The 57671-nt window shown below is 59.9% G+C and carries 48 protein-coding genes (1 of these 48 cut by a window edge); 23 read left to right on the top strand and 25 right to left on the bottom strand.

From position 1 onward, the window contains the following. Window positions 1-119 precede the first annotated feature (119 nt). The 4 genes from IF189_RS04245 (at window position 120) to IF189_RS04260 (ending at window position 4958) form a co-directional block, all read left to right on the top strand. Window positions 120-800, top strand: a complete 681-nt coding sequence (locus tag IF189_RS04245; protein ID WP_085729567.1) for a Fe2+-dependent dioxygenase — start codon at window positions 120-122, stop codon at window positions 798-800. Next, window positions 801-1556 carry a tetratricopeptide repeat protein gene (locus tag IF189_RS04250; RefSeq protein WP_192552888.1) on the top strand — a complete coding sequence of 252 codons (756 nt, stop codon included), beginning with the start codon at window positions 801-803 and terminating at the stop codon, window positions 1554-1556. Window positions 1557-1798: 242 nt separating this feature from the next. Further along, window positions 1799-4033 (top strand): alpha-xenorhabdolysin family binary toxin subunit A, encoded by a 2235-nt coding sequence (locus IF189_RS04255; RefSeq protein WP_134825470.1) that lies wholly within the window; start codon window positions 1799-1801, stop codon window positions 4031-4033. Window positions 4034-4046: 13 nt separating this feature from the next. After that, window positions 4047-4958: a hypothetical protein gene (locus IF189_RS04260; RefSeq protein ID WP_134825471.1), complete on the top strand. Its 912-nt coding sequence runs from the start codon at window positions 4047-4049 to the stop codon at window positions 4956-4958. 44 nt (window positions 4959-5002) lie between these two features. Here the strand turns inward: IF189_RS04260 and IF189_RS04265 are convergent, their stop codons facing one another. The 5 genes from IF189_RS04265 to IF189_RS04285 all read right to left on the bottom strand — a co-directional run bounded on the left by IF189_RS04265 (window position 5003) and on the right by IF189_RS04285 (window position 10171). Beyond that, a complete protein-coding gene (locus IF189_RS04265) occupies window positions 5003-6166 on the bottom strand; it encodes a type III PLP-dependent enzyme (RefSeq protein WP_192552889.1) in 1164 nt (387 codons plus the stop codon). Between the two features lie 582 nt (window positions 6167-6748). Next, on the bottom strand, window positions 6749-7903 hold the full coding sequence (locus IF189_RS04270; RefSeq protein ID WP_134825473.1) for a betaine/proline/choline family ABC transporter ATP-binding protein: 1155 nt from the start codon (window positions 7901-7903) through the stop codon (window positions 6749-6751). Then, window positions 7900-8553: an ABC transporter permease gene (locus IF189_RS04275; protein WP_007953690.1), complete on the bottom strand. Its 654-nt coding sequence runs from the start codon at window positions 8551-8553 to the stop codon at window positions 7900-7902. Before IF189_RS04275 ends, IF189_RS04270 begins: the two co-directional genes overlap by 4 nt. A 13-nt stretch (window positions 8554-8566) precedes the next feature. Continuing rightward, the gene (locus IF189_RS04280) at window positions 8567-9460 is read right to left on the bottom strand and encodes a glycine betaine ABC transporter substrate-binding protein (RefSeq protein ID WP_134825474.1); all 894 of its coding nucleotides are present in this window, start codon (window positions 9458-9460) and stop codon (window positions 8567-8569) included. 21 nt (window positions 9461-9481) lie between these two features. Then, window positions 9482-10171: an ABC transporter permease gene (locus IF189_RS04285; protein WP_170931630.1), complete on the bottom strand. Its 690-nt coding sequence runs from the start codon at window positions 10169-10171 to the stop codon at window positions 9482-9484. Between the two features lie 357 nt (window positions 10172-10528). On the opposite strand from IF189_RS04285, the gene IF189_RS04290 reads away from it, so the two are divergent. The 3 genes from IF189_RS04290 to IF189_RS04300 all read left to right on the top strand — a co-directional run bounded on the left by IF189_RS04290 (window position 10529) and on the right by IF189_RS04300 (window position 13970). Beyond that, window positions 10529-12112: a peptide chain release factor 3 gene (locus IF189_RS04290; protein WP_085608055.1), complete on the top strand. Its 1584-nt coding sequence runs from the start codon at window positions 10529-10531 to the stop codon at window positions 12110-12112. Between the two features lie 208 nt (window positions 12113-12320). Next, window positions 12321-13556 carry an MFS transporter gene (locus IF189_RS04295; RefSeq protein WP_192552890.1) on the top strand — a complete coding sequence of 412 codons (1236 nt, stop codon included), beginning with the start codon at window positions 12321-12323 and terminating at the stop codon, window positions 13554-13556. A gap of 156 nt (window positions 13557-13712) precedes the next feature. Continuing rightward, on the top strand, window positions 13713-13970 hold the full coding sequence (locus IF189_RS04300; protein ID WP_085711822.1) for a hypothetical protein: 258 nt from the start codon (window positions 13713-13715) through the stop codon (window positions 13968-13970). 105 nt (window positions 13971-14075) lie between these two features. Here the strand turns inward: IF189_RS04300 and IF189_RS04305 are convergent, their stop codons facing one another. From IF189_RS04305 to IF189_RS04350, 10 genes are all read right to left on the bottom strand, one after another. Further along, window positions 14076-15056 (bottom strand): peptide ABC transporter ATP-binding protein, encoded by a 981-nt coding sequence (locus tag IF189_RS04305; RefSeq protein ID WP_114881404.1) that lies wholly within the window; start codon window positions 15054-15056, stop codon window positions 14076-14078. Beyond that, a complete protein-coding gene (locus IF189_RS04310) occupies window positions 15056-16024 on the bottom strand; it encodes an ABC transporter ATP-binding protein (RefSeq protein WP_085711820.1) in 969 nt (322 codons plus the stop codon). Before IF189_RS04310 ends, IF189_RS04305 begins: the two co-directional genes overlap by 1 nt. Window positions 16025-16034: 10 nt before the next feature. After that, window positions 16035-16961, bottom strand: coding sequence for an ABC transporter permease subunit (locus IF189_RS04315; protein ID WP_085711819.1), 927 nt, complete (start codon window positions 16959-16961; stop codon window positions 16035-16037). Between the two features lie 11 nt (window positions 16962-16972). Continuing rightward, on the bottom strand, window positions 16973-17983 hold the full coding sequence (locus IF189_RS04320; protein ID WP_119426677.1) for an ABC transporter permease subunit: 1011 nt from the start codon (window positions 17981-17983) through the stop codon (window positions 16973-16975). 73 nt (window positions 17984-18056) lie between these two features. Next, window positions 18057-19652 carry an ABC transporter substrate-binding protein gene (locus tag IF189_RS04325; protein ID WP_134825477.1) on the bottom strand — a complete coding sequence of 532 codons (1596 nt, stop codon included), beginning with the start codon at window positions 19650-19652 and terminating at the stop codon, window positions 18057-18059. Between the two features lie 78 nt (window positions 19653-19730). Next, the gene (locus IF189_RS04330) at window positions 19731-21143 is read right to left on the bottom strand and encodes an OprD family porin (protein WP_134825478.1); all 1413 of its coding nucleotides are present in this window, start codon (window positions 21141-21143) and stop codon (window positions 19731-19733) included. Between the two features lie 178 nt (window positions 21144-21321). Beyond that, window positions 21322-22920 carry an ABC transporter substrate-binding protein gene (locus IF189_RS04335; RefSeq protein ID WP_192552891.1) on the bottom strand — a complete coding sequence of 533 codons (1599 nt, stop codon included), beginning with the start codon at window positions 22918-22920 and terminating at the stop codon, window positions 21322-21324. A 295-nt stretch (window positions 22921-23215) separates the two neighbouring features. Continuing rightward, complete coding sequence (locus tag IF189_RS04340; RefSeq protein ID WP_085711814.1) at window positions 23216-24838, bottom strand: ABC transporter substrate-binding protein; 1623 nt, start codon at window positions 24836-24838, stop codon at window positions 23216-23218. Between the two features lie 260 nt (window positions 24839-25098). Next, on the bottom strand, window positions 25099-26700 hold the full coding sequence (locus IF189_RS04345) for an ABC transporter substrate-binding protein (protein ID WP_192552892.1): 1602 nt from the start codon (window positions 26698-26700) through the stop codon (window positions 25099-25101). A 177-nt stretch (window positions 26701-26877) separates the two neighbouring features. Continuing rightward, complete coding sequence (locus IF189_RS04350) at window positions 26878-28179, bottom strand: IS4 family transposase (protein WP_134828704.1); 1302 nt, start codon at window positions 28177-28179, stop codon at window positions 26878-26880. Between the two features lie 863 nt (window positions 28180-29042). On the opposite strand from IF189_RS04350, the gene IF189_RS04355 reads away from it, so the two are divergent. Next, window positions 29043-29402, top strand: coding sequence for a DUF6124 family protein (locus tag IF189_RS04355; protein ID WP_192552893.1), 360 nt, complete (start codon window positions 29043-29045; stop codon window positions 29400-29402). A gap of 73 nt (window positions 29403-29475) precedes the next feature. On the opposite strand, the gene IF189_RS04360 is transcribed toward IF189_RS04355, so the two are convergent. Then, a complete protein-coding gene (locus IF189_RS04360; protein ID WP_114881410.1) occupies window positions 29476-30195 on the bottom strand; it encodes an SIMPL domain-containing protein in 720 nt (239 codons plus the stop codon). 226 nt (window positions 30196-30421) lie between these two features. On the opposite strand from IF189_RS04360, the gene IF189_RS04365 reads away from it, so the two are divergent. The 4 genes from IF189_RS04365 to IF189_RS04380 all read left to right on the top strand — a co-directional run bounded on the left by IF189_RS04365 (window position 30422) and on the right by IF189_RS04380 (window position 34913). Beyond that, window positions 30422-31684: an ATP-binding protein gene (locus IF189_RS04365; RefSeq protein ID WP_085711810.1), complete on the top strand. Its 1263-nt coding sequence runs from the start codon at window positions 30422-30424 to the stop codon at window positions 31682-31684. Further along, window positions 31677-32237, top strand: coding sequence for a response regulator transcription factor (locus IF189_RS04370; RefSeq protein ID WP_003221630.1), 561 nt, complete (start codon window positions 31677-31679; stop codon window positions 32235-32237). Before IF189_RS04365 ends, IF189_RS04370 begins: the two co-directional genes overlap by 8 nt. Before the next feature lie 96 nt (window positions 32238-32333). Continuing rightward, window positions 32334-34061 (top strand): ABC transporter ATP-binding protein/permease, encoded by a 1728-nt coding sequence (locus IF189_RS04375; RefSeq protein ID WP_134825484.1) that lies wholly within the window; start codon window positions 32334-32336, stop codon window positions 34059-34061. A gap of 105 nt (window positions 34062-34166) precedes the next feature. Next, a complete protein-coding gene (locus tag IF189_RS04380; protein ID WP_134825485.1) occupies window positions 34167-34913 on the top strand; it encodes a FadR/GntR family transcriptional regulator in 747 nt (248 codons plus the stop codon). Between the two features lie 4 nt (window positions 34914-34917). Here IF189_RS04380 and IF189_RS04385 read toward each other — a convergent pair whose 3' ends face one another. From IF189_RS04385 to IF189_RS04395, 3 genes are all read right to left on the bottom strand, one after another. Further along, window positions 34918-35292: a hypothetical protein gene (locus IF189_RS04385; RefSeq protein WP_134825486.1), complete on the bottom strand. Its 375-nt coding sequence runs from the start codon at window positions 35290-35292 to the stop codon at window positions 34918-34920. A 102-nt stretch (window positions 35293-35394) separates the two neighbouring features. Beyond that, window positions 35395-35586, bottom strand: coding sequence for a hypothetical protein (locus IF189_RS04390; RefSeq protein ID WP_134825487.1), 192 nt, complete (start codon window positions 35584-35586; stop codon window positions 35395-35397). Window positions 35587-35597: 11 nt separating this feature from the next. Further along, window positions 35598-36896 carry a phospholipase gene (locus IF189_RS04395; protein ID WP_192552894.1) on the bottom strand — a complete coding sequence of 433 codons (1299 nt, stop codon included), beginning with the start codon at window positions 36894-36896 and terminating at the stop codon, window positions 35598-35600. A gap of 235 nt (window positions 36897-37131) precedes the next feature. On the opposite strand from IF189_RS04395, the gene kdgD reads away from it, so the two are divergent. The 5 genes from kdgD (at window position 37132) to IF189_RS04420 (ending at window position 43609) form a co-directional block, all read left to right on the top strand. Further along, a complete protein-coding gene (kdgD, locus tag IF189_RS04400) occupies window positions 37132-38043 on the top strand; it encodes a 5-dehydro-4-deoxyglucarate dehydratase (RefSeq protein WP_007953624.1) in 912 nt (303 codons plus the stop codon). A gap of 61 nt (window positions 38044-38104) precedes the next feature. Continuing rightward, window positions 38105-39544: an aldehyde dehydrogenase family protein gene (locus IF189_RS04405; protein WP_134825489.1), complete on the top strand. Its 1440-nt coding sequence runs from the start codon at window positions 38105-38107 to the stop codon at window positions 39542-39544. Between the two features lie 98 nt (window positions 39545-39642). Further along, window positions 39643-41007, top strand: coding sequence for an MFS transporter (locus tag IF189_RS04410; RefSeq protein ID WP_085711879.1), 1365 nt, complete (start codon window positions 39643-39645; stop codon window positions 41005-41007). Window positions 41008-41018: 11 nt separating this feature from the next. Further along, window positions 41019-42572, top strand: coding sequence for a galactarate dehydratase (gene garD / locus IF189_RS04415; RefSeq protein ID WP_192552895.1), 1554 nt, complete (start codon window positions 41019-41021; stop codon window positions 42570-42572). A gap of 95 nt (window positions 42573-42667) precedes the next feature. Continuing rightward, window positions 42668-43609, top strand: a complete 942-nt coding sequence (locus IF189_RS04420; protein WP_134825491.1) for an AEC family transporter — start codon at window positions 42668-42670, stop codon at window positions 43607-43609. A 9-nt stretch (window positions 43610-43618) separates the two neighbouring features. Here IF189_RS04420 and IF189_RS04425 read toward each other — a convergent pair whose 3' ends face one another. The 6 genes from IF189_RS04425 to gatC all read right to left on the bottom strand — a co-directional run bounded on the left by IF189_RS04425 (window position 43619) and on the right by gatC (window position 48778). After that, window positions 43619-43999: a carboxymuconolactone decarboxylase family protein gene (locus IF189_RS04425; RefSeq protein WP_108226158.1), complete on the bottom strand. Its 381-nt coding sequence runs from the start codon at window positions 43997-43999 to the stop codon at window positions 43619-43621. Next, window positions 43996-45057, bottom strand: a complete 1062-nt coding sequence (locus IF189_RS04430) for a calcium/sodium antiporter (protein ID WP_134825507.1) — start codon at window positions 45055-45057, stop codon at window positions 43996-43998. The genes IF189_RS04425 and IF189_RS04430 overlap by 4 nt, the downstream gene beginning before the upstream one ends. 46 nt (window positions 45058-45103) lie before the next feature. Beyond that, on the bottom strand, window positions 45104-45478 hold the full coding sequence (locus IF189_RS04435; protein WP_102619432.1) for a septal ring lytic transglycosylase RlpA family protein: 375 nt from the start codon (window positions 45476-45478) through the stop codon (window positions 45104-45106). Window positions 45479-45566: 88 nt separating this feature from the next. Continuing rightward, window positions 45567-47012 (bottom strand): Asp-tRNA(Asn)/Glu-tRNA(Gln) amidotransferase subunit GatB, encoded by a 1446-nt coding sequence (gatB, locus tag IF189_RS04440; protein WP_192552896.1) that lies wholly within the window; start codon window positions 47010-47012, stop codon window positions 45567-45569. A gap of 10 nt (window positions 47013-47022) precedes the next feature. Then, on the bottom strand, window positions 47023-48474 hold the full coding sequence (gene gatA, locus IF189_RS04445) for an Asp-tRNA(Asn)/Glu-tRNA(Gln) amidotransferase subunit GatA (RefSeq protein ID WP_192552897.1): 1452 nt from the start codon (window positions 48472-48474) through the stop codon (window positions 47023-47025). 16 nt (window positions 48475-48490) lie between these two features. After that, window positions 48491-48778, bottom strand: a complete 288-nt coding sequence (gene gatC, locus IF189_RS04450) for an Asp-tRNA(Asn)/Glu-tRNA(Gln) amidotransferase subunit GatC (protein WP_007953612.1) — start codon at window positions 48776-48778, stop codon at window positions 48491-48493. Between the two features lie 211 nt (window positions 48779-48989). Between gatC and mreB the strand changes: the two genes are divergently transcribed. From mreB to IF189_RS04480, 6 genes are all read left to right on the top strand, one after another. Then, window positions 48990-50027: a rod shape-determining protein MreB gene (gene mreB, locus IF189_RS04455; protein ID WP_002555108.1), complete on the top strand. Its 1038-nt coding sequence runs from the start codon at window positions 48990-48992 to the stop codon at window positions 50025-50027. A gap of 177 nt (window positions 50028-50204) precedes the next feature. After that, entirely contained in the window at window positions 50205-51302 is a 1098-nt protein-coding gene (gene mreC, locus IF189_RS04460) for a rod shape-determining protein MreC (protein ID WP_413038516.1), read from the top strand. Continuing rightward, complete coding sequence (gene mreD, locus IF189_RS04465; RefSeq protein ID WP_085711798.1) at window positions 51302-51793, top strand: rod shape-determining protein MreD; 492 nt, start codon at window positions 51302-51304, stop codon at window positions 51791-51793. The genes mreC and mreD overlap by 1 nt, the downstream gene beginning before the upstream one ends. 63 nt (window positions 51794-51856) lie before the next feature. Beyond that, window positions 51857-52453: a Maf family protein gene (locus tag IF189_RS04470; RefSeq protein ID WP_192552898.1), complete on the top strand. Its 597-nt coding sequence runs from the start codon at window positions 51857-51859 to the stop codon at window positions 52451-52453. Between the two features lie 58 nt (window positions 52454-52511). Beyond that, window positions 52512-53969 carry a ribonuclease G gene (rng, locus tag IF189_RS04475; RefSeq protein WP_065260839.1) on the top strand — a complete coding sequence of 486 codons (1458 nt, stop codon included), beginning with the start codon at window positions 52512-52514 and terminating at the stop codon, window positions 53967-53969. Between the two features lie 75 nt (window positions 53970-54044). Then, a protein-coding gene (locus IF189_RS04480) for a YhdP family protein (protein WP_192552899.1) crosses the window boundary here: on the top strand, window positions 54045-57671 show its 5' portion. The gene runs 177 nt beyond the window's last position; only the first 3627 of its 3804 coding nucleotides appear in the window; it begins with the start codon at window positions 54045-54047; its stop codon lies off the right edge, out of view.

Raw genomic sequence — 57671 nt, forward strand, 5'->3', positions numbered from 1 at the left:
AATTTACATTCTTTACAATTTAACCTTACGGTTTTTGCCGATTCATTCGTCTAGCGGGTTTTACACAGCCAATAAGAATCAATACCATTGCCGCCTCTTTGCCATCAGGTGACTTCGACATGCTGCTGCACATCCCCGCTCTGTTCGAGAAAGACGAAGTGCGGCGCATCCGCGAGGCTCTGGAACAGGCCGACTGGGCCGATGGCAAGATCACCGCCGGCTATCAATCGGCCAAGGCCAAGCACAATTTGCAACTGCCGGAAGGCCACCCACTGGCCAAGGAAATCGGCGCGGCAATGCTTGAACGCCTGTGGAAAAATCCGCTGTTCATGTCCGCTGCGCTGCCGCACAAAGTATTTCCGCCGTTACTCAACTGCTACACGGCGGGCGGCAGTTTCGATTTCCACATCGACAACGCCGTGCGTCAGCCCAAGGGCAGCATCGAGCGGGTGCGCACCGATCTGTCGGCCACGCTGTTCTTCAGCGAACCCGAGGATTACGACGGCGGCGAGCTGGAGATCCAGGACACCTACGGCACCCAGCGCGTGAAACTGCCCGCCGGCGATATGGTGCTGTACCCCGGCACCAGCTTGCACAAGGTCAACGCGGTCACGCGCGGCGCGCGATATGCCTCGTTCTTCTGGACTCAAAGTCTGGTGCGTGAAGACAGTCAGCGCGCGTTACTGTTTGAGATGGACGGTGCGATCCAGCAACTCACCCAGGACATGCCCGATCACCCTTCGCTGATCCGTCTCACCGGCACCTATCACAACCTGCTGCGTCGCTGGGTCGAGGTGTAAGTGGCGGACTTTCGTTTGCGCCGCGAGGAAGTCCTCGACGGCGAACGCCTCACCGCGATGCTTGAAGAAAGTCCGGCCCGCGCGGCCCAGGCAATTCTGCTGGCGGCAGGTGAGGGCGTGCTGGAAGCGCAGGCGCTGCTCGGGCAGATTCTGCTCGATGGCCATGGAATTGCTCAGGATCAGCCGCTGGCATTGCGCTGGTTTGAAATTGCCGCCGGGCAAGGTCATCTGATGGCGCGCAACATGCTCGGCCGTTGTCATGAACACGGATGGGGTTGTGTGGTCAACGCCGAACTCGCTGCGCGCCATTTCCAGACGGCCGCCGACGCGGGACTGGATTGGGCGATGTACAACCTGGCCAATCTGCTCGCAACCGGGCGCGGTGCAGTGGTCGATCATCTTCAGGCAATGGCGTTGTATCAACGTGCCGCTGAACTTGGCCATGCCAAATCGATGAATCTGCTCGGTCGTTATCTGGAAGAAGGGCAAGTGTGTCCGGCAAATCCCACAGCGGCCCGCGAGTGGTATCGATGTTCAGCCAAGGGCGGGGATTTTCGTGGGCAGTTCAGTTATGCGGCAGTTCTGGCCGACGAAGGTCATGTCGATGAGGCACTCGGTTGGCTGCGCAAGGCGCTGACCGAAGGGAATGTAAACTTCCTGCGGACCAGCAGTGAGTCGTTGTCGGACTCGGATCATCCGGAGATACGCAAGATGGCGGACGCCTATCGGCAGCGTTTGCACGAGTTGGCGGTATAACGGATCAGTGTTGCAGTTGGTTTTGTAGCCGAAAGTTGTTTTTTCTGAATGGGGAATGTTTTTCTCTTCTCGGTAAGTTGTTCTTTGCTGAATTGAATTTTAATGATTGGCTGCTTGTGATCTGTTGTTGTGGTGAATTAGTGTTTGTTCGCAAGGTGCTTTGAGTTAGATGGAATTGTAACTTTGGGCATTTGGCATAAAACTTAAATTTCACCAGGTTTCAGAAAGACAAGGAGTCTCTCATGGAATTTCATAACTACAACAAATCGCTTGAAGTTGCTTCAAAGGTACCGTTGATGTTTGTGGATGCATCCCTTGGTCGGGGTGTGTTCGAAGGGGAGGAGGCAGCGCGGGAAACCGGGATACAACTGACCAAGGAACAAATCATCAGTATCATGAAGTATGAGGCGCTGGGATTGTCGCTCCCCGTACAACTTCAGGACGTCATTGCTTATCTTAATTATGGTGCAGGTGATGACGGGGGCGTGGGATTAAAGGCAGAAGACTTTCTTCGCACGTTTGTAACGACGTATGAGCATGCTCAAACGTGGTCGCCGTTGAGGGATAGAATCAAACTGACAGGGGAGCAGTTGAAGATCTTTGCGGGTACGATTCAAAGTATTGGCGGTAACATTTTGGCTGTTTACAATGGCCATCCGGCAGCGGCGTATCTGGATGCGCATAATATTAGCAGCATTGAAGAGTTTCTGAAGTTTAAGGCGCAGTTTCCCGATATTCCAGATATTGAGCTGCCGCCCGATGATATTCCCGATATCAAGTATTACCTTGAGCAGTTGCTTGGCAGGGTAAAAAAATCTCACGGCGATGCCGAGCAGGTGAAAGCAGAACTTAAGATTTTTGGCGATACCCTGCATGGGAAAGTGGTGCCGGAAATTAAGTTGCGATTGAGCTTTATTGAAAAAAATACCTATCAGCAAGATATCAAGTTACTGCAAGCTGAAATTGATGAGCGCGCAGCGAGAATTGATGAGCTCAACGCAGAATACGGCGAACTGGTAAAAAAAGCGGTTCTCGCAGGTGCAACGCTGAACCTTGGCGGACTGATTCTTGGCATCTATTACGGTGTCAATGCTGAAAAGATACGCAAACAGCGGAACGAATTAAGGGTTGAGCAAGCTGCCGCCAATCAGAGGATGGCAAGTAAAAGCCAGACATTGAGCTCCCTGAACAGGGTGCGTGATGATTTTCAGAATCTGAGTTACGTCGCGATCGAGGCCGATCTGGCCACTGAAAACTTAAGGCTGGTGTGGAGCGCGTTGAAGGAATATATCGATGAGTCGTTCTTGTTCATCAGTGATGTGGTTGAGGCGACCAGCTTAAGGCGTTTCATTGGTAATTTACGCAGCGTTATTTCTCCGTGGGAAAAAATTCAAGTCAGCTCTGATGAGCTGATCAAGGTTTTCATGGAGGCAGAAAGGGAATACAGCGGCAGCCGACTGGTTTTTTTGAATGGAATCGAAATGACAATGCAAGCACAAATTTTGGAATCGGATTTCGATATGTCCAGGTTGCGTGAATATGACGCAGTGGTACAAAATTCGAACACTCATGCACAAATGCTGTTCCAGAAATATAACTTTCTGCAAGAGCCGGTTGTATCAATGAATGCTTTGGCACGAGCAATCAGTAATAGTTTGCTTCCTGTTCGCGAAAACGCTCAGTCGAGTCGCATCGGCCTTGACTCGTCGCATCGAAGACTGCAAAGCCTTAAGTTGGATTTACATGATCCGCGTTATGAAGATGAGTATGAGGATATCTGTTTTGATATTGAAAAGGAGCTCGGGGGGGCATCACAGAAGCTGTCTTCTTTGACCGAAGAAACAAGCACGTTGAGAAATGGTTTCAATCAGCGGTTTGACAGAACGCTGGCGAAACAGTGGTTGGTGGCCCAGCAAAAAGATCTAGCGTTTGCCGAGGAGCAAAAAGGGAGTGCCGATGAACGGGTTTCAGTGCTTAAGGAGCAGATGAAATCGATTCGCGAAGCCATCAATGCGATCGAAGAAGCAGGGGTCGAAAAGATTGGTGAAGAAGCGCAACTCACGCTTGAAAAGTTAAAGGCGCTGGGTCTGGCTCCGCCGCAGATTCAAATTGCAATGCTTGCTCTGGAAACACTGAAAAAGCTGGTTGAGGGTATTGGTCACGCCATTTCTTACCTCAATATGCTGGCGGCTTATAAAACGCTTGAGGCGCGGGCGGCCGATTACAAGCGACAGGCTGACGGTTATGCCATAGATGTCGAGATCGCGAAAGGCAAGATTGATCTGATTAGCACGCTGGAAGCGCTGGACGATGGGCGTCTGGACTTTGTTAATGAGTTTAACAAGTTGCTCGCCGACACTGAAAAGTTCAACCGAGAGTTCAAGCAGGACAAGACGCAGCCTGTCGAGGATCGTCTGGATGTCGCGATTACCCGAATCGTAGAAATTGTCGACTACCTGAATCTGATTCAACGCTGAGGGGGAGAAGAGGGTGGCTCCTGTGGTCGCCCTCTTCGATATGAAAATGCAAATAGCCGATTATGAGTTTTCCCCCGAGCAACGGCGTGTTCAGGATCGTTACGAGCGTCTTCTCGCCGTTCTCTTTCCAACCTACGACAAGATACCGATTGTATTGGAGCGTTGTGGCAACAGTGGTCACCAGCGTGCAACGCTCCCTTACGATTCGCGTTTAAACAAGGTTTCAGCCAATCGGAATTTTTTGAACATCTGTTGGGAGCGCTGTAACAGCATAAGGACGCGATACGCCACGATCTGCGAGGATCTGATTGTTTTTGCCCGTGAGGCTTCGGACATCAGCGATCGTATGTCCCCGTCCATGCCCATCGATCAAGTAGACGTCGGTCTGTTCAGTTATTCACGCTCTCCGGTCTGGGGTGCAAACCGGCCAGTGAGCGTACGTGGACTGATTCAAGGATTGGGCAGCGAACTTTTTGACGCAAGCGGCTACCTGGACGTTGTGAAATCTATCAACAAAAGTCTGTATGAGGATTTGTTTGCAATTAAGTCCGCTTTCATGGGAGCGCTGGACTACCGATCCTGTGATTGCCATACGCAACCTGTTGTCGTGCAGGAGTTGTTCACTGCGCAGGCGACGATGCCTGAGTGGGATATCGCGTATTCCTCGACGGAACCTTTGATAAGAGCGCGAGAATACAAGGTTGATATCACCGCGTTGTTTGACGGGTTCGCGGCGCTGCGATCTCAGATGGCAGTGTTCCTGGAAGAGATTCTGTTGCACGTCGATGGCGCAATTGACGAGCTTGTTCAAACCCGAAACATGTCAACGATGGGGCGAATGAATTCAAAGCTGGAGCTGGCAGTGCTGGAAGGTGAAGCACTCATGAAAATGATCAACCATCTCGAAGCCTGGCTGCGTAAATAAAAAAAGGCCCATGCAAGCATGGGCCTTTTCAGTTAAAGCGTCATTTACACGTAGAACGACTTCAGCGGCGGAAAGCCATTGAACTCTACGGCGCTGTAGCTGGTGGTGTACGCACCGGTCGACAGCCAGTACAGACGATCACCGATCGCCAGGTTCAGCGGCAGGCCGTACTTGTAGTTTTCGTACATGATGTCGGCGCTGTCGCAGGTCGGGCCGGCGATCACGACTTCTTCCATCTCGCCTTTCTTCTCGGTCCAGATCGGGAACTTGATCGCTTCGTCCATGGTTTCGATCAGGCCGGAGAACTTGCCCACATCGGTGTAGACCCAACGCTCTACGGCGGTGCGGGATTTGCGCGCAACCAGTACCACTTCACTGACCAGGATACCGGCGTTGGCGATCAGCGAACGGCCCGGCTCCAGAATGATTTCCGGCAGGTCATCACCGAAGTCTTCCTTCAAGAAACGGATGATCTCTTCGGCGTAGGTTTCCAGGCTGTTGGTACGGGTGATGTAGTTGGCCGGGAAGCCACCACCCATGTTGATCAGCTTCAGGTGGATACCATCTTCTTCCTTCAGGCGCTCGAAGATCACTTTAACCTTGGCGATCGCAGCGTCCCAGACGCTGATGTCACGCTGTTGCGAACCGACGTGGAACGAAATGCCGTACGGCACCAGGCCCAGATCACGAGCGAGGATCAGCAGGTCCATGGCCATGTCGGTCTGGCAGCCGAACTTGCGCGACAGTGGCCAGTCGGCGGTGGTCGAGCCTTCGGTCAGGATACGCACATAGACTTTGGCGCCCGGCGCAGCCTTGGCGATGTTGCGCAGGTCTGCTTCGGAGTCGGTGGCGAACAGGCGCACGCCCTTCTCATAGAAGTAGCGGATGTCCTTGGATTTCTTGATGGTGTTGCCGTAGCTGATCTGGTCCGGGCTGACGCCACGGCCCAGCACTTTGTCCAGCTCATAGATCGAGGCGATATCGAAGCTCGAACCCTTCTCTTTGAGCAGGTCGATGATCTCGACGGCCGGGTTGGCCTTGACCGCGTAGTAGACCTTGGCGAATTCGAAACCGGCGCGCAGGTCATCGTAGGCCTGGGCGATCATCGCGGTGTCGATCACCACGAACGGGGTTTCCTGTTTGTCGGCGAACGCCTTCATTTTCTGAAAGGTTTCGCGCGCGAAATAGTCTTCGACCTGGATCGACATACTTGGGAGCTCCTATGGGCAAACGGGTAAAAACAATGGGTGCATATGAACGTCCTCCGTATCCCCACTTTGGTTCGCCTACTTCCCAAGGCATGTCGCCGAAAGCAAAAAGGCCATGGGTCGTTGCCCTTGGCCTTGCTGTCTCGTCGTCAGTACTTGAGCCGGATGGATCGTTTCCAGCATGGACGTTCGGCGCGAACTTTAGGGCGTGAGGGGCCTGAGATCAACTAAAAATGTCGCGTTTTTGCACGCTTCTGACGTGCGTTGCGGATATCACTCTTTGTAGCCGACCGAGATGACGGTCAGATGTTCCGCAATAATTTTCAGGTGTTAAAAATACCTGCACGTTCGATGCTGATGTGCGCCAACTCTCGGATAACTACGATCACTTCAACATCGGCGACGTTGGCGGCGAGAAGGGCAGATGAGGGGGGATTTGCCGGTTGAAGCTGACAAGAACGGCCGGGTTCGGCGCTCTGGTGTGTTGATATTTCTTGCCGGCTCATCGTCGGCGAAAAAATCCCGGCCTTGAGGATCCGGTGGTCGAAAAAAAGGGCTGTCGAACAGCCCTTTTGCTTTTGATCAGGCCACCGCCTCGGCTGGCGACACGATATTGGTCTTCATTCCGCGCGAACGACCCGAACTCAGGTACGCCGCAATCGACTCCTGGGTAACCTCGCCAAGGAAGACTCGCTCGGCATCCATCACCGGCAACCAGGCACGATTGAACTCGTACATGCGCGACAACAGGATGCGCAAATGCTCGTCGTACGCGGCCGTGGCGTTGAACTCACGCAGGAACTGCGCGCACGTACCGGTCTGACGATGCAGGTCGCGACGTCGCACATAACCCAGTGCCTTGTTCTCGGCGCAGGTGACCACCACGTAACGACGGTCATGCTCGTCCATCAATTCCAGCGCATCGGCCACCGGAGTTTCCGGGCTCACCGATGGAGCGTTGTCCGCTGCGTCTTCCGCCTTCACCAGCAGCAGACGCTTGAGGGTGCTGTCCTGGCCGACGAAGTTGCTGACAAAGTCGTCCGCCGGATGGGCGAGCAGGGTGTCCGGGTGGTCGATCTGCAGCAGTTTGCCGGTGCGGAAGATGGCGATTTTGTCGCCGAGCTTGATCGCCTCGTCGATGTCGTGGCTGACCATGATCACGGTCTTGTTCAGCGCCCGCTGCATCTCGAAGAACTCGTTCTGGATCATCTCGCGGTTGATCGGGTCCACTGCGCCGAACGGTTCGTCCATCAGCAAGAGTGGTGCATCCGCCGCCAGTGCGCGGATCACGCCGATCCGTTGTTGCTGGCCGCCGGACAGTTCGCGCGGATAACGATGCAGATATTGCTTGGGCTCAAGCTTGATCATGCTCATCAGTTCGCGGGCGCGGTCGTGGCATTTCTGTTTGTCCCAGCCGAGCAGTTTCGGCACCACCACGATGTTCTCTTCGATGGTCATGTTGGGGAACAGACCGATCTGCTGGATCACGTAGCCGATGTTGCGACGCAGGGTCACTTCGTCGAGATCGGTGGTGTCTTCGCCGTTGATCAGGATCTTGCCCGAGGTGGGTTTGATCAGGCGGTTGATCATTTTCAGTGTGGTGCTTTTGCCGCAACCCGATGGCCCGAGGAACACGCAGATTTCGCCTTCATTGACGGTCAGGCTTACCGAGTCCACGGCTTTCACGTCTTTGCCGTTGCTTTGGAAGGTCTTGCTGAGGTTTTGAAGTTCGATCATTTCAGGAGTCCTTTTGGAGTCAGCGAACGTTGCAGCCACTGCAAAATGAGGTCGGCGAAGATCGCCAGAAGACTGACCAGCAGCGCGCCGACGATCAGCATCGACATGTCACTGCGGCTGATGGAGGCGAGGATCAGCACGCCGAGGCCGCCGGCGCCGATGGTCGCGGCGATGGTCATCACGCCGATGTTCATCACCACGGCGGTGCGCACGCCGGCGAGGATCACCGGCACCGCGATCGGCAACTCGACCATGCGCAGGCGTTGGCCGAAGGTCATGCCGATGCCGCGTGCGGCTTCGCGAATGCCCGGTTCGACGCCGGTCAGGGCGAGGTAGGTGTTGCGCATGATCGGCAGCAGTGAATAGAGGAACACGGCGGTGATCGCCGGCATCGGGCCGAGGCCCTGGCCGAATTTCGAATAGAAGGGCAGCAGCAGGCCGAACAATGCAATCGACGGCACGGTCAGCAGCACCGTGGCGCTGGCCTGCAGCGGGCCGGCGAGGCTCGGGAAACGCGTCATCAGGATGCCCAGCGGCACGCCGATGAGAATCGCCAGGCTGACGGCGATGCCGACCAGGGTGATGTGCTGCCAGGTCAGGTGCATCACCTGCTGCCAGTCGAGGTGGGAAAAGGCGTTCAAAAATTCCATGACTTTTCCTCCTTTAGTTCAGTGGATGCTGGCGCAGGAAATCGGCAGCGACTTTGGAAGGGCTTTCGTGATCGACATCGACCCGCGCATTGAGCTGGCGCATGGTTTCGTCGTCGAACAGCTCGGCCAGCGGTTTGAGTTGCTCAGCCAATTTTGGATGGGCGTCGAGGTAGGCCTGACGAACGACCGGCGCTGCGGTGTAGTCCGGGAAGTAATGCTTGTCGTCTTCCAGCAGCTTCAGGCCGAAAGCATTGAGTCGGCCGTCGGTGGTGTAGACCAGACCGGCAAACACCTGGCCGTTACGCAGTGCGGTGTAGACCAGCCCCGCGTCCATCTGCCGGATGTTCTGGCGGGTCAGGTTCATGTCGTAGAGCTTGACCATGCCGTCCAGACCGTCGGAGCGGTTGGCGAACTCGGTGTCCAGCGCCACCAGATGATTGGTCTTGGCTTCAGCGTGCAACACGTCGTTCAACTGGCTGATGTTGCTGATCTGCGGATATTCCTCAGCCACTTTTTTAGGGAGGGCGAGAGCGTATGTGTTACTGAATTTCGACGGGGTCAGCCAGACCAGGCCTTTTTTCGCGTCGAGTTCTTTGACCCGGGCGTAGGACTGTTCGCTGTCGAGTTTCTCGGTGACATGGTTGTAGGCCACCAGCGACACCCCGGTGTATTCCCAGAGCATGTCCAGTTGCCCGCTTTCGTGGGCACTGCGGGCCAGATTGCTGCCCAGTCCGCCGGTGATCTGCGCGTCGTAGCCTTTGCTGCGCAGGTATTGGGCGGTGATTTCCGCGAGTAGGGTCTGCTCGGTGAATACCCGGGCGCCGAGGCGAATGAGCGGCTTTTCCGCCGCCTGGGCAAATCCTGCGAACAGCAGGGCGCAGCCCAGAATCAAGCTAAGTCGTTTCATGAATATTCCTTTGCCGAAGCCTTAAGACGGGCGCAAACCGCGTTCCAGCCAGAGGCGGCTGGCGAGGGTGACCACGCCATCGAGCAGCAGGGCCAGCAGTGCGGTGCACGCGGCGCCGAGCAGCAGTTGCGGCTGATTGTTCAGGGCGATGCCGGGGAAAATCAGGCTGCCGAGGCTGTTGGCGCCGATCAGGAACGCCAGCGGCGCAGTCCCGACGTTGATCGCCAATGCCACCCGCACACCGCCGACGATGATCGGCACGGCGTTGGGCAACTCGACCTGCCACAGCACCTGGCGCGGGGTCATGCCGATGCCGGTGGCGGCTTCTTTCAGCGAGCCCTGGACGTTTTTCAGGCCTTCGTAGGTGTTGCGCACAATCGGCAAAAGCGAGGCGAGAAATAAAGCGAAGATCGCCGGACCACTGCCGATGCCGAGAATCCCCAGGGCAATCGCCAGTACGGCCAGCGGTGGCACGGTGTTACCGATGTTGAAGATCTGCATGAAGCGTTCGGCGCGGCCGACCATGGTCGGGCGGCTCAGGAAGATACCGGCGGGGATGCCCACGACAAGGGCGGCCAGCATTGAAGCGAGGACGAGAATCAGATGAGCTTGCAGGTAAAACAACAAATCGTCGCGGTAGTGTTCGATCGTGTTGATGCCGATCCAGTGGACCAGCAGGGCCAGGAGCGCGATCACCACCGCACCTCCCATCAGCCCTTTGCCATAGCGGATAGCCACAGGCGGACTCCTTTTTTATAGTCGGCGGACGCTGTCCCGAGTGGCATGCCATGCCTGGCTGCCGGGAGTGAACGTTCGCGAGAAGCAGCTCCCCCAGCACCGGCGAAAAGCGGTCTGAAAGCGAGCCATGAGCGCAGCCTCGTCAGGCTAACTTGCTGATTTTTCAGCCCCTGACGAAAAGTCGTAACAGGGGATGGACGTCTCCGTGCTTTAAAAGGTTCCCATCTGAGGCAGCATTTGGCCACCCTTAATGTGCTCAACGGTTCGGTTATTGTCTTGACTTGGGCTATAATCGCGGCCCTTTTTTGAATCACCGCCAGGCGATTTCCCATGACCAGACAGGCCGCCGAAGTCGCGAAACGCCGCACTTTCGCCATTATTTCCCACCCCGATGCCGGTAAAACCACGATCACCGAAAAGCTCCTGTTGATGGGCAAGGCGATTGCAGTGGCCGGTACGGTGAAATCCCGTAAATCCGATCGCCATGCGACATCCGACTGGATGGAGATGGAGAAACAGCGGGGTATTTCCATTACCACGTCGGTCATGCAGTTCCCGTATCGCGAACACATGATCAACCTGCTCGACACCCCGGGCCACGAAGACTTCTCTGAAGACACCTACCGCACACTGACCGCGGTGGACTCGGCCCTGATGGTTCTCGACGGCGGTAAAGGTGTTGAGCCACGTACGATTGCCCTGATGGATGTCTGCCGTCTGCGTGACACGCCGATCGTCAGCTTCATCAACAAACTCGACCGTGACATCCGCGACCCGATCGAACTGCTCGACGAAATCGAAGCCGTCCTGAAGATCAAGGCCGCGCCGATCACCTGGCCGATCGGTTGCTACCGCGACTTCAAGGGCGTGTACCACCTGGCGGACGACTACATCATTGTCTACACCGCCGGTCACGGTCACGAACGCACCGAAACCAAGATCATCGAAAAGCTCGATTCCGACGAAGCCCGCGCCCACCTGGGTGACGAGTACGACCGCTTCCTCGAACAGCTGGAACTGGTGCAGGGCGCCTGCCACGAGTTCAACCAGCAGGAGTTCATCGACGGCCAGCTGACCCCGGTGTTCTTCGGTACCGCACTGGGCAACTTCGGTGTCGACCATGTGCTCGACGCGGTAGTCGACTGGGCCCCGCGCCCGCTGCCACGTGTGGCCAACGAGCGCACCGTGGAGCCGGTGGAAGAGAAGTTCTCGGGCTTCATCTTCAAGATCCAGGCGAACATGGACCCGAAACACCGCGACCGCATCGCCTTCATGCGTATCTGCTCCGGCAAGTACGAGAAAGGCATGAAGATGCGCCACGTGCGTACCGGCAAGGACGTGCGCATCGGCGACGCCCTGACGTTCTTCTCCTCCGAGCGTGAACAGCTGGAAGAGGCGTACGCCGGCGACATCATCGGTCTGCACAACCACGGCACCATCCAGATCGGCGACACCTTCAGCGAAGGCGAAACCCTGGGCTTCACCGGTATCCCGCACTTCGCCCCGGAACTGTTCCGCCGCGTACGCCTGCGTGATCCGCTGAAATCCAAGCAACTGCGCCAGGGCCTGCAACAGCTGGCCGAAGAAGGCGCGACCCAGGTGTTCTTCCCGGAGCGCAGCAACGACATCATCCTCGGCGCCGTCGGTGTGCTGCAGTTCGATGTGGTCGCCAGCCGCCTGAAAGAGGAATACAAGGTCGAGTGCTCCTACGAGCCGATCACCGTGTACTCCGCGCGCTGGATCGAATGCAGCGACAAGAAGAAGCTGGAGGAATTCTCCAACAAGGCTGTGGAAAACCTCGCGCTGGACGGCGGCGGTCACCTGACCTACCTCGCGCCGACCCGGGTCAACCTGGCGCTGATGGAAGAGCGCTGGCCGGACGTGAAATTCCGTGCGACCCGTGAGCATCACTAAGCGCTGACTGCAACATCCAGAGCCCTGAGGCGCGAGCCTCGGGGCTTTTTATTGCCCGGGCGGTGGTGGTGACTGCCGTTGTAGGTTCTTTCCCGAACGCTTGTGGTTTGTGTCTGCTTTTACCGCAGCGGCGTTTTTAGCCGCGACAATCCGGGCGACGAGGTCTAGTGTTCAAGGCCCAAAGCGAGCTTTCTGAAGGATCAACGGAATGACCGGTCGGCTCATTCATTTGCTGCGATTCGATGGTTACTTCTCCACGATGGCCTGGGTACTCGCGGCGCTTTTGTTCATCAATCGCCTGAGCAGCATGGTCAAGCTGTTCATGGCGTTGTATCTGCGCCAGGAGCTGGGCTTCGCCATCGAGACGGTCGGCTGGCTGTTGGCGGCGTACGGCGGCGGCCTGTTGATCGGTTCGATGCTGGGCGGTTTGCTCAGCGATCATATCCGCACCGCACGGCTGACGGCCGCGCTGTTCTTCGTTTCGGCGTGGGTGCTGCTCGGGCTAGGGCTGGTCACGCAAGTGCCGTTGCTGGCCGGGTTGCTGTTGCTCAGCGGTACGATCGACGGTGCGATCCGTACGTTGCATCAGCGCTTGATCATGGAATATTGCGAGGTTGCACAGCGACCGCGCGCGCAGGCCCTGAGCCGTATTGCGCGGAATCTCGGGATGGCCGCCGCCGGTATAGCGGGCGGAGTTCTGGCGCAGACGGATTTTCGCTGGGTGTTCTTCATCAGCGCGGCGCTGACGCTGGTGGCGCTGCTCTGGTTTGTCCGCACGACCTGGCGGCGAACGGTGCTGATCGCGGACGAAACGCCAGAGACGCAGGCCGGCTCAGGCCTGCCATACCGCGACAAACCCTTTCTCTGGTTGCTGGCGGCGACCGTCCTGTTGGGCATGGCGTTCGACACCGTTTACAGCACCCTCGGCAACTATCTGCGCGACTACTATCGCTTGAGTACCGAGGCCATCGGCTGGCAGTTCGCAATCAACGCGGTCCTTGTCGTGGCGTTGCAGATTCCAATCTCGCATTGGGGCGAACGCTGGGGCTCGCGGCGGCCCTTGATCGCCGGTTGCGTGTTGCTGGCGGTCGGGCTCGGCATGCTGCCACTGGGTTCCGGGCTGTTTTATGCCTGCTTGTCGACGGTGGTCTGGACGCTGGGGGAGGCGCTGTTCATGCCGCCGCTGAATGTGCTGGTCATGCAGCATGCGCAACGCGGCAAAAGCGGCCAGTACTTCGGTCTGTTCTTCATGGCCTGGAGCGCGAGTGCGCTGCTGTCGCCGGTGCTCAGCGGACAGCTTTACGGGCTATTCGGTGGGCACAGCGTCTGGGTAGCCAGTGCGGTGCTGGCAGTCATGTCGGTCCCGCTGGTTTGTCTGGCGACCCGGTTGCGCGTCTCGGCCAGCCAGCCCGTGCAAAGCCGCAAGGCCGCCTCGCTTAGCTGATCCGGTTATGGGGGTTATTCGAAAGCGGTCTGTCCACCCGCAGCAATTATGGGCATTGGTTAGCGTCCTATCTGGTGAACCCGGCTGATCGGAACTAGATTTTATTCAGCGCCGGACCGGCACTCTGGCTTCAACCACGAAAGGATGGAAACGCTTATGAGCATTTTTCAACGCATAGTGTTGTTGCTTAAGGTTTTGGTGATGCTGACGCTTGGCACCACGGCAGCGTGGGCGAGCAGCGCGGCGCCCGCACAGGGCTTCAATGCGGCCCAGGGGCACGCGGGTGTGATCATGCTCGCCAAGTCCGAATCCGAACCCGGTGATCAGGATCAGGGTGGCAGCAAGGACGATGACGACTCGACCACCGACGAGCCGGACACCGATGATCCGGACGATGGCGACAGCCAGACATAGATTGCAGACAAAAGAAAACCCCTTCTTCCCCGACTGATGCGCAATCGAGAAAGAAGAGGTTTGGTCAACGCTTTAACGACCCGCCCCGGCAACAGGGCGGGTTTTTTATGCCGCGCCGTCGAGGAACTGTTCGGCGTAGTGGCACGCTACCTGACGGGTGTCGAGCTGGCGCAGGGCCGGCTCTTCCGCGCTGCAACGTTCGGTCGCGTACGGGCAGCGCTTGTGGAACGCGCAGCCCGGTGGCGGGTTCAGCGGGTTGGGCAGCTCGCCGACGATCTTGATCTTCGGCTTGTCCGGATCCGGGTGGATGGTCGGAGTCGCCGACAGCAGCGCCTGGGTGTACGGGTGCAGAGGGCGGGCATAGATGTCGTGCTTCGGACCGATTTCCACCGGACGCCCGAGGTACATCACCATCACGTCGTCGGCCACGTGCTGCACCACCGCCAGGTTGTGCGAGATGAACACGTAACCGGTGTTGAACTCCTGCTGCATGTCCATGAACAGGTTCAGCACCTGCGCCTGGATCGACACGTCCAGCGCCGAGGTCGGTTCGTCCGCCACCAGCACTTTCGGTTGCAGCATCATGGCGCGGGCCAGCGCGATACGCTGACGCTGACCGCCGGAGAACATGTGCGGATAACGCTGGTAGTGCTCGGGGCGCAGGCCGACCTGCTTCATCATCGCCTGGACTCGTTCGCGACGTTCGGCGGCCGACAGGTTGGTGTTGATCAGCAGCGGCTCGGCCAGTTGATCACCGATCTTCTGCCGAGGGTTCAACGACGCGTACGGGCTCTGGAACACCATCTGCACATCTTTGCGCAGTTGCTTGCGCTGGGCCTTGTCGGCGCCGGCCACTTCTTGCCCTGCGATTTTCAGGGAGCCGGACGACGGCTCCTCGATCAGGGTCAGGGCACGGGCGAGGGTGGATTTGCCGCAGCCCGATTCGCCCACGACGGCGAGGGTCTTGCCGGCTTCCAGCTCGAACGACACACCGTTGAGGGCGCGTACGGTCGCGTGGCCCTTGAACAGGCCACGGGAGACTTCGTAGTGACGGGTCAGGTCGCGGGCGGTAAGTACGACGGCCATTACGCCACCTCCTGGTTCAACGGGTAGAAGCAGCGGGCGAGGCTGTGGCTTTTCGGATCAAGGGTCGGACGCTGCGCGCGGCAGCTGTCCTGCACGTACGGGCAGCGCGGCGACAGCAGGCAGCCTTGCGGGCGGTCGTAACGGCCCGGAACGATGCCCGGCAGTGTGGCCAGACGCTCGGCACCCTGACTGTGTTCCGGAATCGCCTTGAGCAGCGCTTCGCTGTACGGGTGCGCCGGGATGTCGAACAGTTGCGGCACCTGACCGACTTCAACGGCTTGACCGGCGTACATCACGCAGACGCGCTGGGCGGTTTCAGCCACCACGGCGAGGTCGTGAGTGATCAGCACCAGGCCCATGTTCTGCTCTTTCTGCAACGCCAGCAGCAGGTCCATGATCTGCGCCTGGATCGTTACGTCGAGTGCGGTGGTCGGCTCGTCGGCGATCAGCAGTTTCGGCTCGCCGGCAATCGCCATGGCAATTGCCACGCGCTGGCTCATGCCGCCGGACAGTTGGTGCGGATAGGCGTCCATACGGCTCGAAGCGCCGGGAATTTCAACCTTTTCCAGCAGTTCGATGGCGCGCTTGCGGGCGGCCTTGCCGGACATTTTCAGGTGCAGGCGCAGCACTTCCTCGATCTGGAAACCGACGGTGTAGCTCGGGTTCAGCGCGGTCATCGGGTCCTGGAACACCATGGACAGGTCTTTACCGACGATCTGCCGACGCTGGCGATTGCTCAGTTTGAGCATGTCCTTGCCGTCGAAGCTCAGAGAGTCGGCAGTGACGATCCCCGGGTGCTCGATCAGGCCCATCAGCGCCATCATGGTCACGGACTTGCCGGAACCCGATTCGCCGACGATGGCCAGGACTTCGCCCTTGTCGACCTTGAGGTCGAGGCCGTCGACCACCGGTGTGGCGTTCTTGTCGCCGAAGCGAACGTTGAGATTCTTGATTTCTAGCAGTGACATGGGAATCTCCTCAGGCGGCGTTCTTGAGTTTCGGGTCCAGCGCATCGCGCAGACCGTCGCCCATCAAGTTGATTGCCAGCACGCTGAGCAAAATGGTCAGACCAGGCAGACTCACGACCCACCAGGCGCGTTCGATGTAGTCGCGGGCCGAAGCCAGCATGGTGCCCCACTCAGGGGTTGGCGGCTGGACGCCGAGGCCGAGGAAGCCCAGGGCGGCGGCATCGAGGATCGCCGAAGAGAAGCTCAGCGTTGCCTGGACGATCAGCGGTGCCATGCAGTTCGGCAGCACGGTGATGAACATCAGGCGTGGCAGGCCGGCACCGGCCAGACGCGCAGCGGTCACGTAGTCGCGGTTCAGTTCGCCCATCACCGCAGCACGGGTCAGACGCACGTAGGACGGCAGCGAAACCACGGCAATCGCGATCACGGTGTTGATCAGGCCAGGGCCGAGGATGGCGACGATCGCCACGGCCAGCAGCAGCGATGGCAGGGCCAGCATGATGTCCATCAGACGCATGATGGTCGGGCCGACCACTTTCGGGAAGAAACCGGCGAACAGACCCAGCAGGATCCCCGGAATCAGCGACATCACCACCGACGACAGACCGATCAGCAGCGACAGGCGCGAACCCTGGATCAGACGCGACAGCAGGTCGCGACCCAGTTCATCGGTGCCGAGCAGGAACTGCATCTGGCCGCCCTCGAGCCACGCCGGCGGCGTCAGCAGGAAGTCACGGTATTGCTCGCTCGGGTTATGCGGGGCGACCCACGGCGCGAAGATCGCGCAGAAAATCACCAGCAACATGAACAGCAGGCCGGCAACGGCGCCCTTGTTCTTGGCGAAGGCTTGCCAGAATTCCTTGTACGGAGACGGGTACAGCAGACTTTGATCCGCGCCAGGTGCAGCGGTGACTACTGAGGATGTTGGAGTGCTCATGGGTATTGACCTCAGCGCTGATGACGGATGCGTGGGTTGGCAAAGCCGTAGAGGATGTCCACCACGAAGTTGACCAGGATCACCAGGCAGGCGATCAACAGAATGCCGTTCTGCACGACCGGATAGTCCCGGGCGCCGATGGCTTCGATCAGCCATTTGCCGATGCCGGGCCACGAGAAGATGGTCTCGGTCAGTACCGCACCGGCCAGCAGGGTGCCGACTTGCAGGCCGACCACGGTCAGCACAGGGATCAGCGCGTTGCGCAGACCGTGCACGAACACCACGCGCGACGGCGACAGGCCTTTGGCCTTGGCGGTACGGATGTAGTCTTCACGCAGCACTTCGAGCATCGACGAACGGGTCATCCGTGCGATCACCGCCAGCGGAATGGTGCCGAGGACGATGGCCGGCAGGATCAGGTGATGCAGCGCATCCAGGAAAGCGCCGGTGTCATTGGCCAGCAGGGTGTCGATCAGCATGAAACCGGTGCGTGGCTCAATGTCATAGAGCAGGTCGATCCGCCCGGAAACCGGGGTCCAGCCCAGGCTCACCGAGAAGAACATGATGAGAATCAGGCCCCACCAGAAGATCGGCATCGAATACCCCGCCAGGGAGATGCCCATCACCCCGTGGTCGAACAGGGATCCTCGCTTGAGGGCCGCGATCACCCCGGCCAGAAGGCCCAGGACGCCGGCGAACAACAGGGCGGCCATGGACAGTTCCAGAGTCGCCGGGAAGAGGGAGGTGAACTCGGTCCATACGCTCTCACGGGTGCGCAGGGATTCGCCGAGGTCGCCGTGGGCCAGTTTGCCGATGTAGTCCAGGTACTGGGCGTACAGCGGTTTGTTCAGACCGAGGCGTTCCATTGCCTGAGCGTGCATTTCGGGGTCGACCCGACGTTCGCCCATCATCACTTCCACGGGGTCGCCGGGAATCATGCGAATCAACGCGAAAGTCAGCAAGGTGATGCCGAAAAACGTGGGGATCAACAACCCCAGTCGGCGGGCAATAAAACTAAACATCTTGTGTGGTACCTCATCAGCCGGTTAGGCGTGCCCGGCGACCCTGGGGTCAGGGAGGCCGGGAGTTTCTTATCTACTTCACCTGGGTAGTGGCAAAGTTATTGGTTGTCAGAGGGCTGATGTGATAACCCTCTACGTTGTTGCGCATTGCCGTGAACATCCGGGTGTGGGCCATGCTGATCCACGGTTGGTCCTGATTGAAGATCGCCTGGGCCTCTTCATACAGTTTGGCGCGTTCGGCCGGATCTACTTTAGCCCGAGCTTCGTCGAGCAGGGTCTGGAATTTCTCGTTGCACCAGCGGGCGTAGTTTTCGCCGTTCTTGGCGGCCTCGCAACTGAGCATAGGCGTCAGGAAGTTATCCGGGTCGCCGTTGTCGCCCGCCCATCCGGCCGACACCATATCGTGTTCGCCGGCCTTGGCGCGCTTGAGCATTTCGCCCCATTCCATCACGCGGATGTCGATCTTGATCCCGACTTTCGCCAGGTCAGCCTGCATCATTTGCGCGCCGAGCATCGGGTTCGGGTTGGTCGGGCCGCCGCCGTTGCGGGTAAACAGAGTAAACACGGTGCCTTCCGGCACGCCGGCTTCCTTGAGCAGTTTGCGCGCTGCGTCGAGGTCACGTGGCGGATTCTTCAGCTCGTGGTTGTAGCCCAGCAGGGTCGGCGGGTAAGGGTTGACCGCGACGGTCGCGTTGCCCTTGCCGAACAGCGCGTTGACGTAGGCTTCCTTGTCGAAGGCGATGTCGATCGCTTTACGCACCCGCACGTCGCTGATGTATTTGTGCTGGGTGTTCATGGCGATGTAGGAAACGGTCATCGCGTCCATTTCATCGACTTTCAGCTTGTCGTCTTTCTTGATGCTCGGGATGTCATCCGGCTTCGGATACAGCGCGATCTGGCACTCGTTGGCCTTGAGCTTCTGCAGGCGCACGTTGTTGTCGGTGGCGATGGCCAGAATCAGCGCATCGGCCGGCGGCTTGCCACGGAAGTAGTCCGGGTTGGCCTTGAAGCGAACCTGGGCGTCCTTGTTGTAGCGCTGGAAGACGAACGGGCCAGTGCCAACCGGCTTGTTGTTCAGGTCGCCGGTCTTGCCGGACTTGAGCAACTGGTCGGCGTATTCGGCCGGGTAGATCGAGGAGAACGCCATGGCGATGTCGGCCAGGAACGGCGCTTCGCGGCGGGTCAGGGTGAACTTGACGGTGTTGTCGTCGACTTTCTCGACGCTCTTGAGCAGTTCCTTGAAGCCCATGCTTTCAAAGTACGGGAAGCCCACGCTCGACAGCTTGTGCCACGGGTGATTCGGGTCCAGCTGACGCTGGAAGCTCCAGACCACGTCGTCGGCGTTCAGGTCGCGGGTCGGCTTGAAATATTCGGTGGTGTGAAACTTGACGCCTTTGCGCAGGTGGAACGTGTAGGTCAGGCCGTCGTCGCTGATGTCCCAGGACTCGGCGAGCGCCGGGATCACTTCAGTGGTGCCGGGCTTGAAGTCGGCCAGGCGGTTGAAGATGGTTTCGGCCACCGCGTCGGCAGTGACTGCAGTCGTGTACTGGACCATATCGAAGCCTTCCGGACTGGCTTCGGTGCAGACCACCAAGGGTTTGGCCGAGACGCCGATGGCGGCGCTCAACAGGGCGGCAGCGACGGCCGCACGTAGGGGAAGCATTTTCATCGATAACCCTCTGCAATCGGTTGAAGACAAAAAGCCGAACGGCCGACTCGTCACTGAGTCAGCCGTCGGCACGCGTTTTTACAGAATGTTGAACGGTACGGTGGTCACGAGACGGAACTCGTTGATGCTGCCGTCAGCCTGGTTTTCGCTGGCGCGGTGAGCAGTGTAGGTGGCACGCACGGTGGTCGCCTTGAGCGGGCCGCTCTGTACCGCGTAAGTGGCACCGATGCCGTATTCGTAGTGGTGCTCGCCGTCCATGTTGCGTACGTCATACGCAGTGCCGGTGTAGTGAGTACCGTCGATGCCCCAGCCGCGGGCCTGGTAGATGTTGAACTTCAGGCCTGGCACGCCGTATTCGGCCATGTTCAGACCGTAGGCGACCTGGAAGGATTTCTCGTTCGGGCCGTTGAAGTCGGACAGCAGGGAGTTGGCCAGGTAGATGCCGTTGGTTTCGTGCAGGTAGTCGAAGTATTCGTCACCGTTGATCGCCTGGTACGAGAAGGTCAGGCTGTGGGCCTGGTGAGTCAGGCCGAACGACAGCGAGTAGGTGTCGTTGTCGATGTTGCCCATCTCTTTCTTGCCGGTATCGACGGTCTTGTAGTAGTTCAGGCCGGTGGTCAGGCTCACGACGTTGCTGTCACCCAGTTCGTGGGTGGCGCCGAAGTAGTACTGGTTCCAGAAGTCTTCAGCCTTGGAGGCGTACAGGCTGGTCTTCAGGCTCTGCAGCGGCTGGTAGTTCAGGCCGACGATGCTCACGCGATCGGTTTCGGCGCCGTTGGCGCTGTACTCGGTGCGGAATTTCGACAGGCTCTCTTCGGTACGCGGCGATACGCGGTCGAAGCTGCCGGCGTCGAACGACAGGTTGTTCAGCTCTTCGCTGTGCAGGCTCACACCTTCAAAGCTCGAAGGCAGCGCACGGTTGCCGATGGTGTCGACGATTGGCGTGCTGAAGTTCTGGCGACCGGCGGTCAGGGTGGTGTTGGAAACACGGAACTTGACGTTGGCCAGGCCCAGTTTGCTCCACTGGCCTTCAGCGTCACCGCCTTCCTTGGTCAGGGTTCGGTTGTTGCCCGCGCCTGGACGCGAACCCGGTGCACCACCGTTGTTGGAGGCCAGGGCCTTGCGATCACGCTCCAGGGCCACGGCGTTGTAGGCGGCTACTTCAGTGCTGACACCCACGGTGCCCTGAGTGAAGCCGGAGGTGAAGTTGACGATGGTGCCTTGTACCCAGTTGATACGACGATCGGTCGGGGTGGCAACGCCGTCCTTGCGGTAAGTGAACTTGCCGCCGCGCTTCAGTTGCTCGTTGGCGTACCAGTTACGGGTCGTGCCGCTGATCTTGGAGCCTTCGAGGAAGCCGGTGGCGTCAGCCTGGGCGCTTTTCTCGTTGACGGTCACCGGGGTGAACGCCTGGCTCTGCTCCTCGGCAAACGCCGTGGCGGTGATGCTGCTGATGGCCAAGGCCAGTATCGCGGTGCTGCTCAGTTTCATGGGTGAAGCTCCTTTACTTTCTTTTTATGCCGGCTTTTTTTGTTGGGCCGGTTTTTGGTTTTAGAACTCATTCACACATCGCAAACGTTTGCAAAAGGCCTGATCGGCAAATTTCGGCAAAGCGCTTGCGTGAGGAGGTAGACAGCCTCCTCAGCATTGCGGCTAATCGGTTATGGGTTTAATCGATGCTGACACCCGAAAACACGTTGCGGCCGAAGGGGCTGACCTTGAACCCTTCAACCCTGGCGCTCAGCGGCTGGTTGACCGTCGAGTGGGCGACAGGCGTGATCGGCACTTGCTGCTTGAGCAACTGCTGGGCCTGTTTGTAGAGCACGGTGCGCTGGTCGCGGTCGGTAACGACCTTGGCCTCTTTGATCAGCTTGTCGTAAGCCGGGTCGCACCACATGGAATAGTTGTTGCCGCCAATGGCGTCGCAGCTGTACAGCGTGCCGAGCCAGTTGTCCGGGTCCCCGTTGTCGCCGGTCCAGCCGATCAGGCTGACATCGTGTTCGCCATTCTTGGTGCGCTTGATGTACTCGCCCCATTCGTAGCTGACGATCTTCACTTTCAGACCGATCTTCGCCCAGTCGGCCTGGAGCATTTCGGCCATCAGCTTGGCGTTCGGATTGTACGGGCGCTGCACCGGCATGGCCCACAGGGTGATCTCGGTGCCTTCCTTGACGCCGGCAGCCTTGAGCAGTGCCTTGGCTTTTTCCGGGTTGTAGGCGGCGTCCTTGATCGTGGTGTCGTAGGACCATTGGGTCGGCGGCATGGCGTTGACCGCCAGTTGGCCGGCACCCTGGTAAACAGCGTTGAGAATCCCCTGTTTATTCACCGCCATGTCCAGCGCCTGACGCACTTCGAGCTGGTCGAACGGTTTGTGGCGCACGTTGTAGGCAATGTAGCCAAGGTTGAAGCCCGGCTTTTCGATCAGTTGCAGTTTCGAGTCGTTCTTCAGTGCCGGCACATCGGCCGGGCGTGGATGCAGCGTGACCTGGCATTCGCCGGCCTTGAGCTTCTGCACGCGGACCGAAGCGTCGGTATTGATCGCGAAAATCAGGTTCTTCAGCTTCACCCGGCTCTGATCCCAGTAATGCGGGTTGCCGGTGTAGCGGATGTTCGAGTCTTTCTGATAGCTCTTGAACACGAACGGGCCAGTGCCGATCGGCTTCTGGTTGATGTCGCTCGGCTTGCCTTCGGCCAGCAGCTTGTCGGCGTATTCGGCAGACAGAATGGCGGCGAAGCTCATGGCGATGTTCTGGATGAACGCGGCGTCGACGCTGTTGAGCGTGAACTCCACGGTCAGCGGCCCGGTCTTTTCGACCTTGGCGATGTTCTTGTTCAGACTCATCCCGTTGAAATACGGGAACTCGGTCGGATAAGCCTTACGGAAGGGCTGTTGCGGATCGAGCATGCGGTTAAACGTGAACAGCACGTCGTCGGCGTTGAAATCGCGGGTAGGTTTGAAGTACGCCGTTGTATGAAATTTCACCCCTTCACGCAGGTGAAAGGTGTACTTGAGGCCATCCTCGGAAATATCCCAGCTCGTTGCCAGGCCCGGTACGACATTGGTCGCGCCTTTTTCGAACTCGGCCAGACGGTTGTACAGCGGTTCGGCGGCGTCGTTATCGGTCGCGGTCGTGTATTGCGCGGTATCGAAACCGGCCGGGCTGCCTTCGGAGCAGAACACCAGACTGTCGCTGGCGGCAAAACTCGCGGACGTGGCGGCCAACAGGCCGGCGCCCAGCAATGCGGAAAAAACCAAGGTGTGGCGCATGACGCTCCCTCTTGTCTCAGTGTTTTTCAATGCGCCGCGATCCCTTCCAGGGAAGTTGTGGCTGCATTGAGCTCAATCCAACAGCAAACCGATAGCCCACGCAGTCACTGGTCAGAACCTGACGGTAGGGGCCGCAGGTCTGGCAGTAAATGCGCAGAGTCCTAAAGACTCGTAGGAAAAGGCGACACGTCCGAAACCAACCTGGTCAGACCAAGTGGAAAAGGATGTAGGCAAATTCCTGACTATTCGGCAGAAAAAAGCAGCGGCGACGCTGAAAACGTCGCCGCTGCGTTTTTTACTTGATGCTGACGCCGTAGAAGGAGTTCAAGCCGAATGGGCTGATCTTGAAGTCCTGCACGTTGGCGCGCATGGGTTGATACACCGTCGAGTGAGCGATAGGTGTCATAGGGACTGCATCTTTGAGGACGTGTTGCGCCTCTTTGTAGAGTTCGGTGCGCTTGGCCTGGTCAGTGGTGCGCTTGGCTTCTTTCACGAGGCCGTCGAATTTCTTGTCGCACCATTTGGAGAAGTTGTTGCCGCTCAGCGAATCGCAACCAAACAACACGTTGAGCCAGTTGTCCGGGTCACCATTGTCACCGCTCCAGCCAATGATCATGGCCTGGTTCTCGCCACCTTTGGAGCGCTTGATGTACTCGCCCCACTCGTAGCTGGTGATCTTCACGTTCAGACCGATCTTCTTCCAGTCGGACTGGAGCATTTCGGCCATCAGTTTGGCGTTCGGGTTGTACGGACGCTGAACCGGCATCGCCCACAGGACGATCTCGGTGCCTTCCTTGACGCCGGCTTCCTTGAGCAGCTGCTTGGCTTTCTCAGGATCGTATTTGGCGTCCTTGATGGTGGTGTCGTAGGACCACTGGGTCGGCGGCATGGCGTTGACGGCCAGCTGGCCTGCGCCCTGATAAACCGAGTCGATGATCTGTGGCTTGTTGACGGCCATGTCCAGCGCCTGGCGAACGCGCAGGTCGGCCAGCGGGTTGGCTTCGTTGCTGCCCTTGACCTTGTCCATCACGTTGTAGGCGATGTAGCCCAGGTTGAAACCGGCCTGGTCAGGCATCTTCAGCGCAGGGTCGGCTTTCAGTGCAGCGAGGTCGGCCGGACGCGGGAACAGAGTGACCTGGCACTCGTTCTTCTTCAGCTTCTGGATACGTACCGACGGGTCGGTGGTGATGGCGAAGATCAGGTTGTCGATCTTCACGTCTTCAGGCTTCCAGTAATCCTTGTTGCCGGTGTAACGGATGTTGGAGTCTTTCTGGTAGCTCTTGAACACGAACGGACCAGTGCCGATCGGTTTCTGGTTGATGTCGGCCGCCTTGCCTTCCTTCAGCAGCTGGGCTGCGTACTCGGCGGACTGAACCGACGCGAAGCTCATGGCCATGTTCTGGATGAACGCGGCGTCGACTTCTTTCAGCGTGAACTTGACGGTGTGGTCGTCGACTTTATCGATCTTGGTGATGTTGGTATCCATCCCCATGTCGGTGAAGTACGGGAATTCGGTCGGGTACGCCTTACGGAACGGGTCATCCTTGTTAATCATGCGATTGAAGGTGAACAGCACGTCGTCGGCGTTGAACTCACGAGTCGGCTTGAAATACGGGGTGGTGTGGAACTTCACGCCTTCACGCAGGTGGAAGGTGTAGGTCAGGCCGTCCGGGGAAATGTCCCAGCTGGTCGCCAGCCCAGGAACAACGGCGGTGCCGCCACGCTCGAACTGGGTCAGACGGTTGAACATGGTTTCGGCTGAGGCGTCGAAGTCGGTTCCGGTGGTGTATTGGCCTGGGTCGAAACCGGCCGGGCTGCCTTCGGAGCAGAACACCAGGTTAGTCGCAGCGGAAGCGAAAGGTGCGGAGGCTAACAAGCCTGCGCCGACTAAAAACGGAATGACCGCGTGTTTAAGCATGTTGGCCTCATGATTTGTTGTCATTTTTTAATAGTGAGGTACGACCTCGTGAGTCGTGCCTGCGGATACTTATGCAGGGCCCATACCCAATGCAAGATCCAGAGCGCCCGGCGGCATCAAACGGTGGCACGAACGTACCTTAATGTCGCATCTGTATAACTTCTGACGCATTTGACCGTTTGCGGTCGGTTTTTACGGTGCAAATGAAGCCCCAAAACGGTGCATTGGTCACGATTTGCGCGCCGCCTTGGGGCCGGGTGTTACTTATTTATACCCACGCCATAGAACGGGGTTAGACCGAACGGGCTGATCCTGAAGTCGGTGACTTCCTTGCGCAGTGGCTGGAACACCGTGGAGTTGGCGATCGGCGTGATCGGCACCTGCTGTTTAAGGATCAGTTGCGCCTGTTGATACAGTTTTACCCGTTGCGATTTATCCGTGGACACCTTGGCCTGCTGCACCAGCTTGTCGTAGGCCGGATCGCACCACTTGGCGTAGTTGCTGCCTTTCACCGCCGCGCAGCTGTAAAGCACGCCCAGCCAGTTGTCCGGGTCGCCGTTGTCACCGGTCCAGCCGTAGATCATGGCGTCGTGTTCACCATTCTTGGCACGCTTGATGTACTCGCCCCATTCATAGCTGACGATGTTGGCCTTGATCCCGATCTTCTCCCAATCCTGCTGGATCATCTGCGCCGACATCCGCGCATTCGGGTTGGACGCCCGCTGCACGGTCATCGCCCACAGGTTGATGGTTGTACCCGGTGCAACCCCGGCTTCCTTGAGTAGCGCCTTGGCTTTCACGGGGTCATAGGGTGCGTCCTTGATATTCGGGTCATAGGACCATTGCGCGGGTGGCAGGGCGTTCTGCGCCAATTGCCCGGCACTCTGGTAAACCGCTTTGATGATCGCCGGTTTGTCGATGGCCATATCGAGTGCCTGGCGCACTTTGAGCTGATCCAGCGGCGGGTGAGTGGTGTTGTAGGCGAGGAAACCGAGGTTGAAACCGGCCTGCTTCAAGACGCGCAGGTTGGGGTCCTTTTCCATCACTTCGATGTCGGCCGGGCGCGGGTAGCCGCTGACCTGGCATTCGCCGGTCTTGAGCTTCTGCAGACGCACGGCAGCATCCGGGGTGATCGAGAACACAAGGTTGTCGATTTTCACATCTTCGGGTTTCCAGTAGTCCTTGTTCGCCGCGTAGCGGATCTGCGAGTCCTTCTGGTAACGCTTGAACACGAACGGGCCGGTGCCGACCGGTTTCTGGTTGATGTCTGCTGCCTTGCCTTCCTTCAGCAACTGCGCGGCGTATTCGGCCGATTGCACCGAGGCGAAGCTCATGGCGAGGTTTTGCACGAACGCGGCATCGACGTTGTTCAGGTTGAAGCGCACGGTGTTTTCGTCGAGTTTTTCCACGGACTTGATCGTAGTGTTCAGGTCCATGTCGGTGAAGTACGGGGACTCGGCGGGGTAGGCCTTGCGGAAGGCGTTGTCCGGGTCGAGCAGGCGCTGGAAGGTGAACAGGACGTCGTCGGCGTTGAAGGTGCGGGTTGGGGTGAAGTCATCCGTGGTGTGGAATTTTACGTTCTGGCGCAGGTGGAAGGTGTACTGGAGGCCGTCCGGGGTTACGTCCCAGCTTGTGGCCAGACCGGGTTCGACTTCGGTGCCGCCGCGTTTGAATTGGGTGAGGCGGTTGAAGACGGTTTCGGCGGAGGCGTCGAAGTCGGTGCCGCTGGTGTACTGGCTGGGGTCGAAGCCTGCGGGGCTGGCTTCGGAGCAGTAGACCAGGGTTGTTGCTGCGTTGGCGATTGGGGTTATGGTTGCCAGGGCTAGGGTTATTAGTAGTGGTTTCAGGGTGAATCTTTGCATGTCTGCCCCGTGGGTTTGGAGGTGGTTGTGGCGGGGGAGGGTAGCTGGGGTTTTGGTGGGCGCGGAAATATCGTTTTTCTAGGTTAGGTGTCTATCTCGGTATATCTGGGCTGATGGGGTACATATCCGTTGCTGCGGTAACGGCCACTTAGGGTTCCGCCCTTACGGCCATCCCTTTCAAGGTCTTTTCGTTTTAGCGGCCTTGATTACCCGGTCCGTTGAAACATGTGCATGCACCGCAGTGCCTTGCACCCATGTTTTGGGTTTAGGCACCTTGGGGCCCCGTGGACTTTTCGCAACTTGTTTGGGTTGGATGTTTCTGGCCAGTTCCAACAAGCGCTGGGCCAGTTTTTCCAGAGGTATGACGGGAAAATATTCCAGGGGCAGCGCGATTTGCAGGCCTTCATAACCACTCCGGACCTGAACCGCCAAGTGATAGGTTGAGGCTTCCCAGCCGTCAGGCTGAGTATCCTGATGGGCTTGCTCGACGCTTCGCTTGAGTACGGCCAGGACGTTGTAGGCCAATACCGCGGTAGCGAACCCGAGCAATGCAGCCTTTGGACTACCAAGGGTTTCGATTTCGCTTTCCAGGATTGCTTCCAGTCGCTGGAACATGCCTTCTATGCTCCAGCGACGGCGATAGAGTTCCGCGATCTGCTGTGCGCTGATGCTTTCAGGCAGGTTGCTCCAGAACATCAAGCTGCTGTCACCCGAGTCCGTTGGCGAGTGAAGCGTCAGTTCAACACGCCGACACTGGTAACCGCCTCTGACCTGAATAATCTGCTCACGCACAGTGCCCGTGTTTACAGGCACTGGTTCTTGCCAATGCCCCTCTTGAATCAGGCGTGGATGCTTGGCTTGTTGACGAATGACAAAGGAGGTTTTGACCTGCTCGCAAGCCTCCATGACCGGGAGCGTGCAATAGAGTCGATCGGCCAGCCACACCTGGCCCGGCTCGGCATCGGCCAAGAGAGGCAACACGCAAACACGCTCGCTTGCGTAGGCATCCTCGCACGCCTGCAGGTCGATGACCTGGTCCAGGTCGGGGTCGTAGACAACCACCGAGAAACCGGGTCGAGCGGCACCACGCTCGTGGCGTAAAGCCCCCAGTCGTTTCTCGGTGGATGCCAAGTGATTACCGTCTACCACCCGGACCTGCCACTCCGGCAGCATCTGCGTGCAACCCAACTCCTTGATGGTTGGAGCCAGGCGCTGCGCACAGCCCGTGACCAGTGCGCGCAACAGAGCTGGCTCGGTACGACTGATCTTGTCGTAGAGCGCCGCCAGACTGACAGGAAGATCTTCCAGTTGCCGCGCGGCGGCGTGCAGGGAAGGCTTCAAGCCCAATGAAACAAGGGACATCAGCTTGATAATGGTCGAGAACAACAGCTCACGAGAATACTGCCGTTGCCGATGTTCTTCGAAGACCTGATCAACCCACTCAGGGGCAATAGCGTGCTCCAGTGCCAATTTGGCCATAACGCTGGCAGGTGCTTTTTTCTCGAACCTCGCTAAAACCTCTGCCCACATCGCTTCGTCGTCCTGACTGAATTTTTGGGGCATTTTAACCAAAGACCTTGAAAGGGATGGCCCTTACGGCGGGTCACTTTTGGCAAACGCCCCAAAAGTAACCAAAAGGTCTTGCTCCTACGTTCGGCCCGCTCGCTGAGGCTCGGGGTTCCTTCGCTCCGGGATTCATCCGGGGGGCATCGCCTACGGTTTGCTTCGCTGCACCTCCTCTCGATGTGTTTGGCTTCGCCAAACGGTCGCTGCGCTCCCACCCCCGGATAAATCCCTCCACTCAGCCTGCCGACGTCGCCCGAAGATCAAAAGCGGTACTCGAGCTAACGCTCATCGTGTTGAGTGGTGGGAAGCGGAAAGCGAGCTGCTTTCCTGTGGGAGCCAGCCTGCTGGCGATGGCGGCCTGACAGCCGACCAGATCTTGTGGGGATTGATCGTTCCCACGCTCCGCGTGGGAATACCGCCCGGGACGCTCCGCGTTCCATTTTCGAATGTTTAAAGATGTGTGGGATTCGCCGAACATTCCCACAATGTTTTCAGGTTGTCCGTCGGAAGCACGGTCCCTAGTCTTTGGTTGTCGCAGAAGATTCTGCGATCGGGAAGTGAGATTCCCGGTTACTGAATTTGGAAACCAGCGCAAGCCGCCCCATAATCGCCGCCAGTTCATGCTGTCGGCAGTTCTTTATGGCGGCTATGTACGGGCGGACTTCGGTCCGGCCGGGTTGGTTTCCTTACCGGTAATCTCACTCCGTACATAGTTGCCACCTCATTTCGCGAGTGAGATCGGAAATGAGTGGCGCACATTCATAAGGAAATGCTCCATGAACAAGCCAGTACCCGATCCACCTCTCGAAACTTCCACCCCCCTCGAAGAAGCCATGCGCGCCGAAGACCTCGCCCGCAACCGCGAAGCCATCAAGCGCGCCCTCGACTATTACCTGTGCCCCAACCTTTCCAGACCGCGCCCGAGCACGATGTATATGGTCACGCCCAACGTCGACACCGAAAGCCTGCTGGCCAACGCCTGCGAGTCCCTGGCGTCGGCCAGTACCATCGCCAGCAATTTCGCCAGTGAACTCAGCGGTTCGCAGCGCAGTACGGCGCTCGGCATCCAGCAGATCATCATGCTGGCCGAGCTTGCGGTGAACCGGGCGCTGGATCGGGTTGATCCGCGAGCCTGAGTATCTGAATCCCGGGCACAAAAAAACCGGCGATCATCACTGATCGCCGGTTCTTCATTCAGCCGTTACTCAATCACTGCATCAACACTTCGATCGAGCCGTCGGCGGTCAGGCTGACCTGGCTGGTGCCCGCTTCGACTTCAGGCGTGACCGGCGCAGCGTCCATGCCGGCGGCCGCTTTCATCATCATCGGGGCGCGCATGTACGGTTGTGGGTAGCCGTTGCTGTTGAGGTTCAGGTTGACGATTTTGTAGCCCTTGCCGCCCAGGGCGTCGGTGGCCAGTTGGGCGCGGGCCTTGAAGGCGGTGACGGCTTCTTTCAGCAGTTTGTCTTCGCTGGCCTTGCGGGTCGGGTCGGCGATGGCGAAGTCCATGCCGCCCATTTTCAGGTCGGTCAGCAGTTCGCCGGTGAGTTTGGACAGGGCGGCGAAGTCGGTGCTCTCCAGGCGCAGTTCGGCGCGTTCGCGCCAGCCGGTGATTTTCTGGCCCTTGGTGTCGTAGATCGGGTAGCTGTTGCGGCTGCCTTGGCGCAGGGTGATGTCTTTGACCTGCTTGGCCTGGGCGAGCGCCTTGTTCATGGTGGTGCTGACGTCGGCGGCGAGTTTGGCCGGGTCGGTGTTCTGTTCTTCGGTGTAGAGGGTCACGATCATCAGGTCGCGGGCCACTTCCTGGCTGACTTCGGCGCGCAGGGAAATCTGGTTGTAGTGCAGCTCATCGGCGGCCAGGGCCGGAAGGCTGGCGACGCTGCCGACGGTCAGGGCGAGAAGGGCGGCGCTGCGGCGAAATGTGTGCATGAAAGCTCCTTGATGAGGGCGCAGGTGATGGTTCGGGGGCCTGCGTGAAACCATCAGACTCTAGCTTTTATGATCCGGTTCGCCCAGTTACAACTTCTATACAGATGGGCCTTATAGCCGCCGCGACGCTTTTTGCCATGTGGTCGTTTGCCGCACTTTCGCCTCTCAAGCCCGCGCCTTGGTTATACTCCGTGCGATCCGCCTGGAGCGCTCATCAGGAGAGCTCATGCTCGCCCCCGTACAACTGACTTCCGCCACTCGCCAGAATCTCTGGCGGCTGACTTTCATCCGCACCCTGGTGCTGGCCGCGCAGGCCGGTTCCGTGGGCCTGGCCTACTGGCTGGAGCTGTTGCCGTTGCCGTGGGTGCAACTGGTGATGACCCTCGGCTGTTCGATTCTGCTGTGTGTGTTCACCGCCGTGCGCCTGCGCACTTCGTGGCCGGTCACCGAGCTCGAATACGCGCTGCAACTGGCCTGCGATCTGGTTATCCACAGTGCCTTGCTGTATTTCTCCGGCGGGTCGACCAACCCGTTCGTTTCGTATTATCTGGTGCCGCTGACCATCGCTGCGGTGACACTGCCGTGGCGTTATTCGGTGGTGCTGTCCGGTATTGCGCTGGCCTTGTACACCCTGATGCTGACGCATTTCTATCCGCTGGAAACCCTGCCGGTGGCCCGGGAGAACCTGCAGATCTACGGCATGTGGCTGAGTTTCGCGCTGGCGGCAGCGGTGATCACTTTCTTCGCCGCGCGCATGGCCGAAGAGCTGCGCCGCCAGGAAGAGTTGCGCGCGATCCGCCGTGAAGAAGGCCTGCGCGACCAGCAGTTGCTGGCGGTGGCGACTCAGGCCGCCGGTGCCGCTCATGAGCTGGGTACGCCGCTGGCGACCATGAGCGTGTTGCTTAACGAAATGCAGCAGGATCATCACGACCCGATGCTTCAGGAAGACCTGAAAGTGTTGAAGGATCAGGTCAAGCTCTGCAAGGAGACCCTGCAACAACTGGTGCGCGCCGCCGAGGCCAATCGCCGGATGGCGGTGGAGATGCAGGACGTCACCGAGTGGCTCGACGAGGCGCTCAACCGCTGGCACCTGATGCGCCCCGAAGCCAGTTACCGCTTCCAGCGTCTGGGCCAGGGTACGTTGCCGCGCGTGGCACCGCCGCCGGATCTGACCCAGGCCTTGTTGAATCTGCTGAACAACGCCGCCGACGCCTGCCCGGAAAATCTTCAGGTGACCCTGGACTGGACCGCCGAAGACCTGACCATCAGCATCCGCGATCATGGCGCCGGTGTGCCGCTGGCCATCGCCGAGCAGATCGGCAAACCGTTTTTTACCACCAAGGGCAAAGGTTTCGGCCTGGGCCTGTTTTTGAGCAAGGCCAGCGTGACACGCGCCGGCGGCTCAGTGAAACTCTATAGTCATGAGGAAGGCGGCACGCTCACCGAGCTGCGCCTGCCCCACGGCGCCCGAGGAGAGCAACATGAGTGACGAAATCCAAGTCGAAGGCGAAGAACTGCCGCATTTGCTGCTGGTCGATGACGACGCGACCTTTACCCGGGTGATGGCTCGTGCCATGGCTCGCCGTGGTTTCCGCGTCAGCACCGCCGGTTCCGCCGAGGAAGGCCTGACCATCGCCCAGGCCGATCTGCCGGACTACGCCGCGCTGGACCTGAAAATGGACGGCGACTCCGGCCTGGTCCTGCTGCCGAAGCTGCTGGAGCTGGACCCGGAAATGCGCGTGGTGATCCTCACCGGTTACTCGAGCATCGCCACCGCTGTCGAAGCAATCAAGCGCGGCGCCTGCAATTACCTGTGCAAACCGGCGGACGCCGACGACGTGCTGGCGGCGCTGCTGTCCGAACACGCCGACCTCGACAGCCTGGTGCCGGAAAACCCGATGTCGGTGGACCGTCTGCAGTGGGAACACATCCAGCGCGTGCTGACTGAGCACGAAGGCAACATCTCCGCCACTGCCCGCGCCCTGGGCATGCACCGCCGTACCTTGCAGCGCAAGCTGCAGAAGCGCCCGGTTCGTCGCTGAACCTGCGCTGAACGGCCATCGCCAGCCCTCGCGATAAAGCGCACCGATCAACTATGATCGGTGCGTGTCTGTTCTTTTCTTTATTGAGCCTTTTCCATGAATCAGAACGCTGAATATTCCGCGGTCAACGATGCTGTGCGCGGGCAGTTTTTTCGCAAGGTGTGGGCCATGACCACGCCTTACTGGCGCAGCGAAGAGAAGGGCAAGGCCTGGACGTTGCTGATTGCCGTGATTGCACTCTCGCTGCTCAGCGTGGGCATCTCGGTGTGGTTCAACACTTGGTACAAGGACTTCTACAATGCGCTGCAAAAGAAAGATGAAGCGGCGTTCTGGCATCTGATCCTGTACTTCTGCGCGATTGCTGCAGTCGCGATTGTCGGTGCGGTGTATCGGCTCTACCTGACTCAGATGCTGACGATCCGCTGGCGGGCCTGGCTTACTGAAAAGCATTTTTCCCGTTGGCTCGCCGACAAGAATTACTACCAGCTGGAGCAGGGTGGTTACACCGATAACCCGGACCAGCGGATTTCCGAAGACCTCAACAATTTCACCTCCAATACCCTTGAGCTGGGTATCGGGCTGCTGCGCAATATCGTCAGCCTGGTGTCGTTTTCGATTATTTTGTGGGGCGTGTCGGGCAGTATTGAAGTTTATGGCATCACTATTCCTGGCTACATGTTCTGGTGCGTTCTGGTTTATGCAGTGGTCGGTAGCTGGTTGACGCACTTAATCGGTCGACGATTGATCGGTCTGAATAACCAACAACAACGCTTCGAAGCAGATCTGCGTTTTTCCATGGTGCGGATTCGGGAAAATGCCGAAAGCATTGCTCTGTACAACGGCGAACCGAACGAAAATCGTCGCTTGAGTGGTCGCTTTGCGAATGTCTGGCACAATTTCTGGGACATCATGAAAGTCTCCAAGCGCCTGACGTTTTTCACGGCCGGTTACAGCCAGGCCGCGATCATTTTCCCATTCATCGTCGCCTCGCCGCGTTACCTCGCCGGCAAGATCGAGCTCGGTGAACTCATGCAGATCAGCTCGGCATTCGGCAACGTTCAGGAGAGTTTCAGCTGGTTCATCAGTGCTTACCAGAACCTCGCTTCCTGGCGCGCCACGTGCGATCGTCTGCTGAGCTTCCATCAGGCCATGACCAGCAACGAAGAACGTGCACCGGCCATCGACGTGCAGAATCAGGGCGGCGAATTGAAGGTACACAACCTCGGGCTCGATCTGGCCGATGGTCGTCATCTGCTGACCAGTGCCACGATGACCGTAGAACCGGGCGATCGGGTGATGCTCAGTGGCCGCTCCGGTAGCGGCAAGTCCACGCTGTTCCGGGCGATGGGGCATCTGTGGCCGTCGGGTCACGGCAGTATCCGCTTGCCGTCCGCCCGTTATCTGTTCCTGCCACAGAAACCGTATCTGCCGATCGGCACCCTGCGCGACGCCTTGAGTTATCCACAACCGGGCGACACCTACGCGCCTGAACGTTATGCACAAGTGCTGGAAACCTGCCGTCTGCCGCATCTGGCGGCGCGGCTGGATGAAGCCAATCACTGGCAGCGCATGCTCTCGCCGGGTGAGCAGCAACGTCTGGCCTTCGCCCGTGCGCTGCTCTACGCACCGCACTGGCTGTACATGGACGAAGCGACGTCGGCGATGGACGAAGAAGACGAGGCCACGCTGTATCAGGCCCTGATCGATCAGTTGCCGGGCCTGAGCATCGTCAGCGTCGGCCATCGCAGCAGCCTCAAACGTTTCCATCCGCGGCATGTGCGGATCGACAGTGGGCATCTGGTCGAGCAGACCGTCACGGCCTGATGTGTACCGAATCTGTGGGAGCCTGCTCCCACAGAGGACGGTGATCGTACAACTCCCTTGGGCTATGATGCCCCTCTTACCGAATTTTCGAGACAAACGCAGACCATGGAAACCCCGATCGACACCCCGCGCCTCCCTCGCAAGCGCCGCAGCCTGGCACAGGAACTGGTGACGGTGCTGACCGAGCAGATCCGCGACGGTCTGCTCAAGCGTGGCGACAAGTTGCCCACCGAGTCGGCGATCATGGAAGCCCATGGCGTCAGCCGCACCGTGGTGCGCGAGGCGATTTCCCGGCTGCAGGCTGCGGGGCAGGTCGAAACCCGCCACGGCATCGGCACCTTCGTCCTCGATACGCCGAGCCCGAGCGGTTTCCGGATCGACCCGGCCACCGTGGTCACCTTGCGTGATGTGCTGGCGATTCTCGAGTTCCGTATCAGCCTCGAAGTCGAATCCGCCGGCCTCGCCGCACAACGCCGCAGCACAGAACAACTGGCCGCCATGCGCGCCGCCCTCGATGCGCTGAATGAAAGCGTGGCCCATGCCAGCGATGCGGTGGCATCGGATTTCCAGTTCCACCTGCAAATCGCGCTGTCCACCGGCAACCGTTACTTCACCGACATCATGACCCACCTGGGCACCAGCATCATTCCACGTACGCGGCTGAACTCGGCGCGTCTGGCCCATGACGATCAGCAGCACTACATGAATCGCCTGAGCCGCGAGCACGAGGAAATCTACGAGGCCATCGCCCGCCAGGATGCCGATGCCGCCCGCGCGGCCATGCGCCTGCACCTGACCAACAGCCGCGAACGGCTGCGTCAGGCCCATGAAGAGGCGCAGGCACAGGGTTGAGGAATCAGGCTTCGACGTAGAGTCTTAGTGGCTCCGAACAAGGTTCCAGACTGGACTCGTCGGCAAACTTGTAGCGCAGTTCGACGGTGCTGTTCAGGTACTTTTCCAGCTCGAATCTGGGGATGCTCAGCTCGATTCCCGTCAGCCCGACCATGTCATCCAGTGCGTCATCCCAGACGCCGGTCGGCTCCGACAAGCCCTGCCATTCAGGCTCTTCCGGGTCGTCGCCGAGGATCGGGTACACGTCCCAGTTCGGCGGGGTGTTCTGGCCATCGGGAACGCGGACGATCAGGTCATCATCCAGGTTCGACAACCTCAGGATGATCGAGTCGCTGGCGTGATCGGGAAATTGCGGAAGGTGTGCAGCGGCAAACGTCATGCTTCGTTCTCCTTGAAAGATCTGCCGCGATCCTTCGCGGCAGTTGTCGCACTTTACCCGGCGAATTGGTAAGGCGCGCCGGGGCAATCTTGTCCGGGCATTTCAGCTGCGGGGCAGAATCGAACGATCGACCCTGACCGCCAGTTTGCCCGGGCCTGGCCTGACGTCGAATGTTGCGTGCCCCTGGGCGTCCACCGACGCCCGGGCGATGGCCAGGCCGTCGCGCAGCAATTGCAGCGGCGCACCTTTCAACGATTGGCCCGAGGCCAGTTCCACTTTCAATTTGATGCTCATCGAATCGCTCCTTAATTCGTGTTGCCGGTCGGGTGATAGTCCTTGAGCAGCAGGTAAGTGCTCCAGCCCCACCAGTCGTCGACGGTGGCGGTGTCGTTGAGGTTGTTCACGTCCTTGCGCCGCAGGACTTTGTTGCCTTGAAGGCGGAACAGTGGCGAAAAGTTGTTGGCCAGGTTCATCACGGCAGTCAGATCCGGCAGCCGTTGCAGCGCGTTGAAGGTGGTCGGCACGTTGCCGCTTGAATAAGCGGCATACACCTCGTCCGCCGAATCCTGCACCGCCAGATTCACCTGATTGCGATTGTCGGTGTCGGCTGCCTCGAAGTAGCGTTTGTCGCCGAACGCACGCCATTGCTCGCCATGTCCGTTGCGCACCTTGAGGCCGAACTTGCTGTCTTCGTCATGCATGAAGCGAGTGATCAGCGAGCCCAGATCGCTCGGCGTTACGACGGCGGCCATGGCCTTGCGTGGCACCCGCAAATGCCCGGAGGAGAACAGGTCGGTGAGGTAATGGTCGGTGAACGCGTTCATGGCGTAGGCTCGTTCCAGTTGCAGCTCGTCCTGACTGGCGTGGGCGGCTGCGGCGGTTTGCAGGGCGGCGGTGTGCCCGGCGATGTAGGCCTGACGGGCCCATTCGCCGAAATGATCGGCATTGTTCGCCGCCAGTTTCAGGTAGCGACCGAGGGGGAACAGCGCCGAGACGAAACTGCCGCCGCCGGTGATTTTGTTCCACTCTTCCGACAACGTATCTCCCAGCGCGTCATAGGCTTCGTGGGGTGGCTTGCCGTCCTTGATCGCCTGTTTAACGGCGTCGATCTCTTTTTGCATGATCGCCAGAATTTGCGGCGCTTCGGCCTTTGACACCGGCAGGACGGCGAGGGTGTCAAACGCCGCTGAAAAGCGCTGAAGGCGATCCGCCGGAGTCGCACCTTCGTTGATTGGCCGGTCGGCGATTCCATAGAAATCGCCACCCAGCGCGAGCACCTGGCCATAGGTCAGCGCCAGTCCATTCGGCAGGTGCAAGGGCACGTTTTGCGCGAGCACCGGCTCGGCGTTTTCAACGAAGCGCAGCCGGGTGTTATCGCCAATCGCCGTGTGTTCCGCGCCTTCGAAGCGCAGCGGCGGTTTGACTTTCATGGCTTTGCCGGACAGGGCAGGGACGGGTTCGACATCGCTGTGCGAGTCGGCAATGTGCAACACCAGATGCGGATTTTCAGCACTGAAGGCAATGCCGCCGGGGGTAAAAAGATCATCGAAACGGGCGATGACCGGTGTGGGTTGTTCAAGGCATTTGGGTTGTAGACCGGACATTTCTTTCTCCTTGATATGTCGTCGGTGGGTTCTTATTTAGATGTATGCATATACAGTAAAATCGAGCCTAGTCGAGAAATCTCCTACGTCAAAAAGAAATCTTGTCCGACAAAAAATGCCCTCCAGCGATGAAATGCAGTTGACGGTTATCTTTTAAGTTGTACGATGACCTACAACTTCGGCGAAGGCTGAACGGTCCACTCACAAAAAACGTTGCTACCAGGGTGTTCGAATAATGAATCCACAAGAACTGAAGTCCATCCTCTCCGCCGGCCTGTTGTCTTTCCCGGTCACCGATTTCAATGCCCAGGGCGATTTCAACCGCGCGGGCTACATCAAACGCCTGGAATGGCTGGCCCCGTACGGTGCTTCGGCCCTGTTCGCCGCCGGTGGCACCGGTGAATTCTTCTCCCTGGCGGCCAGCGAATATTCGGAAATCATCAAGACTGCGGTCGATACCTGCGCCAGCAGCGTGCCGATCCTCGCCGGTGTCGGCGGTTCGACCCGCCAGGCCATCGAATACGCTCAGGAAGCCGAGCGTCTGGGCGCCAAAGGTCTGTTGCTGCTGCCGCACTACCTGACCGAAGCCAGCCAGGACGGCGTCGCCGCCCACGTTGAGGCGGTGTGCAAATCGGTGAACATCGGTGTCGTGGTCTACAACCGCAACGTCTGCCGCCTGACCGCGCCGCTGCTGGAACGTCTGGCCGAACGCTGCCCGAACCTGATCGGTTACAAGGACGGTCTGGGCGATATCGAACTGATGGTGTCGATCCGCCGTCGCCTCGGCGATCGCTTCAGCTACCTCGGTGGTCTGCCGACCGCTGAAGTCTATGCCGCTGCCTACAAGGCCCTGGGTGTGCCGGTCTACTCGTCGGCGGTGTTCAACTTCATCCCGAAAACCGCGATGGACTTCTACCACGCCATTGCCCGCGAAGATCACGCCACTGTCGGCAAGATCATCGACGACTTCTTCCTGCCGTACCTGGACATCCGCAACCGCAAGGCCGGTTACGCCGTGAGCATCGTCAAGGCAGGCGCCAAGATCGCCGGCTATGACGCAGGCCCGGTGCGGGCGCCGCTGACCGACCTGACCCGCGAAGAGTACGAAATGCTCGCCGCGCTGATCGACAAGCAAGGTGCGCAGTAACACAACCCTATAAACAAGGCCGCTGAGCAATCAGCGGCCTTTTGCGTCAGGAGAATGATTCGTGACCAAGCGCTATGACAACTACATCAACGGTGAATGGGTCGCCGGCAACGATTACTCGGTCAACATCAACCCGTCCGAGCTGAGCGACACCATCGGCGACTACGCCAAGGCTGATCTGGCTCAGGTCAACGCCGCCATCGACGCCGCTCGCGCCGCGTTCCCGGCGTGGTCGACCTCGGGTATTCAGGCTCGCCACGACTCGCTGGACAAGGTCGGCACCGAGATCCTCGCCCGTCGCGAAGAACTCGGCACCCTGCTGGCCCGGGAAGAGGGCAAGACCCTGCCGGAAGCCATCGGCGAAGTGACCCGCGCCGGCAACATCTTCAAGTTCTTCGCGGGCGAGTGCCTGCGTCTGTCCGGCGACTATGTGCCGTCGGTGCGTCCGGGCGTCAATGTTGAAGTCACCCGCGAAGCCCTCGGCGTGGTCGGCCTGATCACCCCGTGGAATTTCCCGATTGCCATCCCGTCGTGGAAAATCGCCCCGGCCCTGGCCTACGGCAACTGCGTGGTGTTGAAGCCGGCGGATCTGGTGCCGGGGTGCGCCTGGGCACTGGCCGAAATCATCTCCCGCGCAGGCTTCCCGGCCGGCGTTTTCAACCTGGTGATGGGCAGCGGTCGTGTGGTCGGTGAAGCGCTGGTCAACAGCCCGAAAGTCGACGGCATCAGCTTCACCGGCTCTGTTGGTGTGGGTCGTCAGATCGCGGTCAATTGCGTGTCGCGCCAGGCCAAGGTGCAACTGGAGATGGGCGGCAAGAACCCGCAGATCATTCTCGACGACGCCGACCTCAAGCAGGCGGTGGAGCTGTCGGTGCAGAGCGCGTTCTACTCCACCGGCCAGCGTTGCACCGCGTCGAGCCGACTGATCGTTACTGCCGGGATACACGACAAGTTCGTCGAAGCCATGGCCGAGCGCATGAAGTCGATCAAGGTCGGTCACGCGCTGAAGGCCGGCACCGACATCGGTCCGGTGGTCTCGCAAGCGCAGCTTGAACAGGACCTGAAATACATCGACATCGGCCAGTCCGAAGGCGCGCGCGTGGTCAGCGGTGGTGGTCTGGTGACCTGCGATACCGAGGGTTATTTCCTCGCGCCGACCCTGTTTGCCGACAGCGAAGCGTCGATGCGCATCAGCCGCGAAGAGATCTTCGGCCCGGTGGCCAACATCGTCCGCGTGGCGGATTACGAGGCTGCACTGGTCATGGCCAACGACACCGAATTCGGTCTGTCGGCGGGCATCGCCACGACGTCGCTGAAGTACGCCAACCACTTCAAGCGTCATTCCCAGGCCGGGATGGTGATGGTCAACCTGCCGACCGCCGGCGTCGATTACCACGTTCCGTTCGGGGGCCGTAAGGGTTCATCCTATGGCTCACGTGAGCAAGGCCGTTATGCGCAAGAGTTCTACACCGTGGTGAAAACCGCCTACATCGGTTCGTAAGTCGCTGCACCCGCGCAGGGTTATTGCCAAGGCCCTGCGCGGCACAAGACCAAAGAATGTTTTACCCGCATAAAAATAATCAGTGGGAGTACATCTACATGCAATCGTCCAAGCCGACTCACGTCCGCTATTTGATTCTGCTCATGCTGTTCCTGGTGACCACGATCAACTACGCCGACCGCGCCACCATCGCGATCGCCGGTTCCAGTTTGCAAAAAGACCTCGGCATCGACGCGGTCACCCTCGGCTATATCTTCTCTGCATTCGGTTGGGCCTACGTGGCCGGGCAAATCCCCGGCGGCTGGCTGCTCGATCGCTTCGGCTCGAAAAAAGTCTATGCCCTGAGCATTTTCACCTGGTCGCTGTTCACCGTGCTGCAAGGCTTTGTCGGTGAGTTCGGCATGTCCACGGCTATCGTGGCGCTGTTCATGCTGCGCTTCCTCGTGGGCCTGGCCGAGGCGCCATCGTTCCCCGGCAACGCACGCATCGTCGCGGCCTGGTTCCCGACCGCTGAACGCGGTACGGCTTCGGCGATCTTCAACTCGGCGCAGTACTTCGCCACCGTGCTGTTCGCGCCGCTGATGGGCTGGATCGTCTATGCCTTCGGCTGGGAACACGTATTCATTGTCATGGGCGTGTTCGGCATTCTGTTCTCGCTGATCTGGCTGAAGGTTATCCACAGCCCGCGCCAGCACCCGATGGCCAACGAAGCGGAAGTGAAGTTCATCGCCGACAACGGCGGCATGGTCGACATGGACCAGAAACAAGGCAAAAAGGCTGACGGCCCGAAATGGGATTACATCCGCCAGTTGCTGACCAATCGCATGATGCTCGGCGTTTATCTGGGCCAGTACTGCATCAACGGCATCACCTATTTCTTCCTGACCTGGTTCCCGGTGTACCTGGTGCAGGAGCGCGGCATGACCATCCTCAAGGCGGGTTTCATCGCCTCGTTGCCGGCGATCTGCGGTTTTATCGGCGGCGTTCTCGGCGGGGTGATTTCCGATTACCTGCTGCGCAAGGGCCACTCGCTGACCTTCGCCCGCAAGGCGCCGATCATTGCCGGCCTGCTGGTCTCCAGCAGCATCGTCGCGTGCAACTATGTTGAAGTGGAATGGATGGTGGTCGGCTTCATGGCCCTGGCCTTCTTCGGCAAAGGCGTGGGCGCACTGGGCTGGGCGGTGGTCTCCGACACCTCGCCGAAACAGATCGCCGGTCTGAGCGGTGGCCTGTTCAACACTTTCGGCAACATCGCGTCGATCACCACGCCGATCGTCATCGGCTACATCATCAGCTCCACCGGTTCGTTCAAGTGGGCGCTGGTGTTCGTCGGCGCCAACGCACTGGTGGCGGTGTTCAGCTACCTGGTGATCGTCGGCCCGATCAAACGTGTGGTACTGAAAGAGCCGCCAACCAATGGTGGTTCCGAAGCCACCGGTAAATTGTCTCAAGCGCATTCCTGAGGAGCGGCGCCATGCAGTTGATTGAACATTCCGACTCGCCGCGCTACATCCGCCTGCACGAGCGGGACAACGTAGTGGTCGTGGTCAATGACCAGGGCGTTCCGGCCGGCACCGCGTTCGCCGATGGCCTGGTGACGGTGGATTTTGTGCCGCAGAGCCACAAGGTCAGCCTCGTGGATATCCCCGAGGGCGGCACGGTGATTCGCTACGGCCAGATTATCGGTTATGCGTTGCAACCGATTCCCCGTGGCAGTTGGGTCAAGGAAGATCAACTGCGCATGCCGACCGCGCCACCGCTGGACAGCCTGCCGCTGTCCACCGACGTGCCGGCCGCCCAGGCGCCGCTGGAGGGTTACACCTTCGAGGGTTATCGCAATGCCGACGGCACCGTCGGCACGCGCAACATCCTCGGGATCACCACCACCGTGCAGTGCGTCACCGGGGTGCTGGATCACGCGGTCAAACGCATCAAGGATGAACTGTTGCCGAAGTATCCACATGTCGATGACGTGGTGGCGCTGACCCATAGTTACGGTTGCGGCGTGGCCATCACCGCCACCGACGCCTACATCCCGATCCGCACCGTGCGCAATCTGGCGCGCAACCCGAACCTCGGTGGCGAGGCGTTGGTGATCAGCCTCGGCTGCGAGAAATTGCAGGCCGGGCAGGTGATGCACGAGGACGATGCGTCGGTGGATCTGAGCGAGCCGTGGCTGTATCGCTTGCAAGACTCCAGTCACGGTTTCACCGAGATGATCGAGCAGATCATGGAGCTGGCCGAAACCCGCCTGAAGAAACTTGACCAGCGCCGCCGGGAAACCGTGCCGGCGTCCGAGCTGATCCTCGGCATGCAGTGTGGCGGCAGCGATGCGTTTTCCGGGATCACCGCCAACCCGGCGCTGGGTTATGCCTCGGACTTGCTATTGCGGGCGGGGGCGACGGTGATGTTTTCCGAAGTCACCGAAGTGCGCGATGCGATTTACCTGCTGACCTCCCGGGCCCAGAGCAAAACCGTTGCCGAAGAACTGGTGCGCGAGATGGACTGGTACGACCGTTACCTGGCCAAGGGCGAGGCGGATCGCAGCGCCAACACCACGCCGGGCAACAAGAAGGGCGGGTTGTCGAACATTGTCGAGAAGTCGCTGGGCTCGATCGTCAAATCCGGCAGCAGCGCGATCAGCGGCGTGCTCGGCCCGGGGGAACGCTTCAAGCAGAAGGGTTTGATTTTCTGTGCGACGCCCGCGAGTGATTTTGTCTGCGGTACTTTGCAACTGGCGGCGGGGATGAACCTGCATGTGTTCACCACCGGACGCGGCACGCCTTATGGTCTGGCCATGGCGCCGGTGGTGAAGGTGTCGACCCGGACCGAACTGGCGCAGCGCTGGCCGGACCTGATCGACATCGATGCCGGGCGTATTGCCACCGGGCGTGCGACCATCGAGGAGCTGGGTTGGGAGTTGTTCCACTACTATCTGGATGTGGCGAGCGGCAAGCAGCAGACGTGGGCTGAAAAGCACAAACTGCATAACGACATTACGTTGTTCAATCCGGCGCCGATTACTTGATGGTTGCTCGTTCCCACGCGCTGCGTGGGAACGATCGGGGTGAAAGTGGCTTATCATTAGCCCCCTGACGACGCTCACCTCCAAGGCTCCCCGGCATGCTGGCAATCTTCCTCGAAACCCTGAACATCACCGCGCCGGTGTTTGCCATGTTGTTTCTGGGTGTGCTGCTCAAGCGCATCGACTGGATCAACGACAACTTCATCCACACGGCGTCGTCGCTGGTGTTCAACGTCAGCATGCCGGCGCTGCTGTTTCTCGGCATCCTCCATGCCGACCTGCACGCCGCGCTGCAACCGGCGCTGCTGATCTACTTCGCCGTCGCCACCCTGGCCAGTTTCGCCCTGGCCTGGGGCTGGGCGATTCTCCGCTGCCCCCGTGAAGATCGCGGCATCTACACGCAAGGCGCGTTTCGCGGCAACAACGGGGTGATCGGTCTGGCGCTGGCGGCGAGCATGTACGGCGACTACGGGATTTCCCTCGGGGCGATTCTCGCGGCGCTGGTGATCCTGTTCTACAACACCCTGTCGACCATTGTGCTGGCGGTGTACAGCCCGGTGATCAAGTCCGATCCGTGGAGCATCTGCAAAAGCGTGTTCAGCAATCCGCTGATCATCAGCGTGATTGCGGCGGCGCCGTTTGCCTGGTTCAAGATCGGTCTGCCGGGCTGGCTGGAGACGTCGGGCCAATATCTGGCGCAAACCACATTGCCACTGGCGCTGATCTGCATCGGCGGCACCCTGTCGCTGGCGGCTCTGCGCAAGAGCGGGAGCATGGCGCTCAGTTCCAGTCTGGTGAAGATGATCGGCCTGCCGGTGTTGGCCACGCTGGGTGCCTGGCTATGGGGCTTTCGCGGGGCGGAGCTGGGGATTCTGTTTCTGTACTTCGGCAGCCCGACGGCGGCCGCCAGTTTTGTCATGGCCCGGGCGGCCCAGGGCAATCATGAACTGGCGGCGGCGATCATTGTGTTGACCACGTTGATGGCGGCGGTGACCACCAACGTCGGGATCTTTCTGTTGCAGTGGGGCGGGTGGATCTGAGGCTGATTGTTACTCTGGTTTCTGGTAGGTGTCGATCACTTCCTGTGCCGCCCGAAACGCATCGATCGCCGCCGGTACACCGGCATACACCGCACAATGCAGCAGCGCCTCGCGGATCTCATCGACCGTGCAGCCATTGTTCAACGCACCGCGCACGTGGCCCTTCAATTCCTGCGGGCACTTCAACGCGGTCAGCGCGGCGAGGGTGATCAGGCTGCGGGTTTTCAGCGGCAGACCTTCGCGATTCCACACACCGCCCCAGGCATGTTCGTTGACGAAATCCTGCAGCGGTTGAGTGAATTCGGTGGCGTTACCCAGGGCGCGGTCGACGAATGCATCGCCCATTACCTGGCGGCGGATTTCGACCCCGGATTTCTTCGATTCGGTCATGGCACATCCCTCTTGTGGTGTTGGCGGCGCCAGGCACGCACCGACGTGAAAAACAGAAACGTCAGCAGCGCCGGCAGGACATAAAACAGCATCAACCGTTCGAGCTTGCCGGCCAGCGGCATGCCGGTGGTGAACGAAACCACGTGCAGCCCATACGCCAGGTACAAGCCGAGCAGCAACAAGCCTTCGGCCCGGGTCACGCGGTAGCCGGAGTAGAACACCGGCAGGCACAGCGTAGCGACGCCGAGCATCACCGGCAGGTCGAAATCCAGCGCGTTGGGCGACACCGACAGTGGCGTCGGTGCAATCAGCGCCGTGATGCCCAGGACCCCGAGCAGGTTGAACAGGTTGGCACCGATCACGTTGCCCACGGCAATGTCCCGCTGACCGCGCAATGCGGCGATCAAGGAAGTGGCGAGTTCCGGCAGTGAAGTGCCGACCGCGACCACGGTCAGGCCGATCACCCGTTCGGAGAACCCGAGATCGGTGGCCACTGCGACAGCGGCACCCAGTAGCAAATGCCCGGCGAACACCAGCATGGCCAGCCCGGCGACGATCATCAGCAGGCTGGTGAACCAGGGGGCGGGCTGAGTCTGAGGATGATCCGAATGTGGCCGGGCAGAGTGGCGCGACTGGCGCAGCAGCAAGCCGAGATAAAGCCCCAGGGCCGCCAGCAGCAGGAGGCCGTCGAAACGGCCGATCTCTTCGTTCCAGGCCAGCACGAACACCAGCAGGCTGGCGCCGATCATCAGCGGGATATCGAGACGCACCAGTTGCCGAGAGACCCGCAGCGGAATGATCAACGCGGACAGGCCGAGGGTCACGAGGATGTTGAAAATGCTGCTGCCGATCACGCTGCCGACCGCGATGTCTGGGTTGTGCGTCAGGGTTGCTTGCAGACTGACCGCCATTTGCGGGGCGCTGCTGCCGAGGGCGACGATGGTCAGACCGATGATCAGCGGCCGCACATGCAGGCGCGCGGCCAGGCGTACGGCGGCGCGCACCATCAGTTCGGCACCGGCGATCAGCAGGAACAGCCCGCAGAGCAGTTCGATCACGTTGATCAACGGTAAATCGGTCAGTCCGAAAATGGCGGGCGCTCCATCAGTCGTCGAGGGCCTGCACGCGAACTCGTGCCGTGCCGCTGCCAATCATGCCGAGGCGTTCGGCGGCTTCCCGTGAAACATCGATGATGCGCCCACGGGTGTGTGGCCCGCGGTCGTTGATACGCACCACGCAGGATTTGTCGTTTTTCAGGTTGGTGACCTTCACCCGCGTGCCGAACGGCAACTGGCGATGGGCGGCGGTCAGGGAATTCTGGTTGAACGCTTCGCCGCTGGCGGTGCGTTTACCGTGGTGTTTGGCTCCGTAATAGGAGGCGACGCCGGTCTGGTCGTAACCGTGCGGGTCGATGGTGTCGGTACTGGCGCAACCGGCCAGCAGGGAAAGCAGGGCGCAACTGATGAATAGACGCTTCATTCAAAGGTTTCCCGAAAACAGATGTGGGAGCCAGCCTGCCGGCTCCCACAGGGAATGGAGCCAGGCGTTGGAGCTGGCCCCATTTTCATCAGCCTTCGAGCTTGCTTTTCAGCAGTTCGTTCACTTGCTGCGGGTTGGCCTTGCCCTTGGAGGCTTTCATGGCCTGACCGACGAAGAAACCGAACATCTTGCCGCGCTTGGCTTCGTCTGCCGCACGGTATTGCTCGACCTGCTCGGCGTTGGCCGCGAGCATTTCGTCCAGTACCGCCGAGATGGCGCCGGTGTCGGTAACCTGCTTCAGGCCGCGCTTTTCGATGATCTCGTCTGCGCTGCCTTCGCCGTTGGCCATCGCTTCGAACACCACCTTGGCGATCTTGCCGGAGATGGTGTTGTCCTTGATGCGCTGCAGCATGCCGCCCAGTTGCTCGGCGGAAACCGGCGAATCCTCGATGTCCAGGTTCTGTTTGTTGAGCAGGCTGCCCAACTCGACCATCACCCAGTTCGCCGCCAGTTTGGCGTCGCCGCCAATGCTCGCGACTTTCTCGAAGTAGTCCGCCTGTTCACGGCTGGTGGCCAGCACGTTGGCGTCGTAGGCCGACAGACCGAAGGCACTTTGGAAACGCTCGCGTTTTTGCGGTGGCAGTTCCGGCAGGGTGGCGCGCACGTCATTGAGGAACGAGTCCTCGATGACCACTGGCAACAGGTCCGGATCGGGGAAGTAACGGTAGTCGTTGGCTTCTTCCTTGCTGCGCATCGGACGGGTTTCGTCCTTGTTCGGATCGTACAGACGGGTCTGCTGGATCACTTTGCCGCCGTCTTCGATCAGGTCGATCTGACGCTGGATCTCGGAGTTGATCGCCTTCTCGATGAAACGGAACGAGTTGACGTTCTTGATCTCGCAGCGGGTGCCGAACTCGACCTGGCCTTTCGGACGGATCGACACGTTGCAGTCGCAACGCAGCGAGCCTTCGGCCATGTTGCCGTCGCAGATGCCCAGGTAACGCACCAGCGCGTGGATAGCCTTGACGTAGGCCACGGCTTCCTTGGCGCTGCGCATGTCAGGTTCGGACACGATTTCCAGCAGCGGCGTGCCGGCACGGTTCAGATCGATGCCGGTGGCACCGCTGAATTCTTCGTGCAGGCTCTTGCCGGCGTCTTCTTCCAGGTGCGCGCGGGTGATGCCGACGCGTTTGACCGTGCCGTCTTCCAGGGCGATGTCCAGGTGGCCCTTGCCGACGATCGGCAATTCCATCTGGCTGATCTGGTAGCCCTTCGGCAGGTCCGGGTAGAAGTAGTTCTTGCGGGCGAACACGTTGTGCTGACCGATCTCGGCGTCAATCGCCAGACCGAACATCACCGCCATGCGCACCGCTTCCTGGTTGAGCACCGGCAGCACGCCGGGCATGCCCAGGTCGATCAGGCTGGCCTGGGTGTTCGGCTCGGAACCGAACTGGGTGGAACTACCGGAAAAGATTTTCGACCGGGTGGTGAGCTGGGTGTGAATCTCCAGCCCGATCACGACTTCCCATTGCATGTGTGTCTCCTCAGAAGCCGGTTGGGGTGCGGGTGTGCCAGTCAGTGTTCAACTGATACTGGTGCGCAACGTTGAGCAAACGGCCTTCCTGGAAATACGGAGCGAGCAGTTGCACGCCGACCGGCAGACCGTCGACGAAACCGGCCGGCATCGACAGGCCCGGCAGGCCCGCGAGGTTGGCGGTGATGGTGTAGACGTCTTCCAGGTAGGCAGCGACCGGGTCGCTGTTCTTGGCGCCGAGTTTCCAGGCCGGGTTCGGCGTGGTCGGGCCGAGGATGATGTCCACTTCATTAAAGGCAGCCATGAAGTCGTTCTTCACCAGGCGACGGATCTTCTGCGCTTTCAGGTAGTAGGCGTCGTAGTACCCGGCGGACAGCGCGTAGGCACCGACCATGATCCGGCGCTGCACTTCGGCACCGAAGCCTTCGCCACGGGAGCGCTTGTACAGGTCTTCCAGGTTCTTCGGGTCTGCGCAGCGGTGGCCGAAGCGCACGCCGTCGAAACGCGACAGGTTGGAAGAGGCTTCTGCCGGGGCGATCACGTAGTACGCAGGAATCGCGTGCTGCATGTTCGGCAGGCTGATTTCCTTGATCACGGCACCGAGCTTCTGCAGCTCCTTGATGCTGTTCTGGATCAGGTCGGCGATGCGCGGGTCGAGACCGGCGCCGAAGTATTCCTTCGGCACGCCGATGCGCAGGCCTTGCAGCGAGCCATTCAGACCGGCGGCGTAGTCCGGCACCGGCTCATCGATGCTGGTGGAGTCGTTCGGATCGAAGCCGGCCATACCTTGCAACAAAATCGCGCAGTCTTCGGCAGTACGAGCCAGCGGACCTCCCTGATCGAGGCTGGAGGCGTAAGCGATCATGCCCCAGCGCGAAACACGACCGTAGGTCGGTTTCAGGCCGGTGAGGTTGGTGAACGCGGCCGGCTGGCGGATCGAGCCGCCGGTGTCGGTGGCCGTAGCGGCTGGCAACAGACGAGCGGCAACTGCCGCCGCCGAACCACCGGACGAACCGCCCGGTACGTGTTCCAGGTTCCACGGGTTTTTCACCGCGCCGTACCAGCTCGACTCGTTGGCAGAACCCATGGCGAATTCGTCCATGTTGGTCTTGCCCAGGGTCACGGTACCGGCGGCGGCCAGCTTCGACACCACGGTGGCGTCGTATGGAGCCTTGAAGTTGTCGAGCATCTTCGAGCCGCAGCTGGTGCGGATGCCCTGGGTGCAGAACAGGTCTTTGTGGGCGATCGGCGCACCGAGCAGGGCGCCGCTCTCACCGTTGGCCCGGCGCGCGTCGGCGGCTTTCGCCTGCTCGAGGGCCAGCTCTTCGGTGAGGCTGATGAAACTGTTGAGCTGCGGATCGAGCTGGGTAATGCGCGCCAGCAGGACCTTGGTCAGCTCTTCGGAGGAAAACTTTTTATCGGCGAGACCGCGGGCGATCTCGGCCAGAGTCATTTGATGCATTGCAGGCTCTTTCCCTTTAGTCGATGACTTTCGGAACCAGATACAGGCCGTTTTCGACCGCTGGTGCGATGGACTGATAAGCCTCGCGGTTATTGCTTTCGGTCACGACGTCGGCGCGCAGGCGCTGACTGGCTTCCAGCGGGTGGGCCAGCGGCTCGATACCGTCGGTATTGACCGCCTGCATTTCGTCGACCAGCCCGAGAATGCTGTTGAGGGCCGAAGTGATGTGTGGAAGATCGGCGTCATTCAGGCCAAGGCTGGCCAGATGCGCGATTTTTTCCACGTCGGAGCGTTCTAGCGCCATCGGGTTTCTCCAGTGGAAAACAGGACGGACGGCGTCCGTGTGTTAGATTGTCGGAACACTACCGCACTTCTACGGTCATAAGGCCGCGATTGTGGGGCTTGGTGCACAGAAAAGCGGCCAATTTAACATATTGGCGCCTTGCCCAAAATCCCTGTCGTTGTTAGAGTTTGCCGCACTTTTTTACCCACGCGTTGCCTAGGGTCCCTTTCCCATGTTCAAGAAACTGCGTGGCATGTTTTCCAGCGATCTTTCCATTGACCTGGGCACTGCCAACACCCTTATTTACGTGCGCGAGCGCGGTATCGTCCTGAATGAGCCATCGGTTGTGGCCATTCGGACACACGGTAACCAGAAAAGTGTCGTTGCTGTCGGCACCGAAGCGAAGCGCATGCTTGGCCGTACGCCGGGCAACATTGCTGCCATTCGTCCGATGAAGGACGGCGTGATCGCCGACTTCAGCGTCTGCGAAAAGATGCTGCAATACTTTATCAACAAGGTTCACGAAAACAGCTTCCTGCAGCCCAGCCCTCGTGTGCTGATCTGCGTTCCATGCAAGTCCACCCAGGTTGAGCGTCGCGCCATCCGTGAATCGGCCCTTGGCGCCGGTGCCCGTGAAGTGTTCCTGATCGAAGAGCCGATGGCTGCCGCGATCGGTGCCGGCCTGCCGGTTGAAGAAGCTCGCGGCTCGATGGTCGTGGATATCGGTGGTGGTACCACCGAAATCGCGCTGATCTCCCTGAACGGCGTGGTCTATGCCGAATCCGTACGCGTTGGCGGCGACCGCTTTGACGAAGCGATCATCACCTACGTGCGCCGCAACTACGGCAGCCTGATCGGCGAGTCGACTGCAGAGCGCATCAAGCAGGAAATCGGCACGGCCTACCCGGGCGGCGAAGTTCGCGAAGTCGACGTTCGCGGTCGCAACCTGGCCGAAGGCGTTCCACGCGCATTCACCCTGAACTCCAACGAAGTGCTGGAAGCTCTGCAAGAGTCCCTGGCCACCATCGTTCAGGCCGTGAAAAGCGCCCTGGAGCAATCGCCGCCGGAACTGGCTTCCGACATCGCCGAGCGTGGCCTGGTGCTGACCGGTGGTGGCGCGCTGCTGCGTGACCTCGACAAGTTGCTGGCCCAGGAAACCGGTCTGCCGGTGATCGTTGCCGAAGATCCGCTGACCTGTGTTGCTCGCGGCGGTGGCCGTGCACTGGAAATGATGGACAAGCACACCATGGACCTGCTCTCCAGCGAATAAGTCGCCGGGTGCAATACGTGGGTGAGCGCGCAGGCAGCACTTTGCAGTGCTGCCTGTTGGCGTTTATCTTCTGTCAGTCTTCATCCAGGCCGGTTTGATGCCGTATGAATAAACAGAACATTTGCCTGGGAGGAGCGGCCTATTAAACCGCTTTTCGCCAAGGGCCCCTCACTGGGCGTGCGCTTGTTGGTGCTGGCCGTGCTGTCGGTCGCGCTGATGGTGGTCGATGCCCGTTTCAGCCTGCTCAAGCCTGCCCGCAGCCAGATGTCGCTGGTGCTGATGGACGCTTACTGGATCACTGACCTGCCCGGCAGGCTGTGGGAAGGTGTCGCCAGTCAGTTCGGCAGCCGCACCGAGCTGGTCGCCGAAAACGAAAAACTCAAGACCGAGAACCTGCTGTTGCAGGGTCGCATGCAGAAGCTTGCCGCCCTCACCGAGCAGAACGTCCGTCTGCGCGAGTTGCTCAATTCCTCCGCGCTGGTCAACGAAAAGGTCGAAGTGGCCGAGCTGATCGGCATGGACCCCAACCCTTTCACTCATCGCATCATCATCAATAAAGGTGAGCGCGACGGCGTGGTGCTCGGTCAGCCGGTGCTCGATGCGCGTGGCCTGATGGGGCAGGTGGTCGAATTGATGCCGTATACCTCCCGTGTCCTGCTGCTGACCGACTCGACCCACAGCATTCCTGTGCAGGTGAACCGTAACGGTCTGCGGGCGATTGCCAGCGGCACCGGTAACCCTGAGCGTCTGGAGCTGCGTCATGTGGCCGACACCGCCGATGTCAAGGAAGGTGATCTGCTGGTCAGCTCCGGCCTTGGCCAGCGCTTCCCGGCCGGTTACCCGGTGGCGACGGTCAAGGAAGTGATCCACGATTCCGGCCAGCCATTCGCCATTGTCCGCGCCGTGCCGACTGCAGCGCTGAACCGCAGCCGCTACCTGTTGCTGGTGTTCAGCGACAATCGTACGGCTGAAGAGCGTGCCAACGATGCGGCGCAGGCTCAGGAAAATCTTGATGCGTTTGGTGGTGGCCCGATCATTCCGGCCACGGTGCCGAAAACGGTGAATACACCGGCTCAGGCTCCGGCTGCGTCGGGCACACCTGCCGCTGCACCCGCTGCTGCTACGCCGGCCAAACCCGCCGCGAGCAAGCCGCCAGCCAAACCACCCGCAGCGACGCCGGCAGCCACCAAACCGCCAGCCGCTCAGCCTGCCAACGCACGGCCGGCCGCCAAACCGCCTGTCACTGCGCCGGCCACCACTGGGGGACGAGAATAATGGTCGGTGTCAAAGCCTCCCGAAACGGCTGGATCGTCTGGCTGACATTTCTGATCGGCATGCTGCTCAGCGTGTCGCCGCTCCCGCAATTCATGGAAATCCTGCGCCCGCTGTGGCTGGCACTGCTCCTGGCATTCTGGGCATTGGCCCTGCCGCAAAAGGTCGGCATGGTCACCGCGTTTTGCCTCGGGCTGGCTGAAGACGTGCTGTACGGCACGCTGCTGGGACAGAACGCCTTGATCCTGACGTTGATCACGTTCCTGGTGCTGTCATTGCAACAGCGTTTGCGGATGTTCCCGATGTGGCAGCAGTGCCTGGTGATCCTGGTGATCTTCGGCCTCGCGCAGCTTGTGCAATTGTGGCTCAGCGCCCTGACCGGCAATCGCCAGCCGACCCTGGCGCTGGTACTGCCGGCACTGGTCAGCGCCTTGCTCTGGCCTTGGGTCAGCTTCGCTTTGCGTGGATTGCGCCGGCGCTACAAAATCAACTGATTCGGTCAGGCATGGGCCCCCACCGGTGCCATGAGGCAGGGCACTCAACAGGGAGATGTTTGGATGAAGCCGCTTTACCTCGCCTCCGGATCGCCGCGTCGGCGTGAATTGCTTACGCAGATCGGCGTTCCGTTCACCGCCATCAGTGCGGATATCGATGAAACTCCTTTCGCCAATGAATCCCCATCGGCCTATGTCGAGCGCCTGGCGCGCGGCAAGGCCGAGGCCGGGCGGCGCTCTGTCGTCAGCGATAAACCGTTTTGCGTGTTGGGCGCCGATACCGCTGTGGTGCTGGACGGCAAAATTCTCGGCAAACCGGTGGACGAAGCCGACGCATGCGCCATGCTGATGATGTTGTCCGGCAAGGAGCACGAAGTGCTGACCGCCATCGCCGTGCTTGACGGTGAGCGCTGCGAGTCGCAAGTGGTGCGCAGTCTGGTACGGTTCCGGGCGATCAGCCGCGAAGAAGCCGCCGCCTACTGGGCCAGCGGCGAGCCTCGGGACAAGGCCGGCGGTTACGGCATTCAAGGACTGGGCGCAGTGTTCGTCGCCGGTCTCAACGGCAGCTATTCAGCTGTGGTCGGTTTGCCGGTGTGCGAAAGCGCAGAACTGCTCGGCCATTTCGGCATACCCTGTTGGCAAAACCTGAGTGCGCAGTAAGCGTCGAACGGAACAAGATGCGGCCATTATCGTGAACATGCCTGAACGAGACCCTGCCATGAGTGAAGAGATTCTGATCAACATCACGCCGATGGAATCGCGCGTGGCGGTGGTCGAAAACGGTGTGCTGCAAGAAGTACACGTCGAGCGCACGCAAAAACGCGGGATCGTCGGCAACATCTATAAAGGCAAGGTCGTGCGGGTACTGCCGGGAATGCAGGCGGCATTCGTCGACATCGGCCTGGACCGTGCGGCATTCATCCACGCTTCGGAAATTTCCCTGCGCGAAGGCCCGGCCGTGGAAAGCATCAGCGCGCTGGTGCATGAAGGCCAGAGCCTGGTGGTGCAAGTCACCAAGGACCCGATCGGCTCCAAGGGAGCGCGGTTGACCACGCAATTGTCGATCCCGTCGCGCTATCTGGTGTACATGCCGCGCACCGCCCACGTCGGCATTTCCCTGAAGATCGAAGACGAAGCCGAGCGCGAACGCCTGAAACAGGTGGTCAGCGATTGTGTGGCCAAAGAAGGCATCAAGGAGGCCGGTGGTTTTATTCTGCGCACCGCCGCCGAAGGCGCCGGGGCCGATGAAATCCTGATGGACATCCGCTACCTGCGCCGCCTGTGGGATCAGATCAACGAACAGATCAAGACCATCGGCGCACCCAGCGTGATCTACGAAGACCTCGGTCTGGCCCTGCGCACCTTGCGTGATCTGGTCAGCCCGAAGATCGAGAAGATCCGCATCGACTCCCGGGAAACCTTTCAGAAAACCACGCAGTTCGTCGCCGAACTGATGCCGGAGATCGCCGACCGTCTGGAACATTATCCGGGCGAGCGGCCGATTTTCGACCTGTACGGCGTCGAAGACGAAATCCAGAAAGCCCTGGAGCGCAAGGTGCCGCTGAAGTCCGGCGGTTATCTGGTGGTGGACCCGGCAGAAGCCATGACCACCATCGACGTCAACACCGGCGCGTTCGTCGGGCATCGCAATCTCGAAGAAACCATCTTCAAGACCAACCTCGAAGCCGCGACGGCGATTGCCCGGCAGATGCGCCTGCGCAATCTGGGCGGGATCATCATCATCGACTTCATCGACATGGAAGATGAAGAGCACCAGCGTCAGGTTCTGCGTACCCTGGAAAAACAGCTGGAACGCGATCACGCCAAGACCAACATCATCGGCATCACCGAGCTGGGTCTGGTGCAGATGACCCGCAAACGGACTCGCGAAAGCCTCGAACAGGTGCTGTGCGAGCCTTGCAGCAGTTGTCAGGGGCGCGGCAAGCTGAAGACGCCGGAAACCATTTGCTACGAGATTTTCCGCGAGATCCTGCGCGAGGCCCGGGCCTATCAGGCCGAGGGTTATCGCGTATTGGCGAACCAGAAAGTCGTCGACCGGCTGCTCGATGAAGAGTCCGGTAACGTCGCCGAGCTTGAAGGGTTTATCGGGCGCACCATACGCTTCCAGGTGGAAACCATGTATTCCCAGGAACAATATGACGTGGTGCTGCTCTGATCCCCTGCGTCACCTTTTTCCTGAAACGGCTGGCCTCAGCTTTTTGCAGTATTTTTGCCATGGGAGCCAACTGACATGGACCGTCTGACACGCATTTTGGCTGCACTGACTCGCTGGGGTCTGGGCCTGTGCGCGTTGGTTCTGGTGTTGATGGCGTTGTACGTCAGCCTCGGCCGGGAACTCACGCCACTGGTGGCCGAATATCGCGGCGACATTGAAGAGAAGGCCAGCGCCGCCCTGGGCATGCCGCTGCAGATCGGTGAGCTGGAGGGTAACTGGAGCGGTTTCGCACCGATCCTGCTGGCTCACGACGTGATGGTCGGCGACGGCGCCAATGCTTTGCGTCTGGATCACGTGCGCGCAGTGCCGGACCTGTGGGCCAGTCTGTTGGCCCGGGAAGTTCGTATCGCGCATCTTGAACTCAACGGCCTGAAGATCAGCCTCAAGGAGGGTGAGGACGGCCAATGGGCGCTCGAAGGCTTGCCGGTGCAGAAGGATCAGCCCATGGATCCCGAACAACTGTTCAACCGCATGCAAATGGTCCAGCAACTGTCGGTACTCGACAGTCAGGTGACGTTGCAGCCACTGGAACAGGCGCCGCTGACCCTTACCTATGTCGGACTCAACCTCAAGACCGGCCTCAACCGCCAGCGCCTCGACGCGCGGTTGACCTTGCCCGACGGACAGCCCGTCGCACTGAGCCTGCGTACGCGGATTCGTGCCAACCAGTTGCAGGACGGTGCGGTCGACGGCTATGTCAGCCTGCCGCAAAGCGACTGGGCTAAATGGTTGCCCGAGCGCCTGACCCAGCAATGGAATTTCTCCGAGATCAAGGCCGGCGGCGAGCTGTGGGTCAACTGGAGCGAGGGCGCGCTGCAAAGCGCCGCCATCCGCCTCAACGCCCCACAACTCAACGGTGCCTACGGCGAGCGCAAGCCGATCCGGATCAACAACCTGGCCCTCAACGGTTACTTCCAGCGCAGTGCAGAGGGCGCGACCGTCACCCTCGATTCGCTGGCGATGAATTTTGGTGAAACCCGTTGGGAGTCCCGCGTCCAGGTCAAGCAGACCGCCGCCACCGACAAGGTTGACGAGCTCTGGCACCTGCAGGCCGATCGCCTCGATCTGACGCCGATCACTCCGTTGCTCAATGCATTGGGCCCGCTGCCGCAAGGCTTTGCCACTGTCGTCGAGCATTTGAAAGTGACCGGTGGCTTGCGCAACGTACTGCTGGATTTCCGCCCGAACGCCACCGACGACAGCAAATTCAGCTTCGCCGCCAACCTCGACCAAGTCGGCTTCGACGCCTATCACGGCGCACCGGCCGCACGGAATGTCAGCGGCAGCCTGACCGGCAACCTCGGCGGCGGTGAGCTGCGCATGGACAGCAAGGACTTCGTCCTGCACCTCGATCCGATCTTCGCCAAACCATGGCAATACATTCAGGCGAACGCCCGGTTGACCTGGAAGCTCGATAATGAAGGCTTCACCCTGATCGCGCCGTACCTGAAGGTGCTCGGCGAAGAGGGCAAGATTGCCGGCGACTTCCTGATCCGCCTGCATTTCGACCACACTCAGGAAGACTACATGGACCTGCGGGTCGGCCTGGTGGACGGCGACGGTCGCTACACCGCCAAATACCTGCCGGAAGTCCTGAGCCCGGCTCTCGACGAATGGCTGCGCACGGCGATTCTCAAAGGGGCGGTGGATCAAGGCTTCTTCCAGTATCAGGGTTCCCTGAACAAAGGCGCCGCAGATGCGGACCGCAGCATCAGCCTGTTCTTCAAGGTGCACGACGCCGAACTGGCGTTCCAGCCAGGCTGGCCGCACGTGAGCAAGGTCAGCGGCGATGTGTTCATCGAGGACAGCGGTGTGCGCATCGTCGCCAGCAAGGGGCAGTTACTCGACACCCAGGTCAGCGACGTCTTCGTCAATATTCCCCATGTGCCGAGTGGCGAGCACAGCCATATGTTCCTCGACGGCGCATTTGCCGGCGGCCTGGGCGATGGCTTGAAGATTCTCCAGGAAGCGCCGATCGGCACCGCCGACACCTTCGCCGGCTGGGAAGGCGAGGGCGACCTGCAAGGTAAACTCAAACTGGATGTGCCGTTGGCCAAGGGCGATCAGCCGAAGATCCTCGTGGACTTCAAAACCGCCAATGCGCGATTGAAGCTGGCCGAGCCCAAGCTGGAATTGAGCCAGCTCAAGGGGGATTTCCGTTTTGACAGCGCCAAGGGCCTGAGCGGGCAGAACATCAGCGCCCGGGCCTTCGACAAACCGGTCACCGCGCAGATCTTTGCAGACGGCGGCCCGGGCAAGCTCAAGACCCGGGTGGCGGCGTCGGGGCAGGTCGAGGTCAAGAAACTCACTGACTGGCTCGGCGTGACTCAGCCATTGCCGGTGTCCGGGACGATTCCTTACCAGTTGCAAGTGAATCTGGACGGTGCCGACAGTCAATTGATGGTCAGCTCCAGTATGAAGGGCGTGGCGGTGGATCTGCCTGCGCCGTTCGGCATGACCGCCGATGTCGGACGTGACACGGTGTTCCGCATGACGTTGCAAGGGCAGGAGCGGCGTTACTGGGTCAATTACGATCAACTGGCCAATTTCACGTTCGCCGCACCACCGAGCAATTTCGCCGATGGTCGTGGCGAGTTGTTCCTCGGCGCTGGTGAAGCGGTATTGCCGGGCAACAAAGGCTTGCGCATACGCGGTGTGTTGTCGGAGCTGGACGTCAAGCCCTGGCAGGATCTGGTGGACAAGTACGCCGGTCAGGACCCGGGCGGCAGCGCCAAGCAACTGCTCAGCAGCGCGGACTTCAAGGTCGGCAAGCTGACGGCCTTCGGCACTACGCTGGATCAGGCAGCGGTGCAACTGGATCGCAAGCCCGGCGCCTGGGCCCTGGCCCTCGACAGTCAGCAGGCCAAAGGCACCGCAGCCATTCCAGACGCCAAGGCCGCGCCGATTGTGGTGAGCCTGCAATATGTTCGCCTGCCGGCGCCGGACCCGACGGTGCAGGCCGACGAGAACGCACCTGACCCGCTGGCCTCGGTCGATCCGACCAAAATCCCGGCGCTCGATATCACCATCAATCAGCTGTTCCAGGGCCAGGATCTGGTCGGTGGCTGGTCGCTGAAAGTCCGGCCGACGGCCAAAGGTATCGCCCTGAACAATCTGGACATGGGCCTCAAAGGCATTCTGTTGCAGGGCAGCGGTGGCTGGGAGGGGACACCCGGTGCCACCAGCAGTTGGTACAAGGGCCGGATCGGCGGCAAGAATCTCGCCGATGTGCTCAAGGGCTGGGGCTTTGCGCCGAGCGTGACCAGTGAAGAATTCCATATGGATGTCGATGGCCGCTGGCCGGGCTCGCCGGCATGGCTGGCGACCAAGCGCTTCTCCGGCACGCTCGATGCGTCGCTGAACAAGGGCCAGTTCGTCGAGGTCGAGGGCGGCGCCCAGGCGCTGCGGGTGTTCGGTCTGCTCAACTTCAACTCCATCGGCCGGCGTCTGCGTCTCGACTTTTCCGACCTGTTCGGCAAAGGCTTGAGCTATGACCGGGTCAAGGGGCTGCTGGTGGCGAACAACGGCGTGTATGTGACGCAGGAGCCGATCAAACTGACCGGGCCGTCGAGCAACATTGAGCTGAACGGCACGCTGGATCTGGTCGGCGATCAGGTCGACGCCAAATTGCTGGTGACCCTG

The sequence above is a fragment of the Pseudomonas sp. IzPS59 genome (assembly GCF_014863505.1).
GTDB classification, from domain to species: domain Bacteria; phylum Pseudomonadota; class Gammaproteobacteria; order Pseudomonadales; family Pseudomonadaceae; genus Aquipseudomonas; species Aquipseudomonas kribbensis.

Excerpts from the sequence above, each read along its gene's own strand:
- IF189_RS04470 (WP_192552898.1), top strand. The coding sequence starts at position 51,857 with ATGAAGCCGCTTTACCTCGCCTCCGGATCGCCGCGTCGGCGTGAATTG.
- IF189_RS04345 (WP_192552892.1), bottom strand. The coding sequence starts at position 26,700 with ATGCAAAGATTCACCCTGAAACCACTACTAATAACCCTAGCCCTGGCA.
- IF189_RS04265 (WP_192552889.1), bottom strand. The coding sequence starts at position 6,166 with ATGTCGATCCAGGTCGAAGACTATTTCGCGCGCGAAACCTTTCAGAAA.
- mreB (WP_002555108.1), top strand. The coding sequence starts at position 48,990 with ATGTTCAAGAAACTGCGTGGCATGTTTTCCAGCGATCTTTCCATTGAC.
- IF189_RS04325 (WP_134825477.1), bottom strand. The coding sequence starts at position 19,652 with ATGAAAATGCTTCCCCTACGTGCGGCCGTCGCTGCCGCCCTGTTGAGC.
- IF189_RS04355 (WP_192552893.1), top strand. The coding sequence starts at position 29,043 with ATGAACAAGCCAGTACCCGATCCACCTCTCGAAACTTCCACCCCCCTC.
- IF189_RS04335 (WP_192552891.1), bottom strand. The coding sequence starts at position 22,920 with ATGCGCCACACCTTGGTTTTTTCCGCATTGCTGGGCGCCGGCCTGTTG.
- IF189_RS04360 (WP_114881410.1), bottom strand. The coding sequence starts at position 30,195 with ATGCACACATTTCGCCGCAGCGCCGCCCTTCTCGCCCTGACCGTCGGC.
- garD (WP_192552895.1), top strand. The coding sequence starts at position 41,019 with ATGCAGTTGATTGAACATTCCGACTCGCCGCGCTACATCCGCCTGCAC.
- IF189_RS04435 (WP_102619432.1), bottom strand. The coding sequence starts at position 45,478 with ATGAAGCGTCTATTCATCAGTTGCGCCCTGCTTTCCCTGCTGGCCGGT.
- IF189_RS04280 (WP_134825474.1), bottom strand. The coding sequence starts at position 9,460 with ATGAAACGACTTAGCTTGATTCTGGGCTGCGCCCTGCTGTTCGCAGGA.
- IF189_RS04295 (WP_192552890.1), top strand. The coding sequence starts at position 12,321 with ATGACCGGTCGGCTCATTCATTTGCTGCGATTCGATGGTTACTTCTCC.
- IF189_RS04370 (WP_003221630.1), top strand. The coding sequence starts at position 31,677 with ATGAGTGACGAAATCCAAGTCGAAGGCGAAGAACTGCCGCATTTGCTG.
- IF189_RS04285 (WP_170931630.1), bottom strand. The coding sequence starts at position 10,171 with ATGGGAGGTGCGGTGGTGATCGCGCTCCTGGCCCTGCTGGTCCACTGG.
- IF189_RS04365 (WP_085711810.1), top strand. The coding sequence starts at position 30,422 with ATGCTCGCCCCCGTACAACTGACTTCCGCCACTCGCCAGAATCTCTGG.
- IF189_RS04320 (WP_119426677.1), bottom strand. The coding sequence starts at position 17,983 with ATGTTTAGTTTTATTGCCCGCCGACTGGGGTTGTTGATCCCCACGTTT.
- IF189_RS04290 (WP_085608055.1), top strand. The coding sequence starts at position 10,529 with ATGACCAGACAGGCCGCCGAAGTCGCGAAACGCCGCACTTTCGCCATT.
- IF189_RS04425 (WP_108226158.1), bottom strand. The coding sequence starts at position 43,999 with ATGACCGAATCGAAGAAATCCGGGGTCGAAATCCGCCGCCAGGTAATG.
- IF189_RS04380 (WP_134825485.1), top strand. The coding sequence starts at position 34,167 with ATGGAAACCCCGATCGACACCCCGCGCCTCCCTCGCAAGCGCCGCAGC.
- IF189_RS04340 (WP_085711814.1), bottom strand. The coding sequence starts at position 24,838 with ATGCTTAAACACGCGGTCATTCCGTTTTTAGTCGGCGCAGGCTTGTTA.
- IF189_RS04420 (WP_134825491.1), top strand. The coding sequence starts at position 42,668 with ATGCTGGCAATCTTCCTCGAAACCCTGAACATCACCGCGCCGGTGTTT.
- IF189_RS04330 (WP_134825478.1), bottom strand. The coding sequence starts at position 21,143 with ATGAAACTGAGCAGCACCGCGATACTGGCCTTGGCCATCAGCAGCATC.
- IF189_RS04410 (WP_085711879.1), top strand. The coding sequence starts at position 39,643 with ATGCAATCGTCCAAGCCGACTCACGTCCGCTATTTGATTCTGCTCATG.
- IF189_RS04275 (WP_007953690.1), bottom strand. The coding sequence starts at position 8,553 with ATGGAATTTTTGAACGCCTTTTCCCACCTCGACTGGCAGCAGGTGATG.
- IF189_RS04310 (WP_085711820.1), bottom strand. The coding sequence starts at position 16,024 with ATGTCACTGCTAGAAATCAAGAATCTCAACGTTCGCTTCGGCGACAAG.
- gatC (WP_007953612.1), bottom strand. The coding sequence starts at position 48,778 with ATGGCGCTAGAACGCTCCGACGTGGAAAAAATCGCGCATCTGGCCAGC.
- IF189_RS04395 (WP_192552894.1), bottom strand. The coding sequence starts at position 36,896 with ATGTCCGGTCTACAACCCAAATGCCTTGAACAACCCACACCGGTCATC.
- IF189_RS04255 (WP_134825470.1), top strand. The coding sequence starts at position 1,799 with ATGGAATTTCATAACTACAACAAATCGCTTGAAGTTGCTTCAAAGGTA.
- IF189_RS04375 (WP_134825484.1), top strand. The coding sequence starts at position 32,334 with ATGAATCAGAACGCTGAATATTCCGCGGTCAACGATGCTGTGCGCGGG.
- kdgD (WP_007953624.1), top strand. The coding sequence starts at position 37,132 with ATGAATCCACAAGAACTGAAGTCCATCCTCTCCGCCGGCCTGTTGTCT.
- gatA (WP_192552897.1), bottom strand. The coding sequence starts at position 48,474 with ATGCATCAAATGACTCTGGCCGAGATCGCCCGCGGTCTCGCCGATAAA.
- IF189_RS04245 (WP_085729567.1), top strand. The coding sequence starts at position 120 with ATGCTGCTGCACATCCCCGCTCTGTTCGAGAAAGACGAAGTGCGGCGC.
- IF189_RS04305 (WP_114881404.1), bottom strand. The coding sequence starts at position 15,056 with ATGGCCGTCGTACTTACCGCCCGCGACCTGACCCGTCACTACGAAGTC.
- IF189_RS04350 (WP_134828704.1), bottom strand. The coding sequence starts at position 28,179 with ATGGCCAAATTGGCACTGGAGCACGCTATTGCCCCTGAGTGGGTTGAT.
- rng (WP_065260839.1), top strand. The coding sequence starts at position 52,512 with ATGAGTGAAGAGATTCTGATCAACATCACGCCGATGGAATCGCGCGTG.
- IF189_RS04300 (WP_085711822.1), top strand. The coding sequence starts at position 13,713 with ATGAGCATTTTTCAACGCATAGTGTTGTTGCTTAAGGTTTTGGTGATG.
- IF189_RS04390 (WP_134825487.1), bottom strand. The coding sequence starts at position 35,586 with ATGAGCATCAAATTGAAAGTGGAACTGGCCTCGGGCCAATCGTTGAAA.
- gatB (WP_192552896.1), bottom strand. The coding sequence starts at position 47,012 with ATGCAATGGGAAGTCGTGATCGGGCTGGAGATTCACACCCAGCTCACC.
- IF189_RS04315 (WP_085711819.1), bottom strand. The coding sequence starts at position 16,961 with ATGAGCACTCCAACATCCTCAGTAGTCACCGCTGCACCTGGCGCGGAT.
- IF189_RS04385 (WP_134825486.1), bottom strand. The coding sequence starts at position 35,292 with ATGACGTTTGCCGCTGCACACCTTCCGCAATTTCCCGATCACGCCAGC.
- IF189_RS04270 (WP_134825473.1), bottom strand. The coding sequence starts at position 7,903 with ATGATCGAACTTCAAAACCTCAGCAAGACCTTCCAAAGCAACGGCAAA.
- mreD (WP_085711798.1), top strand. The coding sequence starts at position 51,302 with ATGGTCGGTGTCAAAGCCTCCCGAAACGGCTGGATCGTCTGGCTGACA.